This window comes from Bradyrhizobium sp. cir1, assembly GCF_014198245.1.
Lineage (GTDB): Bacteria > Pseudomonadota > Alphaproteobacteria > Rhizobiales > Xanthobacteraceae > Bradyrhizobium.
Genome location: NZ_JACIHE010000007.1, coordinates 1 through 57671, shown reverse-complemented (window position 1 = coordinate 57671; position 57671 = coordinate 1). Strand labels below are relative to the sequence as shown.

Sequence of the window (57671 nt, the reverse complement as noted above, 5' to 3'; positions counted from 1 at the left end):
CCTCAGCCGCGAAGGCAAGCTGACGGTGCGAGCCTCGAAGCTTGTCGTCGGGACCACCGAACTCGTGAACCAGGGCGAATTCGTCTGCGAACTGCCGGATGGCGCAAAGTTCATCTGGTAACGAAGAGCACAGGGCAGGGGGATGCGCTTCGAAGACTTGATCCTTTAATCGTGTGGACATCTTCGCAAGCCATGATACGGATCGTTTCGAACGTCAGGAACGGCCAGAGTGTTTCTGGCCGTCTTTTCGTCGGGGGAGGCATCGAGTTGCACGACCTTGCTGCAGTTCGATCAAGGTAACTTATGAGGGCCGTCGATCTCGATTCGATCTCAGTGATTGGAAGATCGGCGGTTCAGGCTATCGTGTATGGGTTGGAGCCAAGGCCTCTCAGTTGAACGCTCCAGATTGGCTCGCCAAGGTACGTATCTTGCATCCCGCGTCTTTTGGGGTCCTTTCACCGGAAACTTCCGTGCTGCCGAATGCGGCCACAACGTGATTGAACCATCCCGCTTTAGATCATGCTGGGCCTCGCCGCTGTGGGGTTTGCTCGCCGCTTAAACTATCTTTCGGACGCAATTCTAATTTCTCTGAAAGCAAACGATCCGACGTGGTTTCGGGAGCTTGAGCAGCTGCCCGAGGTGCCGACGAGCACCTCGTTCAGCCAAATTGCGGCCGATGGAAGAGAAGAACGCGGCCACCGGGTAGGCTTTCGGCCGTGTAGGGCTGACTGTGGATCAGAAAACGGGTCATTGGGACCTCCTGGCTCGGCAGAAGGCCCAGGTTTTGGAGCATGTCGATCACGACAGGCGAAGCCTCTTGGGGGCCGTGCCTCCAGTCGTCGCCGAACAACTCTCCGAGTTCAGGCACTTGCGGGGACGGCTGATGGCCCGATCCCGGTGCGGCAGACGGCAGTGGAATGTTTGGCGCCAGCGCCAAAGGAGCGTCCTTTCGCAATTCGAACGAGGAGAGCGGACTAAACCCAGGTGCAAGGCCGCCGTAGGCATGCGGGGGAGCCGTCGGCGTTACAAGCGCAGCTTCACCCGGCAAAGCGAGCCTTGGGTGATGAATGAGTTGAACGTCGTTGGATCCTCTCGGTCCCAACACGGCCGTGTAGCGATCGCCGCCAATCTCATAGTTCATGACCGGATGTTCTCCATTAGGCAAGAAGTCCCACTTGCCCAACGTGGAAAGCAACATTTCGGGGGCCAACTGGGTGCCATGCGAAAAATCCTTGGGCACGGCGAACGAAACATCAAACGTATCGCCGATAGCAGGAGACCGCAGATGGATGAGCTGAACATCATTGCGCCCACGCGGTCCTAGCACGGCCGTATAGCGTTCACCGTGAATGTCGTAGGTCTTTACCCGCTGTGCTGCATCCGGCAACAGACCCCAGCGGCTGAGCCTGGAGCGCATCATATCCGGCGCGGCCTGGGTGCCATGGGAGAAATCCTCGGGAACGGCCAAAGAGGCATCAAAGCTCTCGCCGGCTGCGGCGGACATCGTATCATGTGTTGCCGGGGTCGCACCATCTTGATGCATCATCCTCCCAAAGTCTTCTTCAGAGGCGGGATTCTGCGACCGTGAGCTGGGCTGCCAGATCACGGCATGGGGGGGCGACCCCATTGCCGTCCATAACTTGGATGTATCCAGATCGACAGCAGGCGCAGACCCGTCTCGATCCGCGGCATCGAAAAGCTCTTCCTGGGCGACACTTTGCACGGGCGAGTGGGTGACTGAACGCGTGGTTGGCCAAAGCACTGGTGCATCGAAGGATGTCGCTGGCAGCAGGCCCTCGCGATCCGCGGCATCGAAAAGCGCTTCCTGAGCAAAACTCTGCACGGGCGAGGGGGCGGCGGCACGCATTCCCCGCCAAAGTATCGGCGCATCGAAGCTGGCACGTGGAGGCACTTCGCTTCGGCGCACAGCGTCGAAAAGCACATCCTGGGCGACACGTTGCACGGGAGAATGAGGGGTTAAACCCGTTCCCTCCCAAACCTGGGTAGCATTGAAACCGTGGGCCGGCAATGAGCCGCCTTGGTCCGCAGCGTTCCCCAAAGGCTGCTCATGATCGAAAAGCTGCACGGGCAAATCGGCGTCCGGCTGTATTGGCTGGCGCGAGTTGCCTCCGTCAGCCCCCGAATTGTCCTGCCCGGCGATCCGGCGGTAGTCACTCAGCCTGTTCAACGAGTAGATGAGTTTCTTGTCCTTCGGAAACAAAGCGTCGGCATGGCCGAGCAGCGCTTTGTGACTGAGCTTAGCAACCGACAAAGGTCTCAGTGCTGCCGCTAGCTTCCGAAGACTGCTAGCATAATTTGCGGCGGTTTTTGCATCGAGTGCTCGACCAAAGCCTGCCTCGGTGGCCTTTCTGATGAGGCTCGCGTCTTCCTTGGACGGACGATAATGTGTTGTGGGGGCCGGAGCGGCGTCGCTGGGCTCGCGGTACCTACTAACCATTGACAATGCAGGGGCGATGACCTTGTCTTTTGGCAGTAGCTTCTTGGAGCGGTCGAGCAACGTATCGTCATCGAGCTCAGCAATCGACTGACCAGACTGCTTCAGCGCCTCAGCCAATTTGCGAAGCCGACGGTCGTAAATTTCGATGGTGGTCGCATTCGGCGGTGGCCCTCGGTCAAGGGCAGCACCAGACGCTGCTTGGATGAGGCGATCGTCTTCTTCAGTGATGTCATAAAGATCGCTATGGGAATATATCGGGCCGAGCTGTCGCACCTCTCCCAAGTGTTGCTCAAACACCGCTTGCGGTTGTTGTGGCTGCTCCACGGTGGTATCTGACGCAGCGGAATCTTTATCGGCTGGGTTGATCGCGTTGTATCGGTCCATGGTGCAGTCCACTGGCATCGCTTCCTCGTTCTTTCGCTACTCACGTTAGCTTTCCAAAACCTGACGTGGCCGGGCGGAAAGATAGAATGAATGATGGCGGGCAAGTGCCTTTTCCAACCTGACGACACGTGCGGCGAATTTAAAGACGGTACAGCTTTCGGCTGAAACTCTGATTGTCCAAGTGCAGTACGCGGCCAGCCCCCGCTGGCCAGTCGGACCGCAGTGTTATAGATGGCAGCGAACGCTGCTTTCGATTTTTCCGAGCATCGGAAAAGACAAATGCGGAGCCTCTACCCTCAGCCTTTTGTCCCTGACTTTCTGTATGGATTCGATGCGCTAGCGGTCCGGTAGTCAGCTAGATTCCCGCCCAGAAACAGTACCTCGCGCTCCTCAGTTGGGGTATCGCTCACCCATGCCAGATTGGGTTCATCATTCTCAGTCCCGTCCTCAAGAATACTGACGATCTCTTCGGCCGTCCAAGTGGTGACCCTCGGCACCGTGCAGCTGTGCAGCTCATTCGCGTTTCCGCGATTGCTTTGGCGCTATACTCGTTGTCGTCGTCCGGCGAAAGGAGCAGTTGTGAGGCCTCCTCGGACAATGATACAAAAGGCGAAGAACTGGTATCGCCTCTCATGTGTTCTGCCGCTGCGCGACCCAGATCAAGTCGTTGGCCTCCCCAGATATTCCAGGGGGCGGCGTCGTAACGCAAAGCCGCCATGGAACGCAAATGGGCCATCGCGCTTTGACGGTCCAACCCATGTGGCTTGCAACGGCTGGCGTGGTCTTGAAAGCGCTGCAGCTCTGCGTACGAAGATGCCACTACGTCGTCGTAGAGGCGGCCACTATCGACGCCGTCGGCTGACGGCCCAGTCGCTCTTGACCATTGGGCTGATCTTTGCGCAGCGAGTTCGAGTCTCTTCTGAGTTCCGCAATATTCGCGCAGGTCAGCGTTGCGGCAAGCTGAGCGCGCGTTCTCACAAAGGATGCAGCTGCGCACCGTTCGTTCTCCTGGATAGCCTGCGCTCTCTTATTGCCATCCGTTGCAGTCCGGGTCGATCCAGCCCCGGGTGAAGCTGATGTTGGGAGGATTGGCTGGGGTTCTCTAAGCCGCTGATCAAAGTCTGCTTGCGCTGTCTCTTGCTGTCGCGGCTCGACGTAATTCATCTGAGCCGCGCATGGGTTGACGTTGTCAAATGGGTCCATTCCCGTCTCCCTTTTGGTAGCCTTTGTCGATATCATTCGGACAAAGTTGATCCGATAAGGATCAGCAACTGAGGCGCGCGCGAATGTCTATAAACTGAATTGGATCTGGTTCTCGAACGGGTCGGTATGTTGAGGGCATACGTGGGACTGACCGGGATCCAGCTCCGTTTTCTCTTCCAGATTTTGAGCCAGAGCTGCGTGAGGAAGTCTGCCGAGGCCAGCTTGCATCGCCTGCGAGTCGATGTCCTTGAAACGTTACTCGAGACGCTAGCTCTGGTCCGAACAGCCAATCTGGTCGCGGCCATCGGGCTCGTGACCGCGCCGGCGTGGCGTGGAGCTCATTGTGCTCTGTTGGGATTGCTGATGGGCGCGAGGATTCGCGTGGGCCCGCCGGGCGCTGGTCGCCAACAAGACCCGCGCGATGCTACTTCGATCCAGGCATCCGCAACACGCGCGGAATAGCCTAAACTCACAATATCAAGGGGGCTGCGCGGCCGCGGGACGTTGGATTGCCGACCAGACTTGGCAAAGCCACGAACGATTCGGCTCGCATGAAAGCCGCGGCGACGACGAACCGGCGCACGGGCGCCTCAGCTCGGAAAGACAAAATGGGGAGTTGACGCTTGCAGCCAATGCGCCACACGTGCACCACAAGGTTGGTCGCGCCTAACAACCGTATCGCGGCGATAGCCTTGTGGTGTGGCCTGCAGGCGCAGCCGAACATTAGGACCTAGAGCGATCTGCGCAGTCGGTCGTATCGGCTCCTCCTTCGCATCCTCCGGGCCCGACGCGATTCCAGTCAAAGTAGCGATGGATCCCAGACCAGGGATGGACGGGGTGCAACGCGTACAGCTAAAAAGGCCTGAGCTATTCAAAGCGGCGGAGGCCTGCTCCTGAACCACTGAATAGTGGTGCCGCACCCGATGCATGAAAATTAGACTATCATTAGTCTTCCTGGGTCGATCCAAAGCGGCCGTTGGCCGCTGCGATGCCCGAAGGAAGCGGCTCTTGGCGCTCGCGGGTTGCACCCCTGTTGCTAGTGGCAGGACGGCAGCAGGCCGGTGACGGCTTAGGTCAGAACGCCGGGGCTGCGGTCGGCCACCAAGCTGGCGCGGAGCGTGTCATCCGTGATCTCACTCGCCGATGATGGCCGCAGACCTCGACGCTGGGCAGGCGATTCGATCTGGCATTGTTGAAGCTGATAGCCCGCGATTCATCACGAGAGGCGCGTCCCACCTCATGTGCCGGTAAATGACGCGCTCCAATGCCCAACTGCGTGATTTCGTGAACGTTGATGCGGGCGATTGTTGACGCTCTGAGGTGGCCTATGTCCAAAGGTAACTGAATCCGTGCACGTATCGGCGCGTTCACGAGAAGGAGCCGTGACGACGGGCATTCTTGCAAAGTCGCGCTCGGTCATCATACCGATAAAAAGGCGAGGACGATGCGGCACCTGCAAGATAATCAACCGAAGGTCCGTAGCATCCTCGAATGCAGCAGGCGCCACGGGTGGTGCAGAAGAGAGTTCAGCTTCGAAGCGTTGCCTTAACGACGCATCGAGAATCTGGAATGTTTCACCGCATTATTAGATGGTTGGCTTGGCGCGGCCTTATTGATCGGATGTCGCTTTGCAACGGGGCAGCAAGCGGTTGATCAACAATGTCGCGCCAAATCTGTCGTGTGTTCTCGAACGCATCAATTGATGTCGTTCGCTTCGAGCCGGCGCTGCCGATTGAAGCCGCTGCAATCAGGCAGCGCGTTTTCGGTGAGCCTGATCAGAGACCATTTGGGTTAAGCGATGGAAAGATAGGCTTCGCAATAGAAGAGGATGCCAAGAGACGATAGTAGATTGAAATACTCAACTATTGCGTTTGCGGGGTCTGGACCTCTAAAGATCCTCTAGCTTGATCACTGCTCGCCCGGTCGGGAGTCCAAACGTTTCGATCGCGAATGCCATTCAAAACATCTTCCTAAAGGAGCTGGCTTCTTGATGAATTCTGGAGCGTCGATGTGAGTGTACGCGTGTGGAAGCAACCAGCCGCTGGAAACAAGCTGTCACGTCGGCGCCAATCGGCAACCAGCGTGATCGAAGCTCTTCTCGGCCGCGCCCGCTCGGAGAAGATCGCAAGACCTAACAAAAGCTTCTTTGGTGACATTCTTCTCACAGCAGCCGACTGTTTGTTGTCTATCCCTCAAATTGAATGCCCGGAGCACATGCAGGGTGAGCTTGCGAGAAAGCGCAGGCTGGCTGCCGAGATCGACTTGTCCACAAGGCCCACCAAGCAGCTCAGAGGCCGCCGCACGAGGGGCTGTGATGTCTTCGGGTAACTCCATGCTTCATCTTGGCTTAAATCTTCATGGTGCCGGTGGTCATTTCGCGGCGTGGCGCTGGCCGGGCACAAATCCAAGCGCCTTTTTCGACATCGAGCACTACGTCCGCGCTGCGAAGATTGCGGAGCGTGGTCTGCTGGATGCTGTATTTCTGGCCGATACCCCTGCGATAAGTTCCGACATTACGCACCAGCCGCCGCTTAATGGGCTCGAACCGACGCTGGTTCTCGCTGTGATTGCACGTGAAACGGAGCGAATTGGCCTGATTGCGACGGCGTCGACTACCTACAACGAACCATACAATCTTGCCCGGCGCTTCCAATCGCTCGATGTCATCAGCCGCGGGCGCGTTGCGTGGAACGCGGTCACGACGTCGAGTCCGGCGACGGTTGCAAACTTTGGCGGTCGAGAGGTCGGGCGAGCGGATCGCTACAGACGTGCGGAGAACTTCGTTGAAACGGTTCGTGCTCTCTGGCTGAGCTGGAGCGGCGAGATGGTCATCGCCGATCAGGCTGCGGGTGTTTACGCAGATCAGAGTCAGTTCCGCCTGCTCGATCCCGCTACCAATAGTTTCGGCATCCGAGGCCCACTTACGCATCCCGGTTCGCCCCAAGGCTACCCAGTCATCGTTCAGGCGGGCGGTTCGGATCCCGGACTACGGCTCGGCGCCCGCAGTGCAGATGTCGTGTTTGCGGCAGCCGGGGACTTGTCAACGGCTCTGCAGGAGGCAGAGCGCCTGCGCGCGCTCTCTCGGCAATTCGGCCGCCCTGCGGCTCCGCTCATCCTGCCAGGTCTTGTCACCTGTATCGGGGGCACCGAGGAAGAAGCGGCTGGTCGCAAGGAAAACCTTGACGGACTGCTCGATCTGGAGCGCGCCATCGTCGCTCTTGCACGAAGCATGGGTGTGGCGGTCGAGAAGCTCAGCCTCGAAAGGCCAATCCCGGAGGAGATTTTGCCTACTGCAGATGATGTTCCGTTTTCTGTCGGTCACCATCGCACGATTGAGACTCTGGCGCGTCAAGGTCGGACGGTTCGCGAAATCATCAGCAGCGTTCAAGCGTTTGGCCACCGCTTGCTCGTGGGTGCACCCGAGCAGATCGCGGACTCGATTGAGGCATGGTTCCGCGCTGGCGCGGTTGATGGTTTCAACATCATTCCGGACGTGCTGAAAGATGGCACTTCAGCGTTTGTCGACAATGTGGTGCCCATCCTGCAGAAGCGCGGGCTGTTTCGCAAAGAATATCGGGGACAGACACTGCGAGAGCATTTCGGGATTTCCGTTCCTTTCGAGCTGGCAAGAGCCACACCTAGCTCACCGCTCTGACGCTTCCTCAACACCAAATGCTCTGGAGCCTGGATATGCCTTTATCGAATTCGCGGTCAACGAGGCGCTTCACTGGCAAGTCGAACTATCCAGCAAGAAAAGTGGCGGCTGCCCTTGTCGTGCTCTTGGGCCTGTCGCAATTGGTGCTCAGCATTCATGCTCAAGAAGGGTTAGCCGGCAGTGTAAAGCGAGGAGGCGTTATTCGTTACGGGCATTTTCAAGAGCCTGCTTGCCTGTTCGGGGGCTGGGTGCAGCAATGGTATCTGCAACGTCAGTACAGCGATAATCTGGTTGCGCGCACCGAGGGCGGCAACATTGTGCCATGGCTGGCCGAGTCTTGGAGCATCTCCGACGACAAAAAGGTGTACACATTCGAGATAAAGCCGAAAGTAAAGTTCACCGACGGGACTGCGCTCGATGCGCAGGCTATCGCTGACAATATCAACGGATGGCTTAGCAACGACCCCGATCTTCGCAATCCGACTGCCGCTCCCTATCTTGGCGATCGCTTCGAATCGGCAACTGCAATTGCTCCTCTGAGGTTGCAGGTAAAATTAAAGGTGCCGTTCCAGCCCTTGCTGAACGTGTTCGCCCAATCCTCGCAAGGCATTCTCTCGCCATCGGCGCTCAAACGTGGACTCGCGGTCAATTGCGAGAACCCTGTCGGTTCCGGCCCATTCATTGTCGACAAGTGGCGCCATGGGCGAGAAGTCACCTTCCGCCGCAATCCCGACTACAATTCGGCCCCGGCCACCGCAAAACATCAAGGGCCGGCTTACGTTGACGGGATCACCTGGAAGTTTCTGCCAGATCAGACTGTCCGATACGGCTCGCTGATCACGGGCGAGACCGATGCCATATACGATATCCCGGCTGTCGCATGGAAGGACGCCAACTCCCGCTTTTCAGTATTGCGGCACCTTACCGGCGGCACCCCCCTGCGCTTGGCGTTGTATACGGCCCGGCCCCCATTTGACGACGTGCTCGTCCGCAAGGCCTTTGCCTATTCTACTGACCGAAGGGCCGCGGTCGACACATCCTTCCTTGGCTCTTTGCCGTTTGAGGGCAACGGGGCGCTAAGTCAGAGCTCGCCGGAATACCTGCCTGAGCTCGGCCATTCCTATGGATACGATGTTCGGAAGGCCAATCAGCTGCTTGATCAGGCGGGTTGGACTGAGCGTAATCGTAACGGCGTTCGTGTCAAGAACGGCAATCCGCTCATCGTGCGCATTTCCTATTCGAACGCTTTTCTGAAGCCGGATGGCGAGCAAGCCTTGCAAGTTATCCAGCAGCAGGCAAGGGAGGCCGGTTTTGACGTACGTCTTCAACCCACCAATCCGGCTGATTTCTTCGCCGGAAAAAACCTCGGTCCCGATGATTATGAGGTCGTTCTCCTCTATTGGGTTGCCCCCGGCGCTGAGATATTCCGGATCTCGTGGAAGCCCGATCAGAACGGCGAGACCAATCGCTTCAATCCCTCACGCTATCAAGATCTGACGCTTTGGGACGTCATTCAAAAGGCGGAGCAGGAACTCAATGGGGCGCAACGTACCGCCCTCTATCAGCAGGCGGAACGGAAGATCGTGGATGAGGCTCCTGTGATTGGCCTCACGGTGCTGGACGTAACGTTGGCGACCAAGCCGAACCTCAAAGACGTTTGGCTGGACCGCGGCTCAGTTGGCGAACCCGTTTTCTATGACGCTCATTTCGATGACGGGAAGTGACGCCGTGAGGATAGTAGCCCATCCTCCCATCGTTTGGTTCGCGCGCCGGATATTCTCCGGCGTGGTCGTGGTGTGGGCTGCCGCAACCTTCGCGTTCTTGATTCAATGTGTGCTCCCTGGCGACCGCGCCCAGATCATCATCACTGTGACGAGTGGCAACGTCGGGCCGGCGTCGTCGGCGGAGCTTGCAGCGATCAATGCGGAATATGGTTTTGATCAACCGCTCGCGGTTCAGTACGGCAAATACATATTGCAGATCCTGCATGGAGATCTTGGCGAGTCGTACCAGCAACATCGGCCTGTCGCAGCGATTATTGCGGAACAGATTGGTCCCACGATTGTTCTGGCCATCGCTGCGCTGCTGATCGCATGGCTTCTCGCAATTCTGACAACCTTGTTCATCGCTGGCAGAGACAACATATGGTCGAAGCTGCTCAATGACACACAAGTCTTTTTGGCAACGGTGCCGCCTTACTGGCTAGCCACAATTCTGCTTGTGCTCTTTGCGGTAAAGCTAGGCATTTTTCCGGTGATCGGGGGAAATTCGCCGATCGGGCTCGTTCTGCCGACACTTGCGTTGGCTCTTGAACTATCTGGCTTTTTCGGACAAGTCGTTCAGAACGAATTCACGCGCGTGCTCGAGCAGCCGTTCGTTACGTCCGCAAGGGCGCGGGGTATGAGTGATTTCGGCGTCAGGCTTCGCCATGTCCTCCGCCATGCCGCATTGCCCGGCATTACTTTATCAGGTTGGGCGCTCGGCAGACTTCTTTCGGGCGCGATTTTGATCGAGGTGGTTTTCGCCCGTCAAGGCCTAGGTGGCGTCCTTGTCGCTGCGACGTCCTCGCGAGACGTTCCGATTGTCTCTGGAGCTGTTTTGATCTCCGCGGCCCTATTCGCCCTTGCCAGTATCATTGTCGATCTGACTTACCGTGTAGTCGATCCGAGGATCAAGTTGACATGAGCATGTTCGCCGAAGTCACCTTGTCTCGGCCGCTCAGAGAAGTCCTAGCGATCGTGCGTCATGTCCCCTTTCGAATTGCGGTCTGTCTTATCATCTTTGGCGTCTTTGTCCTCGCAGCCATGGCGCCAAAGGTGCTGCAGACGCACGATCCGCTTGCTATTGATTTGAGATCGGCATTGCAGTCTCCGTCGATCGCTCACTGGTTTGGAACTGATCAATTGGGTCGAGATCTTTACTCTCGCGTGGTCGAGGGCGCAGGCCAATCCTTGGCTATCGGACTTGGCGCGACGGCGCTGAGCATGTCCTTTGCAATGGCCATCGGCGGCACCGCTGCACTTTCTGGCGGTTTATTAGACAGCATTCTCAGCAGAATTATTGACGTGCTCTTCGCAATTCCCACGCTCTTGCTCGCCCTTGTGTTCGTGACAGTTTTTGGGCCGTCAGTATTGACTGAAGTCGTAGCTGTCGGAATCGGAACAGCGCCAGGCTATGCGCGCATGATCAGGGGCCAGATGCTTTCCATCAAAGGGGCAGGCTATGTGGAGGCCGCTAAGGTGCTGGGCCATCCATTTCCCCGTATTGTCTGGAGGCATATTCTTCCCAACGCCATGAACCCGCTGACAGCAATGATGACGATCGGCGTAGGACAGGCGATTATATGGGCCTCCGGTCTTGCTTTTCTAGGACTCGGCGTCGCTCCCCCGGCGCCTGAATGGGGCGCGCTGCTCAATGCCGGGCGCAATTATGTAATCTACGCCTGGTGGCTGGAGATCATACCCGGTTTGGCGGTTACGGCGTTTGCCCTCAGCCTCACCATCATCGGGCGCCATCTACAGGACCGTCTGGAAGGACAAAGATGAATGTCGCAGGGTCGCTCCCAGCCTGTCCCGCAGCAGCCAGACCTCCTCAGGGTCGAATCGCTGCGTGTTTCCTTCGGGCGCGGCATCGCCGAGAACACGGTCGTGCGCAGCATATCCTTCTCCCTCCGACCGGGACAGTGTCTTGCGATTGTCGGTGAATCCGGCTCGGGCAAGAGCGTGACTGCGCGGTCTCTCATAGGCCTTGCTGGTCGCTACGCCAATGTTCATGCACGCCAGCTAAGCTTCGATGGGATGGACCTAATCGGCCTTAGCGATCGTGCCTGGCGGCGCATCCGCGGCACCGAGATTGGCTTTGTATTACAGGATGCACTCGTCTCGCTTGACCCGCTTCGCCGGATCGGCAAAGAGGTTGGTGAAGGCTTGCTCCTCCACGGTGCGGTATCATCACGCGAGGAGCTCGCGCAGCGCGTCATTGCTCTCCTTAACCTCGTCGGTGTCCCTGAGCCCGAGACCAGGGCCGAGCAGCTGCCGCATCAGTTATCCGGCGGCCAGCGTCAAAGGGCTCTCATCGCTTCGGCACTTGCACTCGATCCGCGCATCCTGATCGCAGACGAACCGACGACCGCGCTCGATGTGACGGCGCAAGCTCATGTGCTGGCACTGCTCGAGGAGACCAAAACGAGGGGCAAGGCTCTGATCCTGATCAGTCACGATCTGGCAGTGGTCTCCCGCGTGGCGGATGAGATCCTCGTCATGCGAGGAGGCGAGGTCGTCGAACGCGGCACCGCTGCCCAGATATTCAGAGATCCGCGACACCCCTATACTCGTCAGCTGCTGGACGCCGTGCCATCAGGCCGGCCGCGCGGCTCACGCCTCTCACCATCAACTATTGTGCGTTCGCCTCTGCAGCAAATGCAGCTACCCCTACAATCGCTGCCGAAATCTCGTCCCATCCTGCTCGAAGCGACAAGTCTAGTGAAGCGCTTCAAGGGCCCGGATGGCACTTTACGGGCGGCTGTGGACGGCGTCTCCTTCGAAGTGCGATCCGGCGAGACCTTGGGCATCGTGGGTGAGTCCGGATCAGGAAAGTCAACGATGGCGCGCTTGGTCCTGGCGCTCGACGAGCCTGACGAGGGAGCCGTTCAGTTTGCAGGCCGGCCTTGGACCACGCTCGCCGAATGCGAACGGCGGGCTCGGCGGCGGTCGCTATCGATCATTTACCAGGATCCTCTTGGCTCGTTTGATCCACGTTGGACGGTCGGACGCATCATATCCGACAGCCTTTCGAGCGATGTTGAGACACGGCGCAAGCGGCAGGAGCGTGTTATCGAACTGCTCGATCTGGTCGGGCTATCCCAGGCCTTGCTGGACCGACGACCGCTCGAGCTCTCGGGCGGTCAGCGCCAGCGCGTTGCTATCGCCCGCGCGATCGCACCAAATCCTGCCGTAATCGTCTGCGATGAGCCGGTTTCGGCGCTCGACGTCTCGATCCAGGCCCAGGTCTTGGACCTGCTCGGCTATCTGAGGGACCACCTCGGCGTAAGTTATCTCTTCATCTCGCATGATCTCAGTGTTGTTCGTCATATCAGCGATCGCGTCATAGTTATGCGTCGGGGGAGAATTGTCGATAGTGGCGTCACTGACGAGATATTTCGTAATCCACAGTCTGAATATACCAAGAGCCTTATCGCCGCCATGCCGCGTCTTGTGCGGGACCAACAGATAGGTCATTCAGCTACGATCCTCGATGAAGGCATCGCGTGAATGCCTTCGAATTCGATCCCTTATCATAAAATTGTCTATCTCCGATCGCGGGGGCTTCGCCTTTGCACCCGCCGATTTGGTCACGATTGCGCGCTCGTTCATCGCTCGACCAGGACAGTCTGTGGCGCGGGTTCCCACTAGGTGGACGGACCGGCGCGCCGAGCAGGGCTAGCCGAGTTCGAACACTCGCTAACCGTGAGGTCGGCGTTCCGCAAATGTCGAATTGCAAGTCATCGATTGAGTGCCCGCAAGGAGACTGGCGGCTCTTGCTCTCCTGCTAACGAGCTCGGAATTGTCGCTTTCGCGATAGCCTTGCGATCATGGTGCAGTCCCCGACAACGAGACCGTGTTTGTCAGGTTCAAAACATTCGGAGTCAGTATCGATTCATGACGCCTATTCAGCCCCTTGCTTGCGACTGATGCGCGGCTGGCACGGTCGTTGCTATCGGATAATGAGGTAACGCGGCGCAAGGGGCTGAGTGCAGCCCTAGATGAATGATCACTTTTCCGCCCGGAAGCCGTGGGTCCATTGAGAAAGAAGCAAGACCTTGAAGTTTTCGCATTCTGTTTGATGGAGAGCGATTTGGATGTGCCTATAAGAGCTGACGAGCCAAACCGCGACTTCTGGACATATCGGCACTGTCAAACGACCGTTGCGTTGTCAGCGTTGCCTGGCCCGGTGAACAATATCAGCGAGCGAGCGGCAGTGGGGGGCGCATGACTAGAATTCGGCTGACGTGCTCAAGCATCCCGGCTGCGGAGGTCAGCGACACAATAGGCGCCTCATCGACGCATCGCGTCGCCATCGCCGACGAGTTCGCCACAGGTCGCATAGCGTACCTCCAAGGCGGAGCAAAAAGAGGTCAATAACAGGCCCCCCGTAATCCGGGCAATACGGAATCGTCGTCATGTCGCAAACGATCGGCGCAGATAGCGAGTGCACCCCAAATGAAGGAGCAGAGCACTGGTCAGATCCGAAACACAATCTTTCGTCAGATGGCGATTTTGTTCGGTACTGGAGCCGAGCTGCCGATCGGTTGCGCGCGGTGGCCGCCGTCGGGAGGCGAACCGAAGAGGCGATCAGAAGGACCGGGACTGGCTTGCAGCTATCCTCCGAGAACTTTAACGGTCACGACCTGTCAGATTTCCCGTTGCGACGCTGTACCCTCAATCGTGCGCAGCTCTACGGAGCAAAGTTGGATCGGGCAGACCTTTCTGGGGCGAATCTTATCTGTCCGGGGCTAGAAAGGTCAAGTTTCCTCGGGGCCAAGCTCGATTTTGCGTATATGCATGCGATTGCAGCGCAGGTCTGTAACTTCGATGATGCCAGTCTGCGCAATGTAATTGATGCAACAGGCAGCCTGTTTCACGGTTGCAGCATGAAAAGAACACGCTTTGACAACGCCATGCTCAGCGGGCTTCTCGCTTACCAATGCGACGCGAGTGATGCTGTATTTGATGGCGCGGAGCTACAGGGTTCGACCATCAATGAATGTTTCCTTCCTTCCGCTTCCTTCCGCTTTGCCAAGCTGAGCCAGCTCACGATCACGAAAGCACATCTGGCGTCTTGCTCGTTCTTCCAGTCAAAGGGGAACTGTTTATCGATCGTGCGTCCCACCTCGGTAGATGGTCTTGTCCTGGAAGGCGCTCATCTTCCGTATCTGAGACTCTCAAAGGTAAGCGGCCGCATTGCAGCGAGAGCCATGAGCGCACCATTTGCTGATATTCACTTGTCAGATCTTTCAAATGCGGAGCTTGAGCAGGCAGACCTGACCGAGGCGCGGCTTTTGTCCGTAAGCTTGTCCAACGCAAACCTCGTCGGTTCCGTGCTCAACGGTGCATCCATTCATTCCTGCCAGCTCGACGGAGCGGACCTGTCTCTGGCATCAGGCGAATGCATTTCGATAACAGAGAGCACAATGCGAGCCGCCAAATTATCGGGCTTTCGTGGCCGCTGTGCCTTTGTGCGCGACTGCGATCTCGAACGCGCAGACCTATCCAATGCTTTTCTCTACAGGTCGATGATCACCGGTGATCCCCCGCAATCAATGGCACTGGATGAGGCAAATCTCGAAGGAGCGAATCTCGTTCAGGCATATCTCGCCGCAGGAATGACGAGAACCAATCTGGAGGCAACGCGGGCCGCGTACGTTCGCATGAACCAATCGTCCTTGCGCGAGGCGAACCTGAGTGGGATGTCGCCGTTCCAGGCCAGCTTCGTAAAGGTGGACTTTTCGGGCGCTAAGATAACCACATTCGAGCCACCGTTCTTTGCAGACCGATGTCCGGGCCTACAGGCCGCTCTGAAGGGGGATCAGCCACGCGAGCCATCAAGCTATCTGGCTGAATTCTCATCGTTGATCAGACGGGGTCGAGAAGGGTCCACCTGACGGCTTCGGAGACTGCAAATAGAAGGGAATGCAGTGTCGGTGAGCTTAGGACAGCTTTGGGCGGTCGTCCGGGCTGTGAGCGAGCGCTAAAGCGCTATGGGGCTCGTTGGCATTGCCGGCGGATAGGAGAGGCAGGGCAGACCTTCTGCGCGATCCAACCAATCAGATCGCTCTTTTGGCGTTCAAAGAGACTGGAGTAGGAAAATGCATCTGGCATGTCTTTCCGCAGGTAAAGCGTTCATCCGGGAGGTGGCGAGAACAGGGCAGACAATCGGGACGGTACATACTCTCGGCGCCCTGCATCTTGGGCATGCAGAACTGATCAAAAGGGCGGCATCGGAGAATGACGTCGCGATCGTCACAGTCTACCCGAACAAGATCCAGCTTAGACCAGGTGGGAGCTACGATTTCAATTTGGACGAGGATATTGGACTTGCATTGCGTTCGGGAGCAACTGCCGTGATTTCCTCCAACGACACCGAAATGTTCCCGCCTAGCTATCGAACCTTTATATCGCAAGGCGACTGTCATTTGCGTTTAGGGGGTCGTGATGCGTATTTGAAGGAAGCCGTTACCGGGGCAGTCCGCTGGATCTGCTATGCAAGGCCAACTCGCAGCTACTTCGGCTTGAAAGATATCGGTCAGGCGATCCTGGTGAAGCGCGCCGTCGCAGACCTCCTTCTGGATTGCGAGATAAGGTTTGTGCCGACCGTGAGATACAAGAACGGAGTGTCCATTTCGTCGCGTTTGAGGCGATTTAGCCGTTCCGAGCTTGATGAGCTGTCGTGTCTTTTCACAGCACTCAACCATTCGAGGAAAGAGATCGCCCACGGGGCATCTAAGGTGAAGGATCTGGTCGCGTCGGCCACATCTCAGATCAAGTTCCGACACTTTAAACTCGATTTTGTTCGAATCGTCGGCGCTGACAACTTCGAAGACCTGGAGCAAGTCAAGCTCCCTTTCATAATCTTTGGAGCGGCAACGGCTCATGGTCTCAGGATCTTCGATAATATCTACGTTCCAGATCAGGATACTCTCATGAAGGGTCCTTCGGATATCTGGATTGATCTGCCTGAACAGTCCTAGCCAGACGATTATTCATCCATGACCTTGAGAAAGCTATCCGCTCCGGCCGTATCTCAAGGCGAGGGTCGCCTTATGAAGGCGTACTCGGCTTGATGTTGCCTCCAGCGCGTAGCCATTAACCAGCGCTGAGGGCTCTCACTGATCCATTGAGTAGATCGACTTGGAAAGTTAATGCGATCCTTACTGCCCGACATGGTAGGGCGAGGCTAGCTGCACTGTGAGGTAGCCTGGTCGAGCGGCCCGTCGCAGCCAAGCGCTGCGGCGGCTCGAAGCGATGAATCGCGCCACACCGTAAACTCTCGAGAGCAGAATCTGCAGAGATGATCATGACAAGGCGATCGGAAGATTATAGGGCTGAGGCTTCGTGTGTTATCCCGCTGAGCAAGCTGGATGTAAGCGAGGGCAAGCGCTTTCAAGACGACAGCATGTGGGCTTGCTTTGAGCGGTTGCGAAAGGAAGATCCCGTTCACTACTGTCAAGACAGCGCTCATGGTCCATATTGGTCCGTAACGAAATACCGGGATATCGTAGCCGTAGACACAAACCACAAAGCGTTCTCGTCAGAAGAAGGTGTCACTATTGTCGACGTGCCTGGCGAGCACTGGACCCCGAGTTTCATCAAGATGGGGCCTCCCAAGCACGCCGAGCAGCGCAATACCGTCAGCCCGATCGTCGGACCGGAAAGCTTGACGAAGCTCGAAAACTTGATCCGGTCTCGGGTCAGGGCGATTCTCGCGGGCTTGCCGCGCAATGAGGCCTTCAACTGGGTGGACATGGTCTCCATAGAGTTGACGACGCAAATGCTCGCCACGCTGTTCGACTTTCCATTTGAGGATCGGCGCCTGCTGACCTATTGGTCAGACGTCGCTGTTACAGCTCCGAAAGCAGACCATGCAATCGACAGCTGGGACAAGCGAAGCACCATCTTGTCCGAGTGCCTGGACTATTTCACCCGGCTTTGGAACGAGCGCATCAATGCCGAGCCACGCCTCGACCTGATTTCCCTGATGGCGCATTCGCCCGCCACACGGCAGATGGAGCCGAGCGAGTTTCTCGGAAATCTGATTCTGCTGATCGTTGGGGGAAATGACACCACGCGCAACTCAATCACCGGCGGCCTCCTGTTCATGAGTCAGTACCCCTCCGAGCTGCGAAAGCTAATTGACGAACCCAAGCTGATCTCAAGCGCCGTGTCCGAGATTATTCGGTACCAGACGCCAATCGCACATATGCGCCGTACCGCCGCGATCGACAGCATCGTAGGCGGAAAACAGATCAGGAAAGGCGACAAGGTCGTCATGTGGTACATCTCCGGTAACAGGGACGAAGAGATCGTTGAGAACGCCAACAATTTCGTGATCGATCGCAAGAATGTGAGGCAGCATCTCTCGTTCGGATTCGGCATCCATCGCTGTCTTGGTCGACATCTTGCGGAGCTGCAGCTGAGGGTCCTCTGGGAGGAGATTTTGGATGCGGAATTGTGGTTCGAGGTCGTCGGCGAACCCGAGCGGATTGCGTCTAACTTCGTGCACGGCTATTCCGCTCTCCCCGTGCGGATTGCAGCCTAGGCCCAAATTACTCTGCTCACGCAGACGGCAGGCGACGGAGCGGGCTTGTCCTGAACCATCTTTGATTTCTACAAGCAGCGCAGCTGGGGTGATCGACGGGAAACAATGCTGCATGTCGGAAGCTAATTACCGGCCCGGCAGACGCTTGGAAGGGCCTGCGAGAAGCGATAGGTGAGGCGCGCGTCTCGACGCGCAAGCGCTTGGCCTGCCAATTGAACCTCAACGGCTACTCCGATGCAGGTCTCCGGGCCACCTCGAATAGCTGAAACAATAGAGGCCAATGACCTTGGTGTTGAAAATTGTAGCTGTGGCAGCGATTTTCCTTGGAGAAGCTCTTTCGATATTCGCCGAGTTGATTGCCTCAAGGCAATTCGGAAAGGCCGGTGGCGATCTGGCGATGCTTTGGCCGATGTTTCTCCTGGTGAGCTTGGGTGGCATCCTCCTCGTTTTCGGATACGCGCTGGGCTACATGTATCTGAAGAATATCTGGATCATTGTCGCGATATCGGTGGGAGCGATCCTAGTCGTGGAACCGATACTCGCCGTTCTGCTCTTTAGAGACGTGCCGACAGCCGGTTCGCTGATTGGGCTGATTCTCGGTGGGTTTGGTGCGCTCGCTGCCATATTTCTATGAAGGTGATCTCACCGGGCCCGGATGGGCGCCGCACATTTGCGAAATGCAGGCTGAGGATCTGCGGAAGGTCGATTCAGCCGGTTCGGACGAGGAAAAATATCGATGCTGATCGACCTTCAGCATCTCGTCATCGGTGTACGGCCGTTAGATTGTTAAGCTCTTATGACAAAGTCCCCTTACCGTTAGCAGGGACGCGTGTGGCGAGCGTAGGCCTGCCAATCATAAGCTGGCCATTGCTGCTTGACCATAAGTCGCCGATTAGGCCGCGAGTGTTCTCTCGGCTACCTACTAACGTTTGGGGACGACTTGACTCGGTCGGCGTGGACGGAGCCATCGGCAGACGGGCAAGACTCGTACCGGATCGCGTCGAGGCCAGGGCACCTCAGCCGCGGTCACGTCTCGGCTGCTTACACCGACGCAGTTACCCGCATCGCTCTCTTCAGCAACATTGGAGCTCCGACGGAAATGAAACTTGGTGACATCGGCTTTCTTGTGCATCCGCAAGAACGCTTTTGGTCAGCTAGTCGTCAGGCACGCGGTCTATCCAGACGGGCTGCACATTCGCGACTTTTATCGGAGACGAAGCATGACGGGGATTGGCCGAGCTGGCACATCGGAGGGGTGGGCCGCAGGAGGCGACAGCACCGGGGACGTAAGCCGTTCGAGCCTGGAGCCCAGGCCTTTACCGGGAGGACGCAATCAATCCTTCGATGCCGTGATGGAGCGGATGCGCTCTGGGCCTCAAGACAGAACCGCGGCGCTTGGCAACCCAACGTCGGATGGGGCGCCGCCAACGCGGGACGAGATCAAGGCAGCAAGGCAAAAAATGACCAGCCTGCTTGAGGAGCTTGAAACCAGCCGCCGAGCGGCCACGCGCGCCCAGAACTTGGAAGAGGCGCAAGAGCTGATCGATCAAGTCGTTAAAGCAGGCTCAACTGTTCTGGAGTACTACGCGGATCTGCCTGCCAACTTGGCGCGTCGCATTCTGCCCGACGATCGGGCTCGCCGGCTCCGCGATGACACGGTGGACGCAGCCGATGAATGTAACATAGTGGCCACCAAGATTGTCTACGAGCTGGAGAAGAAAAGAAAGGAAGCATTAGGCTGGCTCGAGAGGATCAAAAGCACCGGTACGCCCGCCCAGGTGAGCGGCGCGTTTAAAAGCGTGGCGAACCACTATGCAGCCTGCATGGATTGGTGGGGAAAGAAGGTGTTGCGCTTCGAGCGGATACAGTCTGTCTGTGCGGCTACTGCCAACTTGCCAAGCAGCACGCCCGAGATGCGCAAGGCCGAAGAGGCCGCACTAAGACTGCATACCGGCTGGGCTCTCAATACGAAGTGCATGTATCTGCAAGCGCGGATTGCTCTCGCGGAGCTCTTGATTGACTCGCGAGCAAGCACGCTCGACCCAGACGTGCGCGATGCCCTGATGGACGAGACCGGGCGGGTGCGTCTGCTCGGGACTTTCATCGGGGATGTTTTTCCGGCATTCGTCTCCACGTCCGACGCCGTTCTGAACCGCAATGGAGCAGTGCTCGACGCGGAGCATCGCTCCGTTCTGGAAGGAGTCATGGAGCGGCTTTCGGAATTTGCATCCGGGCTGAGCGGCATCGTTACCAGCCTGAGGCAGGTCGGAACGGGAGCTGAAGTTCCCCTGCAGTTGCTGGACGAGATCGTGGAAGGGGCGTGGGTGACCGCAAACGAGGTCATGCGGCTGCTGGCATTGCAGCCAACTACGCCAGCCACGATTGAACCGCCGGCTTGGGCTGAGCTGCCGGAAAATACTGCCGGGGTGAGCCACGGCAATTCAGGTCGCAGAAAAGGAAAAGGAAAAGCAAAAGGAAGGCGCGCAGCGGCTGCAGGCGAGGGGAGTTCAACGGCCAGCTCATCCGAGCCGCAAGTCGCGAGGCCCGATACCGCTACGGCTCCGACGCGCAAGGTTATCGTGCGTTCAGATCTCGGTACCAAGAAGCTCGCCACCACGGAGGAAGCACGTGCCTCATCCGCTGCAACCGAGCACCTCCAGATGTGGCAGGCGCCGCCGTCCAAGGAAGCCCTGGCGGGATTACTTGAGCGATTGGATAAGCTGCTGCAGTTCGATCTGCCGGCTCAGCAGAGGGCGGTCTCGCAGGCGCGCCAGATGAAGCCCGAGGACGCCGAACACGTCTTGGATCGGGTTATTACGCGCTTGCAGACGCAGGCCGACGAAATTGATGCCTGTGTAATCGCGCTGCAGGAGCCTCGCCGACGTGGCCTGCTCACGCCTTCGCAAGTTCCCGAAGTGCACGACAAAATAGTCCGGCTCAACGGGATATTGTCCGAGCTGCAGGGACAGGCAAAATCATTGAAAGCGCAGAAGGCAGCGATCACGAGCGATTGCATGAAGACCTACCCGTTTCCATCGCAAAAGTACCTCGAACAGTTGCGCGCGACGGGGGAACTGGAGTCAGTGGATCCGCCGCGCGCCTTGAAGGGAGAGCCAGGGAAGCTATTCGAGATCAAGCTGCAGCCCAAGGCGCTGCGCAGCGGCGCGCCGCCAAGGCCGATGTGGGTGCACATCCATACCGAGCGGCCGGTTCATGCCTGGCAATTGGCAACGCTTAGCGATGGCGAATTCGCCGCCTGCCACGCGAAGTCCGACGAACAGCGCGGATACAATCAGCATTGGCAGAATGCTCGAGCCGCCGAGGGTCACAAGAATGTCGTGATCCACCGCGGCAAGCTCACTCCTGCGTTCTGTAGGTCCTTGTTGAGCATCGCCGCTGGCCAGCCGTGGCAGCGGCTTCCCGATCCGGAGCACGTTTCAGCGCAGATGGCTCGACTGGGGATCTAGTGGGTTGCCTTGCGGCGGTGAGCCGTTCGGTGGCAGCGTTCATGCCTCCAGACCGGCGCGGCGGATTGCCTGAGCAGCGCCGAGCCCATCTTACAAAAGGCATGTGGCGAACATCGGCACCCATGCGAGAAGTTAGGCCGCTGAGTATTGCAGATGGAAAACATGTACCTGATGCTGGCGGCAATCCGCCCGGATGTAACGGTGCTTTCGCCTGTTTGCCCGCGGCAAACTGGGCGCGCAAACCCTCGGCGGAGCTTCAACGGATCACGGATGGTTCGGTGGCACGGGAGCTGAGCATCATGGCCGCTTTGACGAATCAAGCCGGGCGGTGCACAACAACGCCGCCTGTTTGCTACTTTTGCATAAGGCTACCACGGTCCCAGCATCAAGCCTCCCTGCCCCCAAAGATGCTGGGGCTCGTCGTTCTTCCTTGAGCGTCTCTGCAGCCCAGGCGAACAAGACAATGGGTAAGCGATCTTCGCGGTCTTCTCACTCGCTGATGAACATCGCGCGCCCAAGTGTGACGCAGGCGCGTTCGGGAGGCGCATGTGCGGGACCATGCAAACCGACTGTCGCGTTGCTCGGACGATACAAGCCGGATTCAAGAAAACGCTGTACTCGAGTGCTCCCAGACATGCATCGACCACTCCGCGGCTCGTGCAGCGTTCGATCATGAAGCAGATTGCAGGTTCCGAGCGGGCTAACATTGAGCCGTACGGTGATGTCCGGACTTATCCATTCCCTAGATAGATCTGATCAAGAAAATCAATTTTACCGCTTACAGCGTCGTCATATAGACCCGAGGACGGTTGGGGCCAACCTAGGGAAGCGATTTCTCGGATGAAAAAGTCTGTGTTAGTGACGGCGAGCGCCCTCGCGCTTGCAACTGCGGCGGTGCCTCCTTTTGCTGCAAAAGTTGCCGCGCAACCGGTTGCCGGCAGGGTGGAGGTAGCCGATACATCATATCCTCAGTGCGCGGACGACCCGTTGGATGGTATCTGCGACCTGTTCTTTTGTTTGACCGATCCCTCGTGCGTGCGACACTGAGGACCGAAAACAAGTCAAGCAGAGAACGAGGATTGAGCCTCGTGCGGCCGCTTGCTCCGACAGCGGCCGCGTCCTCATGGCGTACGGTTAAACTGGCAGATGGTGCAAGCGGCGCCATCTCAATTCTCTTAAGATGATCAAAGCGATTGCTCACTTTCAGCCAGTCTGTGACTACCGCCGCGCGCAGCCGCCGCATCGGCGTAGGTTGGGTAAACGGAAAAAGTCGTTTTAGATCCGACGCTGTGTTCCGATGCGAGCCACAGCTCGATCTAAAACTGTCGAATTTCTATTGCTTTTCCCTGCCACGCCCATAGCGCCCTTCGATTCAATGGTTCGCATTTCGGACGCCATGGATGTCCATTGTTCCCGCTATGCCTAGGGTAGCCGTCGTGGCGTGACGACGTTTCGTTTATGGTTGGGTGTGAAATTGAGTGGCGCCGTCTCCGGCATCATGAGCATGGCAAAGAGCCCGGCCGCGCTAGCGAAAAGCATGTACCAGGCGGGCACGAGTGCACTCCCGGTAAGGTGGATGAGCCAGGTGACGATCGGTTGAGCTGTGCCTCCGAAAATCGCTATCGCAAAAGCGTAAATCGTCGCGAGGGCGCCACCACGAATGTTCCTGGGCAAACCTTCGGCCATGCTCACGTAGAAGGCGCTATACGGAATCGTTCCGATCAGGGTGAGGGCGCCGAGACCTCCTAGAAGTGCGAAGGCACTGCGGCTCTCTGCAATCCACAAGAATACCGGATAGGTCATCAGCAATGCAGTGACCTGCGGCCATATCATGATGCGACGACGGCCTGCGCGGTCGGCGAGCAGGCCGCCCAGCAGTGCTGCAGCAATTCCGACCGCATTGCTGATGAGCGTGGTACCAAAGGCGAGCGGCGCGGAAACGTGGAGGGTGTTCATCGCGTAGGTGGTCATATATCCCGTTACATAAGTCGTGATCGTGCAGCTGGCCAAAATGACAAATCCCAAGCTCATGATGCGGCGATTGGAATGCGCTTGCCCTCCCGGCTGGGTGACCAGAACGTGCGCCTCGGGCCGGTGCAACGTTTCGGGTAAGACGCTTCGCAACCAAAGTCCAAACGGCAACGTAGCGGCGCCGAGCAACAGCGCGATCCGCCATCCGTACGCATTGAGCGCTTCGCTTGTCATGGTGAGCGAGAGTATTTCTCCAACCAACGCTCCGGCCGTCGCAGCTATCTGTTGGCTCGCGGGCTGAAAGGAGACAGCAAGACCGCGCGCGTCAGCGGGGGCTGCTTCCATCAAGTAGGCGGTCGTGGGCCCCACTTCACCTCCGAGAGCAAAGCCTTGCAGCAACCGTGCGAAGACGACCAGTGACGGAGCGGCAAGTCCTATTGTCTCATACGATGGCGTGATAGCTAACAATAGGACCGCGGCACTCATCATGGTAAAGCTGACGGTCATCGCGGGCCGCCGGCCGGCCCGATCCGAATACGAGCCGAGTACGATGGCCCCGATCGGTCTGGTCACAAAACCTGCGCCGAAGGTTGCGAGTGCCAGCATGAGGCTAGCGAACGAGTCGGTTGCCGGGAAGAACGCTTGGCCGATCTGTATCGCGAAAAAGATGTAGGTCCCGAAGTCGTAGAATTCGAGAATATTGCCGATGGTTGCGCCCAACACGGCGCGGCTCGTCAAGCGTTCGTCTGCGGGATCGAGGACCGGCTCCGGCCTCTCTCGAGTAGATTGCCTCGACATCCTCGACCTAATCTGAAGCGCGATCCCTGCCCAAACATTTTGGCCAGGTAGGTCGCACTGTTGCATTGCACTGCCCGTTCCCGTCCCTCACGGCCATTTCGCCAGGCAATATGTAGGCTGAAGCGTGTCACGACGAAGCTCACCGTAACGTCTGCAATAAAAATGCCGGCCTCTCCGCCACCATTTAGCCCTTGATCTGATCGCTGGCCTGGGCGGCAAAGACAAATATGCGAACCTGCTGCATTCGTCAGGGGGCTGCAGACTTTTGCGCTGCTGTGGCGAGTGTGCGACAAAATTGACGGGCGTCGCACACAACTGACGACGACTCGAGCCATTCCGCCTCGGCCAGGTTGCGTCCGCTCCCTAAGGAGCCAATGGGCTAGGCCCTTCATCGCCAAGGCGCTTGCCGCCGCTCAGCGCGCCTGCGGCGGTTTCTCGCGCCTGATCACCACTTATCGGTGCTCCACCTACGGCCACGGCCGGGTCGCCAGCGAGCGGGCGACCCGTCTGCTCAGGGGCCGCTCGCATCTGGAGACAATCAAGACCCAGACCGTCCGTCATCCGTGCGTTCGGCGCCGCTCGCCGTGCATCTCAGCTATCTCCGGCGCGAGGGCGTCCCCGGGACGGGGACAAGGCGCGGCGTCCTGAATAAGGAAAATCGTCGTAATTCGTGCGCGCGGTGTCGAAGTCGCCGCTGAAATGTCCGCTTCCTCTAAGCGCGCCCTGACACGAGCGCCATCTGCATGACGCAGAGCGTCAATAGCAGCCAGGACAAATTGGGCCGTTCGTATTGGCTCACCTGTGGATGTAGCATTCCGCTCGACCGATGTAGCTCCGGCTGTCGGCCCGAGGTTCCATGATGGCGCGCAGGATCAGAGGCACTGGGGGCGTCGCGAAGTCCCATTACATGCAGTGCCATCCGCAGTCCCGGGACCACCGGCACCGCCGCACCTGAATGATCGTCTCGGCTGCTTTGCGTCTGAGCGACTTCGTTCTTCATCTATTTAGATGAACAGTTCGCGGTTGCCGGACTCTCACGTAGGTCGCGCTCTCGTCTGTTCTCGCGCGGGCGCGGCTATGGAGCATAGGCTCAAAGTGTAAGTCAGAACGACTGGTCGCGAGCAGAAATCGAAATGCACACGTTCGATGCAAGGCTGATCTGGCCGCGGTCCGCGTCGCCTGGACCTCCTAACCAGCTTCACCGCCAGGTGAATGCGATGCACGACGCAGACCTGCGCGCCGACTGGGAGGTCAGGCGGAACGAGATTTGGCTCGAAGATGATCGCATCAGGCGTGGCAGATGCGGCCGCGGGTTTGTCTCCCTTCTTCGACCTTTGTCAGCTTCTCGAAAGCCAGCCTCTTTAACACTCAAACTTGGCCTCTCGATGACGAAGCCGCCAATGTCTAAATTCGTGACGAACTTCAGCTCACTCCATGGGGAGATCTTCAAGAGGCCTTTGTTCTTATAATAGAAAGGAGAGCTTTATGGATCCGAACCCGATCGACAATGCCCGTTCACCGGAATCACCAACGGCGCACGTCTGGACACAAGAAGATCATGATTTGTTCAGTCAGATCATGAATGAAGCGGGACCATCATCATCCGCCGCACCTGAGGAAGCGGTAAATGTCTCATTCGCCGCTCCCCAGAGATTCTCACACGGTTCGCAAATCGCCCCTGACTTCATGGTCGAGAGGCTGTTCCACCAAGGTCTCTTGCCGGACTCGGACCAGCCGACGATGACCTATGAAATCCGAGGTCACCGCTACACGGCCGGTTTGGATGGGTCCAATCGCGTTCTTCTTTTTCATAACCCTGCGGAGGACCAAGTGGTTGGGGCCGGCCGGGCGGGGCTACCGGAATTCGGAGCTTTCTGGACGGAGCACCGGCGCTTCGGAACGCCGCTACCACAGCAATGGGCCACACCTGCCCTGATGGACAAGCTGCGCGAAGAGGGTTTCATGCCGACCGAAAATAACCCGACAACAATCCAGCTTAACGGACGGGCCTACAAAGCCGAATTAGCCGAAGGAGGGTTCGTTAAGCTTACGCGGGTATGAGACGCAACCCGACGGTGAAGCGATCGCGCCGGACTGGAGCCCTGCGGTCACTTCGGTTGTCCTTACCCGGATAGATAATTCACCGTTCAACAGTGGATTGCTCGCGCCGCCAGTGGGTTCGCATCATCGGACCCACTGGCAGCCCACGAGATTCGCGGCCATCCTGGCCATTTCGTCTGGGTGGTGCCGACGTGTCATCCGGGCTGCAATATTACCCCGTATTGCCTCACCTGAGGATGTTACTTTCCCTTGAGTGATGTAGCTACGGCTGTCGACCAGTCCGAGGTTGCACCATGGCACGCAGGAGCGGAGGACTGGGGCCCATTACACGCGGCCAGCGCCGTACCTCTAGCCGTGCTCGGGATGATCGTCTCGGCTGCTTTGCGTCTGAGCGATCCCAACAAGCGCTGCACGATGGTGTGCTTGCGGCGCGCCGAGCTGTCCGGTGTTGCTCAGCGAGGCGGAGACTTGCCAGCGCGCTCAGGAAGGGCTACTCGGCCGCCGACCAGAGCTCGATGTCGGCTGGGTTTCGCGCAAATTGGGCAGCGAAACCGGTGACCGTGCAAGGTATACGCGGGAGCGGCGTAGGCGGTGCCGGTGCGAGCCTACATAGCCTTGCTGGGCGCGGAGGTATTCTCAAGGAGGTGGAAGCAAAGGTCACATAATCTGCAACGATCGTCGCAAGTGGCTCAGTCGCTTTGCGTAGCAGTGGGATTGGGCGAGCTTATCGGATCGGAATCTGTCAATTGGCGCTACCAGATCTGGGCGTTTTCCAAGCACTGCCTCCTCCGTAGGATCACAGCAAAGTCGCATGCAGATAGGCGTGTGCAAACAGCTTCGAACCGCGGAAAAAGGCGCCATGACGAACATCAATCTCACCTCCCCATCCATTGCAGCTGCACGCGGCGGACAGCGAGCCATCACCGACCAAAAAGCCTTCAAATGGAGAGTGCTGGCCCCGAGACGTCAAGGTTTCCAGATGACACGAGGAGTGAAGCCGATGGCCCGGATGGTCGTAGCAATAAGGCGCGCGCTCGCCATGTACGATCTCGACCGGTGCTGCGCAATCTGGTGGCTCTATCGTCTCCATTTCGGATTCACCGGCGACGTGATGTTGGGGCTCGCCGCGGTCACGGTTGCTCAGGAGAGATCCCGCTGCGGAATTTAGGAATCGTGGCGTCAAGCGCCTTCCATACGGGCGCGGCTGCCGAACCTGCCGCAGGTTACGCGTTTGGCTGGCGGACGCCAATCGCCTCAAGTCCAGCCAACACGCCGCAAATCACATCGAGTACCGGCGGCCTGCGCGGGGCACTGATGGTGCCGGCCAACGCGATCAGGAGGCCGCGAAGATCGGACTTGTGCTCGCACTTCACACCTAAAGTCGAAACTGTCGACGGATGATGCTGCCCATAGCCGAGTTGTGAGTGGCCGAACGGTGGCGCAAGCGATCGTCGAGGATTTACGTACTGCGACAATGAGCAAGGCGGCCGCTGCGCAACATGCCGCGCTTACTAAGAACCGATTGTCGGGTTTGAGACGGATGTCCAAAAGTCGACACTTACATGGGTTGGAAACGACTGGAGAACTTCCAATTTTCAAGCGGCACGCTGCTTGCACCATTGAAAGCCAGCGGACGCAGTTCCCGCATGCCTGCTCTTTGAAGCCGAGTGTGCATCTTCCGAATGCTTCCACTCACCTAGCAAGTCGCCCAAGTCCGGCTGGCTAACTTCAGGACAACTCCCATGAAAAATTCGCTTTTTCTCGCAGCGTCGCTATCCATGAGCTGTTTGATGGGCGCGGGACTGTCCCAGGCGCTAGCGCCCGCGAGCGGGGCTGAGGATCCTTTTCTTTGGCTTGAGGAAATCGAAGGGCCGCGCGCATTGGCTTGGGCTCACACCGAGAACGGCAAGACACTCAGTGCGCTCCAATCTGATTCACGTTACCAGCGCTTCTACGGGGAAGCGCTCCACGTTCTTCAGGCCAAGGACCGGATTCCGTACGTCTCGTTGGGACGGCGCGGTCTCGATAATTTCTGGCAAGACGAGAACCAGGTGCACGGCGTCTTGCGGCGTACGACGCTTGAAAGCTATCGCACCCAGAGCCCTCGATGGGAGACCATCCTCGACGTGGATGCTCTCGCTGACGCGGACAAGAAGAACTGGGTTCTTAAAGGGGTGAGCTGCCTTCCGCCCGAAGAGCGCCTATGCTTGCTCAACCTGTCCGAGGGCGGAAAGGACGCTGTGTTCGTCCGGGAGTTCGACGCAGTCGCCAAAACCTTCGTCACGAACGGCTTCGCACTTCCCGAAGGAAAACAGGAGGTCACTTGGGTAAACAGCGACACGGTCCTAATTGCACGAGATTGGGGCGAAGGGACCATAACGCAAGCCGGTTACCCTTTCGTTGTGAAGGAGCTCAAGCGCGCTCAGTCGCTCGTGGAAGCGCACGAGGTCTTCCGTGGCGAGCCCACCGATGTCGAGGCCACACCATTCGTGCTGCGCGACAGTGAAGGCAGGATCCATGCGACCGGCGCCGTCCGCAGCTTCAGTGCGTTCGAGCATGAGTATGTTCTCTTTGGGTCCAAGCCGACTAAGCTCAATCCGCCAAAGAAGGCGACCATCGGGGGCATCGCGAGTGGTCGCCTGCTGGTGACGCTAAACGAAGACTGGATGCCACCGTCCGGAGACACCCGCTTCTCAGCCGGCTCGATCATCTCGTATGACCTGGCCGAATGGAAGCTGGATCCGCTGCGCGCCAGACCCACGCTCGTTTTCAAGCCTGGGCCTCGACAAGCGCTCAGCGGATTCACCGCCACAAGAAACTTGTTAATCCTAACGATTCTCGACAATGTTCAGAGTAGGGCGTTCGTCTACAAATACCATCAGGGCGCCTGGCAGGTCACGCCGATCCCGCTTCCAGAGAATGCGAGTGTCGGTCTGGCTGCGGCATCGCATGAAACGGACGAGGCGATGTTCACCGTCTCCAGCTTTCTTAGCCCGACGATGCTCTGGTACTTCGACGCTGCAACCGGGCGCCTTGAGACACTGAAGGCGACACCTCCTAGGTTCGACGCCTCGAGACTTGTCGTCGAACAGTTCGAGGCAATCTCGCGCGATGGCACCCGCATTCCTTACTTTCTGCTACGCCCCAAGAGCGCAAGGTTTGACGGATCAACTCCAACGCTTCTCTATGGGTATGGTGGGTTTCAGACTCCGCTCATCCCCTCTTACGCGGGCCTCACCGGACGACTCTGGCTCGAGCAGGGCAACGCGTATGTTGTCGCGAATCTGCGCGGCGGGGGTGAGTTCGGGCCCCAATGGCACCAGACTGCCCAAGGAGCAACGAAGCAGCGCACATGGGATGATTTTATCGCCGTCGCGGAGGACTTGATCCGGCGCAAAATCACTTCTCCCCGCCGGCTGGGCGTAGTCGGCGGTAGCCAAGGAGGCCTCCTGGTAGGGACGGCAATCACCCAACGACCCGAGCTCTTCAATGCGGCCATCTTACAGGTTCCGTTGTTCGACATGGTTCGGTTCACCAAGCTGGGCGCCGGAGCCTCCTGGATCGGCGAGTATGGCGATCCCACCATTCTCGAACAGCGCAAGTGGCTCGAGGCCTACTCGCCCTATCAGAGGTTGGTGCCAGGCAAGACCTACCCGGCCCCCTTCATTCTCACGTCCACCAAGGACGACCGCGTGCATCCAGCGCATGGCCGCAAGGCAGCGGCGAGACTCGCTGCGTTGGGCCAACCGTACCTCTACTATGAGAATACCGACGGGGGGCATAGCGCCGCCGCCAATCTCATTGAACAGGCACGCCGGATCGCTTTAGAATATACTTATGCATTCCGGCGGCTTGTTGATGAGTGATGTCGAGGACTAAGATCTACTTCAACGATGATGCTTGGCGGACGACGTTATCGGCAGCGGCGTCAGCAAGCCCGTCTTTGCTCATTCTCCGCAGACTATGGTATGTCCCTGGGGATGAATCCGAGCGATCAGCTACGCCCTCAGTCTCGCCTATCAGTCCGGGTAGGTCACTCAAGGCCGATTTCTCGTTAATACCCAGTCGTCCGTGAACAAGGGTCTAAGCGATTGAGCGAGAGTCTATTTTTCGGATTCGAGACGGCTTGAGATTGCAGGGATTGGGGGATAGAGGCGGTCAAACCCTGCAATTTCGTTTGTGGATTCCCTTTCGCCGTGGACCATGATTCTGTGGTGCACCGGAGGGAGCGATGCGTCCGAAGAAGCACAAGTCGACGGGATCGAACGATCTGTTCCGAGCGCGACTGGATCAGATCATCAACATGAAGCACGAGCTGGTTCAGCTCGCCGGCAAGGTCGATTGGGACTGGATCGACGGCGAGGTCGCGCCGCTCTACAGCGAGAACGGTCGGCCCGGGATCGAGACCCGCTTCCTGATTGGGCTCTTGCTGCTCAAGCACATTTACGGGCCGTCCGATGAGGGCATTTGTGAGCGCTGGGTCCACGACCCGTATTTCCTGTTCTTCACCGGCGAAGAGTTCTTCCAGCACGCCTCCCCGCACGAGCGAAGCGACCTGAGCCATTGGCGCAAGCGGCTCGGCGACAAGCTGGAGCTGCTGCTGGCCGCGAGCCTGCGGGTGGCGCACGAGGTCGGTGCATTGCGCAGCCAGGACCTCAAGCGCGTCACGATCGACACCACGGTGCAACCGAAGGCCATCACCTTTCCGACCGACGCCAAACTGTCGCACGCGGCCATCAAGGGGCTCAATCGCCTGGCGAGGAGGCACGGGGTCAGGCTGCGGCAATCCTATGCTCGTGTGGCCAAGACAGCCGCGATGATGGCAGGCCGATACGCCCACGCCAAACAGTTCAGGCGGCATCAGCGGCAGTTGCGTAGCCACTACGTTTTGGGCGAGCGCTGGCGACTCGCTGGTTTGATTGGGCGTGCGACAGGTATACCAGCGACCAGCTAAAGCCCAGCCCAGCACGTCTCCGGTTAAACCACTGAGACTGATGGCAGGCGACCGTCGTGAGCGCCTATTTTTCTGCTAGAGTCCCTTGCTCCCGCAAAAATCCTATCCTATCTCAGCTCGGCCCGTGACTAGCACTCACGGGCATCGATTGCTAGAATTCCAAAATCTCTAACTCGTGCAAATGCTTAGGAGGGCTGCATGAAATTCCGACCGCTTCACGACCGCGTCGTGGTCAAGCGCATCGACGCAGAAGAGAAGACCGCTGGCGGCATCATCATTCCGGATAGTGCCAAGGAAAAGCCCTCGCAGGGCGAAGTCATCGCCGTTGGCCCCGGTGGCCGCGACGAGAGCGGCAAACTGACCCCGATCGACGTCCAGGTCGGCGACCGTGTCCTGTTCGGCAAGTGGTCGGGCACCGAGGTCAAGATCGACGGCGCCGATCTGCTGATCATGAAGGAAAGCGACATCATGGGCGTGCTCGAAGCTCCCGCTTCGAAGAAGAAGGCCGCCTAACCAACCGCTCGCACCGCTCACCTCTGAGGAGCGCCTGCCGGGCGCCCCGCCAAGGGTGAGATGAGACCAAGACAACTCAGGGAAACCAATATGTCAGCCAAAGAAGTGAAATTCGGCGTCGACGCCCGCGACCGCATGCTGCGCGGCGTCGACATCCTCGCCAGCGCCGTGAAGGTCACGCTCGGCCCGAAGGGCCGCAACGTCGTGCTCGACAAGTCGTTCGGCGCGCCGCGCATCACCAAGGACGGCGTCACCGTCGCCAAGGAGATCGAGCTCGACGACAAGTTCGAGAACATGGGCGCGCAGATGGTGCGCGAAGTCGCTTCGAAGTCCGCTGACGCGGCCGGCGACGGCACCACCACCGCCACCGTGCTCGCCGCTGCCATCGTGCGCGAAGGCGCCAAGTCGGTCGCCGCCGGCATGAACCCGATGGACCTCAAGCGCGGTATCGACCTCGCGGTCGAAGCCGTCGTTGCGGATCTCCAGAAGAACTCGAAGAAGGTCACCTCGAACGAGGAGATCGCCCAAGTCGGCACCATTTCCGCCAATGGCGATGCCGAGATCGGCAAGTTCCTTTCCGACGCCATGAAGAAGGTCGGCAACGAGGGCGTGATCACGGTCGAAGAGGCCAAGTCGCTCGAGACCGAGCTCGACGTCGTCGAGGGCATGCAGTTCGACCGCGGCTACATCTCGCCCTACTTCGTCACCAACGCCGACAAGATGCGCGTCGAGATGGACGACGCCTACATCCTGATCAACGAGAAGAAGCTCTCCTCGCTGAACGAGCTGCTCCCGCTGCTCGAGGCCGTGGTGCAGAGTGGTAAGCCGCTGGTCATCGTCGCTGAAGACGTGGAGGGTGAAGCGCTCGCGACGCTGGTCGTGAACCGCCTCCGTGGCGGCCTGAAGGTCGCGGCCGTCAAGGCTCCGGGCTTCGGCGATCGCCGCAAGGCCATGCTGCAGGACATCGCGATCCTGACCGGCGGCCAGGCAATCTCGGAAGATCTCGGCATCAAGCTCGAGAACGTCACGCTCAACATGCTCGGTCGCGCCAAGAAGGTGATGATCGACAAGGAGAACACCACGATCGTCAACGGCGCCGGCAAGAAGGCCGACATCGAGGCGCGCGTGGCCCAGATCAAGGCGCAGATCGAGGAGACCACCTCGGACTACGACCGTGAGAAGCTCCAGGAGCGTCTTGCCAAGCTCGCGGGCGGCGTCGCGGTGATCCGCGTCGGTGGCGCGACCGAGGTCGAGGTGAAGGAGCGCAAGGATCGCGTTGATGACGCGATGCATGCGACCCGCGCAGCGGTCGAGGAAGGCATCCTGCCGGGGCGGCGGCGTCGCCCTGCTCCGGGCCTCCGAGCAGCTCAAAGGCCTGCGCACCAAGAACGACGACCAGAAGACCGGCGTCGAGATCGTGCGCAAGGCGCTGTCCTGGCCGGCCCGCCAGATCGCGATCAACGCCGGTGAAGACGGTTCGGTCATCGTCGGCAAGATCCTCGAGAAGGATCAGTACGCCTACGGCTTCGACTCGCAGACCGGCGAGTACGGCAACCTCGTCTCCAAGGGCATCATCGACCCGACCAAGGTCGTGCGCACCGCTATCCAGAATGCCTCCTCCGTGGCGGCGCTCTTGATCACCACGGAAGCGATGGTCGCCGAGCTGCCGAAGAAGGCCGCAGCCGGCCCGGCCATGCCTCCGGGCGGCGGCATGGGAGGCATGGACTTCTGATCCAGCCGCGAAGAAAACGAGAATTACAGAACCCCGGCACCAATGCCGGGGTTTTTCTTTGACGCCGTATTATGTCCCCTTGTTTTCCGGTGCGCTTAGCCCAAGCCCCAACTTCATACGGAAGTTGAAAAAGCCGGTGTAGATATGCCGATCACGGCAACAACAGCAAATGTCGCGAATGGCCAGGGCGTACGTTCAGAACGTCTCAGCAAAATTCGGTCCTTGAGCTTCTTCCTACAGAAGTGCCAAAGCGGCCTTCTCCGCATCGTGCGGAAATATCCAGGCGGCGGCCGACATCCATTCCCGCATCCTCTCCTCCAGTTCCAGAGGATCCCCGGCCGCGGATCGGTAGAACTTGCCGGCCAGGCGCGAGGCGGCTTACACGCGGCTGGTCCGCTCTAATCTCAGCTCCTGATAAGCCTTCAGACGCGCTGGGATCTTGTCGCGCTTGGCGTGCTCCAGCAGAACGGCGAGCGCGAAGCCATCCTCGATGGCTTGCCCGGCGCCTTGCCCGAAACGCGGCACCATCGGGTGGGCGGCGTCACCGAGCAGCGTCACATGCCCGCACTACCAATACCGCAATGGCGGCCGATCGTAGATGCCCTGCGCTGGCGCTGCTGGGAGACCCGAAGGAGGCACGCGCCGCTGCCGCGGCTGGCCTTGACCGTCCTTCTTGCCGACGATCACGAGCGGTTGCTGCGGAAGGTGGCGCATGAAGGCCGTGAGCGGTTCATCTGCTGCACCACCAAGGTCGGCGCCACCATGGTGCCTGGCCTCCTCAACCCGGCCGAAATCGCGGGTCGCCGGTCTGGCAGATGTAGTTATGGATCGCCTGCCCGATTTTCGCGTCCGCCAGGTCCCGGAGGACGCAAAGGAGGATCGTTATGGTCGTAAGGCGCTGCTGGCCGTCGACCACGTCGGTTTGTGAGCGCTCCATTACTCCGATACATAGGTCGCCACGACACTGTCGGAGCTATCCCGAAGCTCACTCAAAGCGAGCCGTGGAGCTCGATAATGGTCCAAAAGCGAACATTGCGTGCGAAGACCGGGTCTGGTGTGCAGAAAGTTGCGCGGCACTGATCAGTCCTCGAGCTGATCCTCGAATTTTTCTAAAAGGCATGTGGCGAGACTGGGCCCTTCCAGATGCAGTCCAAGCTCGTCGAGAGGATCATCGGACGAGCCGGTTTGAGATCCCAGTTCATGCTGCTCACGACCGCATCATCGGTATCCCATAGAAGGCATTTTGCGTGGACTTGCGGACCCTGGACTCCAATTAGATCAACAACGCCGTCGAGCCTTTCGCGATGGGCCGCGACATGCCGTCGTTTAAACTGGTCCGGACCGGCGCGAGTAGTAAACGCGGAAATCTCCGAGCCGGCGCCCCGATCATGGAAACTGCCGACGTCTTTCGCTTAACGCCCAGGGAGCGCGATGCTGAATTCTTCCGCTCGACGATCCAGATCGCATCGCAAACGCGGAGCCTGCCCGATCCCCGGCTGCTTGTGAGGGGCACATTCTGGCTGAACCATTATCGATGCGTCGGTTTTACGTGCTTCGAACGAAAGCTGATGTCGTGGAAAGTCATACCCTGCGCACAGTCGGTCTGGATCAAGCGCGTGGTTTGATAGCGGACGGCATGGATTGTCGCCGCAGCAATGGCGACGTCAGTTGAGAGAAACCGCAGGCGGTCATTCCGAAACAGAACTTCAATTTGTGCCGGCCGTCATGGATAGCGGGGGGCCGGCGCCCCCGCTTTCGATGCCGGCACACTCGCCAGCCGGCACGCAGCCGGCTATCCGCCGCAGATTTGGCCCCCGACGCCGCGACCGGCGGCCGACGCATCGCGCCTTCACAGAAGGCGTCAATCACCACCAGCCTGAAGGCCCAACTCACCGCATCCTTTGCGTCGTGATTGTCGATAAATGCTGCCCGTTGGGATTCCTGTAACGATTGGCGAGGCTTTGTAACAATGAAGCCATCTCGTCCGGATCTGATCGAACAGTAAATTCTCCATAGTTAGGGTCGAAAACCGTGGTCCTTCCATTCGAGGCCGACGTCGCCACTGTGTGTGCGCCGCCTTCGGCGAAATACAAGCTGAGCAAATGGTTCGATCCATCTTCGTTGATTTCGTTCACCATGCGCTTGACGTTCGAAGACTTGCCGAATGCGAATCTCTTCTCTTCTCCAGCCGGTTCCAAGCCTGCGTCCTCCAAAATGGTATTTTGTGCCTGAAGGTCGGCCTGAGAAGATCCTGCTCCCCTGCTCCGCAACTGATCCTTGAGATTTTGATATTGCTGCTGCCGTTCAGCCGCTGAGGCGTGCGTTTGCGATCCGGGTGTGAGCGCACTCATTCGGGTTGATGGGCTGTTGTTAAGATTGCGGAACCACTCCGCAGTCAGCCCAACGCAGATGCCGTCCACATTCGCATCACGCAGGTCGGCCGTTCTGTATTCAAACAAGGAGGTGGCCGGACTCTCTGGAGAGGATGTACTGGGGTCGGAGGCGCTAGAAGTTTGAACGTTTGCATCTGAGGTATGCGGCTTGCTGCAGCAGGCCCCCATCTTGTCAGGCAACTCCCCCGGTTGTGAGTTCCACTGAGGCGCGAGATCTGCAAGTGTTTCCGTAAAGCTGCCGCTATTCACCGACTGACTCGGTTCGTCAGCTTGTATAGTGCATGTGGATGAGCCACTGATTCGATCATACATGACGATTCACCTTTCTGTGCTGCGCTAGTCTCTACGCATCAATTCGGGCTGCTTAGGCCCTGCTGCGAGGATACCCAGACAAGCTGATGGCGAGCTGACGGGCAGCTGTTGTCCAGCTTAGAAAGCGTTCCTTTGTCGGACTTCTGACAATGTCTGATGCGGCGCCGCGTAGCGCTGTGTCGGATCCTCCCGCGCGTCGGCTGCCGGATTCCGGAACGACATTGACAGGCTATCGCTGCGATGCCCTCGCGACACGCCGCCGAGCGCCCACAGGGCGTTCTGCAAGCCCTCGGCCAGAGCGACGAAGCTTTCGCCGCCGAGCACGACATGGGCGTGCTCGAAGCTGGACAACGCCAGCCGGAAGTGACAGAGCCGGTGATCGAGCGTCTCATACGCGCATGCTGCACCGGGTGATGGCGGAAAAACACTTTCCCGCGCCGGGGGGGGGCGTTGATCGAGGCCATGGCGGCCATCCGCGCGCAGTACTACCAGACCTCGACCAGGCGCTACCGCAGCGACGCTGCGGGGGAGGCCAGCGTGCGCCGGGCTGAACGCGCGGGAGGCAGCGGCGTGCGCGCGCTGCCGTCGGTCCGATCCGATGCAACGCCGCAGCCCGATGCGACGGATGAAGCGAGCATGAGCGACGCCGCCCTGAGCCGGCGCAAGGACGACCATCTGGACATCGTGCCGGTCGGCGACGGAACCAGCGCCGATGGCGGCATAATCGCTTAATGGGTTTGGATAATCGTTTGGCGGCGTCGGCGCGAGTGGGTTGATGTCGTGGCTGGCGTCATCTTCCATCTGAGGTCGCGAGCGCCTCATGATGATTTCCAGATCGGGGCCGCAGCGAGTGCGGACAAACCGCCACCGGCGGATTGGCTGTCAATCGGCGTCGGACGGGGTCTCGGCGTCGACGCGAAGTTCGCCGGTCGACAGGGCGACGACGGCCGTGATCTTCCTGGCGTCGAACAAGACGGGCGCCCCCGTGGTCGGCGTCAATTGGACGAGAGCACCCCTGCGAATGCGGGAAGGTTAGCAGCGATGTTGCGTGAATAATCTTTTCATTGCGTGAACTTCCAAATCATTGTCTTGCCGGTTGCCGGCGAAAAAGGCCTACTTCAAAGCGGTCTCGATCAAATTGGCCAGCCTGGCTCCCGCCAGAGCGGCCCGCGCTCTGGCCACGTTCTTGGCGTCGGTCTCGTACTCGCGCGTCAGGAGAGGCGGGTTCTTTCCCATACTGACCGGCGGCGCGTATGCGAACTGCTTTGCGAGATCGGCGCTCTCTTGAGCCCAGACGGCGGGATCGAGATCTGCGCCTGCGCTGGGCTGACGCCGACGCCCGACCATCCGTCCTTGTCGTCCGCGTCGAAGATCGCGGAGGCGTAACCGCCAAAGATGGCATCCCAGTCCCACGGCCAGCGCCTTCGATGGCGTCGGACGCAAGGCTCCGCTAACTGATGCGGCCTTGCTCCATTTACTCGCTGGCGCTAACGCTAGCCCTTCTGTCGGCGTAGGGGGGCACGGTGAGCAACGCTCGCGAGTTTATCGATTTCTGGATCGAGAAGAGCGTTCACGCTGTCGAGCAGTATCAGACGGTTGGCGCGTCGCAGGACGTAGCCGAACTCACCCGGCGCCTCGTCGAGGCTGCCGAAGGGCAGGGTATTTCGGAAGCCGAGTTGCGGGCTGAGATCGGCGACATTTCCGACTACATCGAAGGCCGGCTCAAGGCTGCGAATAGGGCTGAGAACGAGCGGCGTAAGCCTGCCTAGGCAACCTACAACTTGGCGAGGAAAGCCTTTGCTATCCAGAGTGGCCCTCCGGAAACAGGCCGCGCTCGCTATTCAGCCACTTTGTAAACGTCGCGCAGGGTTCGAGCTTAAGTTCTTCGAACGTTCGCTGCTGCTCAACGGGCAGCAGGACGTCCAACACTTCCGCAGTCCATCCTTCCGAGACTGCGGCGAGGACCAATGTCAGCGCCTGGCTTGGCTTGGCCGGCGCAATCCAAACTTGAGCTTTTGAGTCGTCCGCCGTCACATCAACGATGGTGAACGAGTTCCCGAACGAATTCCGCCATGATAGGCAATCGGACAGCGAGCTATGGTTTCTATTCGCGATAACTGGCCGGCGCATCCCAGTGAGCCACTTTGATTGTGGGTTGGCCCTAGCTCATGAACACCTACTCCTTCCCGCGCATTATCTCGTCATGAGGGCAGATGAGCATCTAGGAAAGGCCGAACACTACCGACCGCCAAGGGAGCTACTGAGGATGGATCCAACCGCTACCATCTAAGCGGATGGAACATACTCTGGTGTGCTCTGGAACTACCTGACTTGGTAGCTGCCCAAGCCACGTAGCCGGTGTTAAGTAGGCTTGAGCGAGGGGGCCGGTCGAACTCCGTGGATGCTGTGCAGAGCCTCCAGTTCGGTCCGAGGTCGTCCGGCTGTTTTCACGCTCTCTAAAGCGGTCGGGGCGCAGCTTGGCAGATGGAATGGATATGCAACAGCGGAGCCCGCTCGCGAATGGTGATCGACCGGCCGGCCATTTTCGGAACACCGCTTACGTGCTCAATAAGAGCAGTCCCTATTTCGATGCAGCTCACGCGGTCGGCCTCACGGTCGAGGGACGTTGCACGACAGGCGGGCCTTTGTTTTGCGCGCCGGTCCACTGTTCGACTTCGAAGGCAACTCCGAATCGTTAAGGCGAGCATCCTCGGCGAATCCGCACGGTAGGATGAATATTCCTGGAGAGCGCACTGATGCCGACTGGGATACGCACTCATTGTCGGCCAGCGTATCCAGAAAAATGCTTCAACGTCGGTGCATTGGTGCGACGGCTTGGCAACTCGTCCACCAAAACGGTGTTGCCGCCCGAACGTGCGGCTTCATCAGGCGCGGGCCCGGATCGCCGCACAGCATCGAAGTGCTGGTCTCTCCTGAGCAGCTACCCGACTTGGAATCCAAAACCCATCAAACAAAACCTCATTATTGAGGTACTGGGACAAAATCGAGGGGGAATAATGTCTGACGCTGCGTTAGATCGCACACCGAATGTCACGGGCACCAAGACATTTAGCATAAACTACGGATTGTTCGCGTTCGCGATCGTTGCGCTGACGATCCTCTACATCTGCGCGCGGCTGTATCAGCAGGCTTTTGGTTTCTCCATGGGACTCGATGCGAGTTCACCTGAATTTGGCGAATACTGGATGACGCTCTTCAAGATCGAATTGCCGGTCTTGTATGGCGCGGGCGCGCTCTGCTGGACCTATCTCTTCCTGACGCGTGACAAGAACATTGAGGCCATCACGCCCGAGGTCGAGTTGCGCAGTTACTTTTATCTGACCATGTGGCTCGTCGTGTACAGCTTCTGCATCTTCTGGACAGGCAGCTTCTACGCCGATGGAGATGGAGTCTGGCATCAGACGACCCTCAGAGACACGCCGTTTACTCCCAGTCACATAATTCTGTTCTATGCGACCATTCCAATCTATCTCTTCTTTGGCGTAGGCAGCTTTGTTTACGCAATGACCCGCATTCCGGCCTTCTGCAGGGGGATCTCGCTCATGCATGTCTTCGCCGTAGTGGGGCCTTTCCTCATTTTGCCGAATCTCGGTTTCAACGAATGGGGGCACGCTTACTGGCTCACCGAGGAAATCTTCTCCCACCCGCTGCATTGGGGTTTCGTGGTTCTCGGATGGTGCGCACTCGCGCTGGCGGGTGTCCTGATGCAGATCGTCGGACGATTTAGAGAACTCGTTCCGATTGTATTCGAGCAGGACGCAGCGAGCGCGTGACCAACCCGCGTTGGCTACACGCCGGAAAAGCGCGGTGCGGGAAGCCGTACGACAACAATACAAGCCAACAGCCTTTCCCGGACAGCGATCCCAGTCCGGGAAGAGCAGGTAAACCCTAGGGAGAGGAGTCACCTCAAATTACCGACATAGATGCAGTGGCGATTCCGAAATGGAAAGCTGGCCCCAAGGGTGAGACGGTCATTTCTGTCTCCGGCCTAACCCCCAAGGCAGCAAGATACTCGCGCATATTCGACTTCTTGGTCGTGGCGGCGGTGGTGCCCCTCTTTGCGGGAGCATTTCATTTGCACGTGATGCTCACGGTCGGTGATTGGGACATGTATGTCGACTGGAAAGACCGGCAATATTGGCCCCTTGTCACGCCCGTCTCCATGATCATGTTTCCTGCTGCTCTGCAGGCGATCTTCTGGGTCAACTTCCGTTTGCCCATCGGCGCGACGGTGGGCGCAACAGTGTTGCTGATCACCACGTGGCTCGGACGTTACGCGAATTGGTGGATATGGACAGGCTTCCCCTTCACGGAAGGCGTGCCGTCACAGGTGATCGCGGGCGCATTGTTGATGGATATGGCCTTAATCGTCCTTCGCAATAGCCTGTTCACATCCATCTTCGCGGGCTTTGCGTTCGGATTCGTATTCTGGCCATCGAATTATTCCGCTTTGGCTCCGTTCTATCTCCCAGTCGAGCACCAAGGAATGGTCGCATCGTTGGCCGACATGATCGGTTACACATTTCCGCGTTCGAACATGCCTGAGTATCTGCGTATCATCGAGCGCGGTACGCTCCGGACTTTCGGTAGCTCGGTTAGTTGGGTGTCGGCGGCGTTCGCGGGCTTCATCTGCATATTCATGCACCAACTTTGGTGGCAGCTTGGGCGTTTTGCGTCCCAGACGACGTTCCTCAAGAACGGCGATGTCGTCAAATCCTTCATGGGTATGAAAAGCAGGTCAGCGTCCTAAGCGAATAAGCACAGGGAACACGGGTATGTTGGCGAAACTTATAAAACTCGCTGCCGGTTGGGTTGTTGCCTTCACTGCCGGAGTGTCTAGCGCAGCCGCTCATGGCGAACGTGCTCAGGAGCCATACTTAAGGACCCGGACGGTACAATTCTACGATGTCCACTTCTCCAAAACTGACGTGAAGGTGAACGAGCGGTTCGAGCTAACGGGAAAATTCAGGCTGATGGAGGACTGGCCGGACGCAGTTACTCCACCGGATATTGTTTTCGTATCGAGCGTATCGCCCGGACCAACAATTGCCAGGGTGGAAACATACCTCAACGGTGAGCCAGCGAGGCAGTCTTTCGCTAAGCTGGAACTTGGCCGCGACTACGATTTTCGAATGGTTCTTGAGGGGCGTACACCGGGCAGCAGCCACATCCATCCCTCGATCTCGATCAAGGGATCTGGCCCTCTGGTGGGACCGGGGCAGTGGATAAACATCTCGGGTGATGCGCATTCGTTCGCGATTCCCATCAAGACTATGACTGGACTGCAGATCGACGACTTGCAGACGTTCGGGCTGACTAACGCCATCGGATGGCATGTGGCTTGGCTGGCCGTGGCTGCGGCTTGGTTGTTGTTCTGGTTGGTTCGTCCACTGTTTTTGCCTCGATGGATTGTTCTGCAGAAGGGCAGGGAGGATTTGTTGGTTTCGTTGAGGGACACCGGGGTCGGGATTATGGTGGCGGCGATCGTTCTCGTCATGGTCTTCGGCGGCTATGTCCGAGCCAATCAGGAATATCCATATAATGTGCCCCTCCAGAGCGGGTTGAATAAGGTCGCGCCGCGCCCGGCAAGCCCTGCTGACGCAGAGGTCAAGGTCATATCGGCCACCTATGAGGTGCCGGGCCGTTCGATGAGGTTAGGGATCAGGATAACGAACAAAGGGTCGGAACCTCTTTCAATCGGCGAGCTTACGACCGCAAACATCCGCTTCCTCAATCAGGGGCTCCCAGCGGCAGTAGCCAATGTAGATCCGACCTACCCAAGGGATCTCGTCGCACGCACAGGGCTTGCGCTCAGTAGTGATACGCCGATAAATCCTGGTGAGACGAGAGAGGTGCTCGTCGAGGCAACGGACGCCGTGTGGGAATTGGAGCGCCTTGTCAGCTTCCTCACCGACGTCGACTCCAAGTTCGGCGGGTTGTTGCTCCTCTACACTCCGAATGGGAAACGCGTCATAGCGGAGATGGGCGGACCAATCGTGCCCGTATTCACGGAACTCAAGTAAACTTGGGTGCGCGAATGTCGCGACGAGGTCAGTGGCGGACGACCGCGAGCGGAAGAGGGGCGTTCCCGGCCGTCCTTGTGATGGCGCTCGGCGCTTTCGTTGTTCTTGCCGCCGTCTGCGAAGGTCATGCGCACGGAGCGGTGTCCATGGAGGCTGACCAATGCAAGCTGAAAGTGGACAGCTACTTCATGCATTTTACTGGCTATCAGCCGCAGAACTCGAGAGCCGAATTTTGTGAGGACATACCGGAGGTCGGGCGAACGATCATTGTTCTCGATTTCGTCGACGAGTCCCTTCGAGACATCCCGGTAAGCGTGAAACTGGCTAGAGATGACGGCGTACAAAGGATGGAAATGACAGACACATCATCCAGCATCCTCTACATTCCACCAAGGAAGTATCCGAACGGAACGATAAAGATCGAGGTCAATTTCGAGAAAGCCGGCAGATACGTCGGCATGGTGGCGATCGAAGGTCGTGGGCAAAGCGTGGCAAACTTTCCATTCGATGTGGGGCGAGGCTGGAGTCTGATACGTCTTCTGGCGTGGTGCCTGGTCATAGTGTCAGGCGCCGTGGGAACGTTTCTGTGGGCACGACGGCGATACTCGATCGGGCGGGAGCTATCCTCGGCGAACCACAGGCAAAGGCGAGTTGCTTCGATGAAAAGGTTCGTGCTCGTCCTGATGGCCGTGCTGATCGGAATGCCAAGCGCGGTACTCGCTCATGCGCATCTCATTCGATCGACGCCGCAAGATGGCAGCGAAATTTCAGCTCCGATCGACCCGATGGTCCTGTACTTCACTGAAGCGCTCGAACAGCGGCTCATCAATGTCGCCCTTTCTCGCGATAATAAATCCGTATCAGGGCTTTCGCAGCCCGTGCTAAGCGGCAACGGGCGAATCGTGAATGTTTCGCTGCCTCATCTATCTGCCGGGCTCTATACCGTCAGTTGGAGCGTTGTCTCGATTGATGGGCATCGCACGGAAGGCAAGTTTAAATTTCTCTACCGAGAACCTTGATGGAAACGGTCCTCTCACTTGCGCGAGGGACTGCTTTCGCCTCCACGGCAGCTTTCGGCGGATTCTGCTGGGGTTTGGCACTGTGGCGCGAGGGTCTTGAAAGCGGCACTCGGTCGCGCTTCACGACGATGGCTTCCATCGCTGCGTCCGTAGGACTCGTCCTCGGTCTCTTGTATTCAACGGCTCGGATCGGCGCCGTCCTAGGCAAGCCGGTCTTACCTGTCAGCTCCAGCGACGTGCTCTTCATCATTTTGGACACGCGGTTCGGGAGAGCTCAGGTCGCGGCGCTTGGGTTTGTGCTAGTCGGAGTTGCGAGCTTGCGACTTCTTCACAAGCCAGGTCTTGCCGCGAGTTTCAGCGGACTATCGCTGCTGGTGGGATTGTTCTCGAGCCACTCGGCGGCTGGCGGCACTATAGCAGACCTCGCGATCAATATGATCCATGTTGCTGCGGCGGCGCTCTGGTTCGGAGGACTGTCAACCCTCGTTGTCGCGATGGCTCGCCACGCAGCGGAGAGGCCCGAAAGTAAATCTAGGCTCCTAAGCGGTTTTTCGACGGTCGCTCTGCCGCTCATGTTGCTCCTGGTCGCAACCGGAGTAGCTCTAGCGATCGAAAACGTGGGGACTTGGCCGGGTTTGGTGGCGACCGAATATGGCTGGCTCCTGACGGGAAAGTTCGCCTGCATCGGCACGGTCCTGATCTGCGCGGCGTTTATTAGACAGAGGCTATTGCCCTTGCTAAAGACCGAAGGGGCAACTCAGCCACTCGCGATGGTCTTGAAGATTGAGCTAGCCTTCGCATTTCTGGTCACGCTACTTGCGGGCTGCCTGTCTCAGGCCATTCCATCGAGGCACGTCGAGATAGTCTGGCCGCTTTCGTTCCGTCTGGATCCAGTCGTCGCTTGGGGGACCGTACCGGGAAGTAACGTTCTGGCCATTGGCGGCTTCATTGCTCTGTTAGTTGGGAGTATTGCCGCATTTGAGCTCGGCCGTATGGAAAGATGGCGGTGGGCGACGCTCGCGGCTGTTGCTGGACTTGGCGTCGCAGGGGCTGTCGCACTGCCCGGGTTGTCAGTCCCCGCGTATCCTTCGACCTACTCAAAGGTTCCAGTGCCATATGACGCGGAAGCGATTGCCCAGGGGCAGGACGTATTCGCTGCTAATTGCGTAGCTTGCCACGGCCTGAGGGGTAGAGGAGACGGCCCGTTGGCAAAAGATTTGAAGCCGCCGCCCGCCGATCTCACCGCTCCGCACACGAGAAACCATACGATGGGAGACATGTACTGGTGGGTGAGCCATGGCTTCCCATCCTCGGCGATGCCGGGCTTTGCCGAAAGTCTGTCGGAGTTAGACAGGTGGCGAGTGGTCGAGTACGTGATGGCTCTATCGCTTGGCTATGAAGCAAGAGTTCTTGGTCCCGAAATATCGGCGGGGCAGCCGTGGCTTCACGCGATCGACTTTCCGACGTGCCGCGGCGTTGACCCGAGAGAGAAGTTGAAAGATAGGAGCGATGGGCGCTCAAAACTTGTGTTGATATTCCGAGATGGCATCCGAACGCAGCGCCTAGATCAGTTGACGCAACACGCGCGCGCCATCGAGCAAGCAGGCGGAATGATCGTCGCGGTGATGCCGTCTCCCTCCGAGGAGTTCCCATCTCCAAGTGAGTCAGGAAATCCCTGCATCGTGTTCGACATAGACCATCGCATTGCCGCTGCGTGGAATCTCTATCGGCGCACAATGGCGAACCCCGGCTTCGATGACAACGATTTGCCTCCAGCGATAATCGAGTTTCTTATCGACAGATTCGGATTCGTGCGCGCACGCTGGCGTTCGGACGAGACGGAGAGATTAGCATCGCATTCGCAACTGGTCGACGCAATTACGCAGCTCCAAGCTGAACCGGAGATCAACAAGAGAGGCGTCCATGACCATTAGCGTCCGGGCCGCGCTTGCCCTCACTGCTGTCTGGCTCCCGCTGATCGCACTCGCGATCAATGCTCTCGCCGAGCGCAGTCCCCCCCGCGAGTTTCAATCGATCATTTGTCGCGGCGACAGGTCTAGTGCCAGCAAGATCGCAGGCCGGGACGAGCCATGATCATAGTAGCGAGCAGATTCTGCGTCGACAAGCAGGCGGTAGCTCTTTTGGGGCACTCGGGTGGGGAATCGGTCGCAGAAGAAGAGCATCTCATCTCGCCGTCCCGCATCAGCCCCCGAGTGATCGTGGCTAGCGCTGCCGGTATTCAGCGGAATGATCTTGATCCAGGCCAGTTGAGCCCGCCTCCAAAAGCGGCAATTGCGGGAAACGTTCGCTGACCACCTTTCCCGCGAACATAAAGTGGTAAGCGCTAAACGCGGATTACAGAGGAGGCCATGATGCCTTGGAAACCCACGATGTTGAAGGCGAGTGCAAGGGCATTGCTGTCGCCGATTGCCGGTGTTGCCGTCCTGGCTTTTTTTAACAGTACCGCCTTCAGCCATGAGTTGGAGGTCGGAACACTACTGATCCAGCATCCCTGGGTGGCTGCAAAGGATACGACCAATACCGCGACGACGGCTTATGTGATCGAAATTCAGAACAGGGGCACAGGGCCAGATCGGTTGCTCGGGGCGTCGCTTTCGGGCGAGAAGGGGATCTTGCAGGAAGCCGATGCAGGCGCACGGCCAGCTAAGTTCGTCACCCGTAAGCATGGCTTTCAAATAGAACCTGGTGGTTTCGTTCGTCTTCAACCCGGTGGCGCGCGGATTCTGTTTGAAGGACTTCGCGGCGCACTAAAGGAAGGAGAGATGGTCAAAGGGACGTTGGAATTCGAAAAGGCGGGCACCATAGAAATCGAATTCACGATCGAGCCGGCAGGCTTGGCTGAAGAGGATGATACGCCAATCCATCATCACACTCACCACTAAAAGTGCCAGGGGAAGGGCGAAGCATGGACGCCGTCTGAGGCAGGTTGTGGGAGATCGAACCATGAGGGCGATGGGCATTTGGGAACGCCCCAGATATGGAAACATTACGATTAAGTAGCCATGCTCTCTAATTGGCAGGACTGAAGGTCATGATGGGGCATTGGCAAGTCGAACAGGCTGCGTTGTTCTATGAGTTCTCGCTCGAAAGACACATCCCGGCCGACCACCTACTCCGGTCGATCGGTAGATTCGTAGAGCTTGAGGACCAGCGCCGGGAGTTGGCGCCGTTCTACAGCAACATCGGACGGCCTTCGATCGATCCCGAGCTGATGATCAGGATGCTCCTGGTGGGCTATTGCTTCGGCATACGATCGGAGCGGCGCCTCTGCGATGAAGTCCACCTCAAACTGGCGTACCGCTGGTTTTGCCGGCTGGATCTGGAGCGGCTGTCCCCGATCACTCGACGTTCTCGAAGAACAGGCACGGCCGCTTCCGTCGGAGCGATCTCTTCCGTCGCGTGTTCGAGACTGTCTTGCGCCACTGCATCCGGGCGCGGCTGGTCGGTGGCGAAGGTTCGCGGTCGACGCGAGCCTGATCAAAGCGGATGCTAATCGGCAGAAGGGATCGAAGGCAAAAAGGGGCTTCTACCGGAGGCCGCGGGTCGAGCAATCGATGAGTACCTTACCGTTCTTGACGATGCCGCGTTCGGTGCTGCGACAGAGGTCACTCCGAAGTTCGTGTCGCCCTCCGATCCGGCGGCGCGCTGGACGGGAGCGCACGGCGGACAAGCCTACTTTGCGTATGCGACGAACTACTTGGTCGACGTCAACACCATCATTGTCGATGTCGAAGCGACCACGGCAATCCGCCAGGCGGAAGTGTTGGCCGCCAAGCGCATGATCCAACGCTCGCTCGAACGATTCGTCCCTTATCCGAGCCGGCGTCTCGGCGACAGCGCCTAAGGCTCGGCCGCGATGCTAGGGTGGCTGGTCTACGAACACGGGATCGAGCCGCACGTGACCGTCTTCGACAAGTCCGCACGCACCGACGGGACCTTCTCGCGCGAGGACTTCACCTATGATCATGTCGGGGGACCTCTATCGCTGCCCCGATGGCAAAACCCTCACCACCACAGGGACGCCAGTGAACGATGAAGCGACGATCCTCTAGCGTGCAAGGAAGCACGATTGTCAAGCATGCTCTTTGAAAAAGAGGTGTTGCCCCAGCACTCCGGCTCGGAAAGTGGCGCGCTCGATCTACGAGGGCGCTCGCGACATGGCGCGCGAGATCGCAAGATCATGGGAGGGTCACACTTCGCGCCGGCACCGGAAGAAGATCAAGATGTTGTTCGCGCACCTCAAACGAATTCTCAAGCTCGATCGCTTGAGACTAAGGGGTCCGAACAGCGCGCGTGATGGGTTCACCCTGGCAGCCACCATTCAGAACCTTCGTAAGATGGCCAAGCTGATCCCGATGCCCGCGCTGACGCCCGCGTGAGCCTCACCAAGCCAACTCGACCGTGGAATAGCGGGCGTTCACCACGAAACTCCTGCCGACATTTTCCACGGAATCGGCCAACAGCAGCAGTCGTCTGACTACCTCACTGTGTTGACCAACTTCGCCGTCATGCGGACAGACAGTGCTGCGTGTGCATGCCTTGCATCGACGTAAACGACGGGGAGTTCAACCCTACGAAGCTCGCGCCAAAGCCAGCTTGCCATCGTGACCGTCTCAAAGCTGATACGCTCCGCCAATGGCGCGTGCTTTGCGAAGCAGTTTGGACAGATCGCCGGGATCAAGCTTTCGCATGTGGCGCACTCGGCACGCCTTGTCAGGCTTCCGAGCGGAGTGTCGTGCATTAATGTTGTCTGCGCAAATCCTGCGGACGTCAGTCGGAAAGTGCAGAATGCCTGCGTCACCAGGGCCTTCTTCGCAGCGGATAGCCGGAAAGACGATGATACACTACTAGGTTTGCACGTGATGTTTCGAGAGCCCGCCGCCAGCACTCGCTGTGTTGTTGACGCAGTCCCGAACCGTTCTCCCTACTTATGATTCAGATGACAGCGGCGTTCAATCTTATGTAACCAAACGAAACTAGGGGTTTCGCGAACGATCAGCAATTTCGCCAGCTCACTTGAGCGCTGATCAAAATCCTCGTGACGTTTGTTCGCGCATGCACCGATTGGAAATCTGATGCCCGCCCCTAGAATTGTGAAACATCTCGTATCAAAAGGTCTTCGTCGGCTTCGACCAGCCCTACGTATCCAGATCGCGCTGCTAGGAATCGTAGGTGTGCTTGTCACAGGAGCGACTTGCATTGCCGGACTGAATTATCTTGCGAAGGGACAGAACGAAGTAACCGAGAGCGCTAATCTTCGCGCTCACCTGACGTTCCTTTCAGAAGCCTTTCTTGAATCGCAACAGCTAGCGCTGGAGTTTCTGCGCAAGCATAACGAAGCCCTGATCGCGCAACACGCCCAAGGCATCAAGAACGAGCTGGCGCACCTCGAGCAGATCGAGAAGCAGGTCACTTCCTTGTCGGAGGGCGATCCCCTGAAAGACGTGACGTTCCTTCGCGCCGGGATCAACCTTTACGCAACTCGTTTCAACAATGTCGTTTCCGCGCAGCGTGTGCTCGGGCTTACGGAGAATGACGGACTCCAAGGTAAGCTCCGCGAAGCCGTGCATCAGGCAGAAGCTCGGCTTGCGCACTTCAACGAGCCGCACCTGACGGTGTTGATGTTGATGATGCGACGGCACGAAAAGGATTTCATGCTGCGGCACGAGGAGAAATACGGCGATGAGCTGGAAAAGCGGGTTGCCGAATTCGAGGCCGCGCTTGCGGCCTCAGAGTTTTCTTCGGACGCTAAGGCCGAGTTGAAGAAGCTTATTGCTTCTTATCGATCGAGTTTTCTGGCGTACCTTGTGTCGCAACAGGCGCTGGATAACGAGGTTGACGATCTCGTCCAGATCTACGGCCGGAATCGCCCCCTCCTGTTGAAGGCGATTGCAGCCGCAGACGCTCGCGCTGTCTCTGCGGAAGAGCATGCGTCGCGCCTCAGAGCGATATTGAGCTGGGGAATTGGGCTGGCCACTCTCACAATCGGCTTCGTTGCTGTGCTTATCGGGCAGCGGCTGGCCAAGCTGATTACCCGCATGAGCGCAGCAATGCGCCAACTGGCGGCTGGGCAATTCGACGTCACGCTGCCCGGCCTTGGCCGTTCAGACGAGATCGGCGATATGGCGCAGGCCATGGAAACATTTAAGGTCAGGTCACGGGAAAAGGTGCAAGCGGAGCTTGCGGCGAATCAGGAACAGGATCGCTTGGCCGGGATGCGACGCAAGGCGGAGCTTGGAGAGCTTGCCAGCACGTTTGAACACGCCGTGAGCGGCGTCATCGATACGATGTCATCCGCCTCGACCGAGCTGGAGGTTTCCGCTCGCGAGCTGACGGATACGGCCCACGTTACTCGGGAGATATCTGACAACGTTGCGTCGGCCTCGGAGGAAGCGTCAGCCAATGTTCAGCTTGTTGCTGCCGCAACGGAAGAGATGATGGCATCCGCTTCCGAGATCGGCCGGCAGGTCGAGCAATCTACGGAGATCGCCAAGGGGGCCGTGCGCCAGGCCGAAGAAACGGATCGGCGGATGAAGCACCTGTCGGCTGCGGCACTAAAAGTCGGTGGTGTGGTTGAGCTAATCGCAGCGATCGCCAGGCAAACCAACCTCTTGGCGCTTAACGCAACGATCGAAGCCGCGCGTGCGGGCGATGCGGGCCGCGGCTTTGCCGTTGTGGCGCACGAGGTGAAGTCGTTAGCAACCCAGACGGCGAACGCGACCTCCGAAATTGGAGAGCAGATTGCCGGCATTCAGACAGCGACACTGGAATCGGTCAGCGCCATCACAAACATCGGAAATAGTATTAGCAGAATCTCACAAATCGCGTCGGCGGTTGCCGCTGCGATTGATCAGCAGGGCGCGGTAACCAAGGATATTGCCCAGAATATCCAGCGTGCGGCCGAAATGTCGACAGCGGTCGCGGGCAACATCCGCCAGGTCGCCCAGAAAGCGTCCATCACAGGCGCATCATCGTCGCAGGTGCTGACATCTGCCAATGTGCTTGCCCGAACCAGCCATCGCCTCAAAGTCGAAGCCGATGACTTTCTCGCCGGGATCAGGTCATGATTATCTGCAGGCGAGCTAGAGAGGAGCGATGCAGGGTGTCCCGACGGTATCGGCCGGAGCAGTGAGAGGCGTTCGATGACTGAGCCGGACCAGACCAGTGAACATCTAACGCAGTATCTGCGGCAATTAACGCCTCGGGCGCGCGCCCGCCTGCTCGCCGAGCTGGAACGGCTGCTTCTGTTGGGCGAGGACATTCCACATTCGAAGCCTCTCATCGCGGCGCTGCGCGCCGAGTTCCACGAGACCGGGGAGAGCCACTCCCGGATTGGCAATCGGTTACGCTATTTCTACGAGCCGCTGGAGCCGGTGCTGGTGGACGCCCCGCCAGAGCGCGCCAACAGCGGGCAGATTGCGCGCGGATCGCTTGCGCCGATCTGGAACCTCGTGGCCGAACAGCTGCTGCCGAGCATGGCCCGGGAGTACATGGCAACCGCGCAGAAGGTCATGGTTGTCAATTGCCAAGCCGAGGCGCGGCGGATCGCGGCGGCATTCCAAAAGAAGGTCGTGATCTACCTCGACCAAATTCTCGAAACCGACGATGGCCTCACCGCTGTGCGCACCGGGCTTGAGGCCTATACGAGTTCGCGCGCCACGTTCAATGACCTGATCAAGATGATTCGGGTGATGCACGCCCGCCAGGAGCTTGCTGAATTCGCCCGCGCGCTTCCACTCAAGATAGCCGATCTCGAGGGCAGGTCGCTCGCCAAGGTGTTCGATCTCTTGAATGTGCTTCATGCAAAGCGCGCCGAAGCCGTGCCGTTCGCGCTCACGATCATCGCGAGGCGGCTGGAAACGCCGTGGCAGCTGGTTCACCTCGCGACAAAGCTCGCCGCGAGCAGGGCCGCGCCGGAGATCGCAGCGACCCCCTATGCGGTTGCGGTCCCGATGGTGCTCGATCAGATGGACGAGCAACACCTGATGCTAACCTACGCATTCACGCATAATCGCATTGCGCGGGCGAAGGAGATCCTCACCGAAATTTATGGGATCGAGGAAGCCGTGAGAGGGCGCATCGAGCTCGATGGCTCGGATTGGGGGAAGCGGCTGCACAATTTGATGGTGGCGGTGGAGACCGCGGTCGATGCCGAAATCAACAGCATCCCCACCGACCGCCGGCATCTCACGCACATCCTAGAATCCGCCAAGCCGCGCCCAGACCTTTCCTTGGGCGGACGTCTGGGTCGCATGATCAGAAAGGGCCGCGGCACATTGCAGAGGCTTGCTGTCGAACAGCGTAGGCGTAGCAATTGACGAAAAGAGCCCGCGCAGTTGATGCAGGTGGCGAGATTAGCTTCCGTCTCGGGCAGGAACACCGACTCGGCGATCTCGAGTTCTAGCCGCTTGGGCGACAAGTCCGAATTGCGGCACATGTGCCTGGTCACGCTGGAAATAGCGTACCTTGCTACAAACAGCACGAATGCTGCGCCAAAACTCGGAGCGCCGTCACTCTCGGTTCGAAGGCGATCGGCCCACAGACGGCGACCGGCTATTTGCCATTGACTAAGATCAAAACCATCAAATCCGGATACACTATCCTTCAGCAAGACTTAACGGAGGCTAGAGGTCTCATGCGCAACCTTCTGTTTATCGGTGTGCTTGCCCTTCCCATGCTCGTCGGCTTTGGATCTCCTTCGACCGCCGCTCCGCGGGGTCGTTCATACATCCCCCCGACTCGGCAGGACGTTTATTGCCTGCAGGGACGTACCTGGGGATATCCGGGCAATTGCCAGTTCTCGACCTATGATCAGTGCATTGCCACTGCATCCGGCACCTACGCCTATTGCGGCATGAATCCAATCTACGCGTTCCAGCGACAAGGAGCACAATTGCGCTGATGTGTGATCGTCAAGCGTGATCGAGACATCAGTCGGAATATTGCTCATATTAATGGACCTGCCGTGCAAAGTTGAGAGACGTTGGACTTCCGCCTGACCGGAAGTCGCCTGTGCAAGTACGCTCGCGATGCAGTCTCTTCAGGTGCATCAAGACGCGAAGCAACAACGATTGGGAAGTAGTGGCTCATCGGCGTCACGCGCAGTCGGGCGTCGCTCTTTAATTCAATTCAAGGAAAACAACGCGAAAACTCAAACAGACATCTGCTTGTTGCGTTCTTGTCAGCTTCTTCTTCCATGGTGCCTATCGACGGTTCTACTTTGGGTAGTTTTCCACGTGGCGCTCCTGACGCGAAATCTACGCTACGTTACCCGCAAGAGAATGATAGATTTCCAAATGTTGGATGCCCCTACCGCTGCGCTCTTAAGGGTGGTCCTCGACGACGTCTGCAAGAATCTTTCCCGGTACGATACCGGCGCTCGCACCCATGTCGCCTCGAAGATTCTGGAAGCGGCGAGCACAGGTGAAATAAGACATGATCGGCTCAAACAGATCGGTCGTGATGCTCTTTCCAAAGCTCCCACAATGTAGCGATAGGCTCGCCGAGTAGGATGTTGTCACTGACGTGCCATGGGGCCGGTCCTGCAGCGGACGATCCGTGATGGGAATTCCGCTCGACATCGAGACCTCAGATCGATCGCTATCGACGAGTGGTCCGATCACTAAACAGCCTCATCGACCAGTAAAGCGCTGCGGTTTGGTCTCGTAGTCGTTCACTTCTTTGCCGTCATTTCTGGCCTTACTCTTTCAGCTCGTTCGTCGTTTCCCAATGCAACGCAGCATCAGCGCCGGTAGAGCAGGATGGCGAAGCCGGACCGCTGCCCGAATTCCTCAGTGATGAGGAGGAGCCGGATGTCGCGGATGACGACGATCGACAGCAGCTCGACGCCGCTGAATGACGTCTGATGGCGGGACGGTTTCGGCCGTCCGGCACGCATGTGGGACCGGTGTGCAGCACCGGTCCCATTTTCATTGGCAGCGGCACTGAGAGGGAGAGGCGGCCGGGAAGGGTTTGAGCCATAGTTGGTACGAATTGGACAAACATCAGCCCGTACAGACGCGTGTAACGGACGAAAACTCTGCCAGCAGAATGCGCGACGTTCAAAACGTTCGTTCGAAGTTTTCTGTCATCATACTGGCGTCGTCAGCATATTTGCGTCGAATTCTTCCGCTGCGCCGAGGATTTCCTGCATCCGGTTGCATGGAGGCAATCACGGGTGGCTGCCTTGCAGCAGCCTGTTGTGAGCGCAGTATCGGTTTCTTACCAAGAGTCGCGCTAAATTCCCGCTTGCGTGCAACTCCTTCGCCCATCCGTCATACGCGCGCTAAACCATCAGCTGATTTAGGATTGTCAAGATTGGCTACTCGCTGCAATTCACGTCCATCGTTTACAGCGAATTAAGTCAAGCCGGATTTGATGCAGCGCGGGCAGGAAGCTTGGATCTCGGGGATGTGTGATGGGTGCTGTCAGGAAGCAATCCGTGAAATTAGATACGGGGATGTTCGAGGACGTGCCGGTCCTGCGTCGTAAGTGGCATGCTGCGCTCAAGCCCGGCGAAACTCTTCCCCGCTATGAAAATGTGCTGTTGGGCAGCCTGGGGCGACTCGCCGATCACCTGGTGCTGCTCAAATGTGACAACGACGCATTCGCCGTTTCGCGGACGGGGCGGTACGCGCAGAAGTGGCTCGGCGATGAACGCTGGGACATTCCGATGGACGCGCTGCGCCCGGATTGCGCGACCGTCCTCAGCGAGGCAGCCTCGAACGCGATTGCAAACAACCATCCCTATCTCGCGGCCGCTCATTGCGTCCGCGACGGCATGGTGCGCACGTACGACGTGTTAGCGCTGCCGACTTTGTCGCGCTGGGGCGGCACGCTGGTCGGCGCCTACGTCAACGAGCGCGGCGCGGAATACAATCTACTCGACGCGATCTTTTCCACGACCGATGACGGCGTAATCACGCTCTCGACCATTCGCGATGCGACGGGCCAGCCGTTTGATTTTCAGATCATGCACCACAATCAAGCAGCAGTGAGACTTCTAAACGTGACAGAACGAAGCCTGCTGTGGCAGCGTCTGAGCAGTGGAGCCCATCTGCTCTGTTCGCAAGCGGTCGTAGGGCGGTTGCGAGCTGCGGTTAAGGACGACCGGGGTGACCAGTTCGAGATCGACAGCGATGAACGCAGCCTGCGGTTGGCAATTAACGCCTTCGGCGGTATCCTCTCCCTGGTTATTTCAGACGTCACGCCCTTGAAGCGCCGAGACGCTTCGTTCAGGCTGCTGTTCGACAGCAATCCAATGCCGATGTTGACGTTAGACGCCGAGACAATGGCCTTTGTGAAAGTTAACGACGCAGCGGTGCAACATTACGGTTACGCCCGCGAGACCTTCCTGCGGATGAGAGTTCACGAGATCTGGCCAAAGGACGAGTGGCTCAGCTATACGCAGGCGCTGCGGGACGTCGGCGATAATTACCAGTCCGAACATCACTCGCGTCACGTGAAAGCCGATGGCAGCGAAATTTGTGTGCTTACCTTCGGGCGACGCCTCATGCTGGAGGAGCGCGAGGGTTACCTGGTCGCGGTGGTCGACATCACCGAACGGCGTAAGACCGAGGCCCGCATTGCCCATATGGCGCTCCACGATGGATTGACTAACCTCCCCAACCGCGCGCTCCTTCGGGAGCGGCTAGACGAGGCGCTCGAAGGCAGCAATGCCGCCGACAAACGCGTGGCGGTGCTGTGCATCGACCTTGACCTTTTCAAGAACGTCAATGACTCGTTTGGCCATCCTATGGGAGATCGCCTGCTCACGCAGGTCGCCGACCGGCTGCTCTCGCAAGTAGCCGGCAAGAATCTGACGGCACGGCTTGGTGGCGACGAGTTTGCGGTTATCCTGGCTGACGACACCTCACCGAAGCAGGCGAGCGATTTCGCCGCCGGGTTGATCGAGATATTGAGTGCGCCTTATAGGATCGACGGCAATGAGGTGGTGATCGGCGCCTCGATCGGAATTGCGCTCTCACCAGCCGACGGCACGAGTAGCGAGGAACTGATGCGCAACGCCGACATGGCGCTCTATCGCGCCAAAGAAGATGGCCGCGGCACGCAGCGTTTCTTCGAGCGCGAGATGGATCACCAGGTGCAGCGGCGCCGCGAACTGGAGCTCGACCTGCGCCGCGCGTTTGCCAATGGGGAATTCGAACTGCACTACCAGCCGCTGGTCGACGTCGCGCGGGACAAGATCTCAGGTTTTGAGGCGTTGCTGCGCTGGCGCCATCCGGAGAAGGGCATGATCTCGCCGGCGGAGTTCATTCCGGTGGCGGAGGATATCGGACTGATCGCCTCGCTCGGCGAGTGGGTGTTGCGTGAAGCCTGCAATGAGGCGGTGAAGTGGCCGCCCGAAATCAAGGTCGCTGTCAACCTGTCGCCGGCACAATTCCGTAGCCGCAATCTGGTCCAGGTGGTGATCTTAGCCCTGGCCAATTCGGGCTTGCCGCCCAAGCGGCTCGAGCTCGAAATCACCGAGTCGGTGTTCCTCGCGGAGACCGACGCCAATCTCGCGATCCTGCACCAGCTGCGCGAGCTCGGGGTCTCCATCGCCATGGACGATTTTGGAACGGGTTATTCCAGCCTGAGCTACTTGCGCAGCTTTCCGTTCGACAAGATCAAGATCGATCGCTCCTTTGTGAAGGATCTTGCAAAACGTTCCGACTGCGTCGCCATCGTGCGCGCGATCTCGGGCCTCGGGCGTAGCCTCAACATCACCACGACCGCGGAAGGCGTGGAGACCACCGAGCAGCTCGATTGGCTTCGCGCCGAGGGCTGCAACGAGGTGCAAGGATTCTTATTCAGCGGCGCCAGGCCGGCCGCCGAGGTGGCGCAGCTCTTGCGTCGTTTTGGCGCGAGGGCGTCGAGAGCGGCGTGAATCTACGGCCCCACCCACAAGGAACAGCGGTCTTGCGCTGCCAATCCCCCTCCTGCCCCGATTAGCTGACACCAACACTCAAGCAGATTACGCGAGCAGCCTCGCGATGGCAGAAAATGCTTATTTTTATATAGGGTTGACTACCCTCTCCGCCGCACTGCTTCTCCATTGTATCCGGCCGTTCGAAGCGACGACAAAGCATTGAATATGGAGCGACAACAGCTGTTGCGGTTAGTTCCGTGATGTCACCCGTAGTCACCGAGCCAACCTGGTTTCAGACCGTGGGTCGGAGGATGGATTTCACATTGAAGAGCATGGTGCGCAAAGCTCAAGCCGCTCCACGTCGAGGAGCATCACGCGAGTTATGTGCACTATGAACCAGGGATTAGGGCAAGGCTGCATCTCTGTGGTGCATCAATCTGCCGGACCGAGCGTATTAGTTGCCTTATTGCTGCGCTCGACGCACGCCAGCGCTCCGTGCGTATGGAAGCGCGTCCCCATTCAAGTCGTATGCACCGATCCCACGAAGCTTAAGAATTGCGGGGTTGTCGACCACGCCGCCAACGGGATAGCGAACCAGATTGGTCCCCTGACGGTTCATGGGCACCTCGAGCAGGGCGTCGAGGAAGAGCCCGGCAAACCCCTCGAATTGCGCTTTGGGTTCATCCTGAATGTGCCCTTTGAGCCAAATGAATGATGCGATAATTTGGGGGGGCAACAAAATGAAAAAACCTACTCTTTACGACGCGCTTGCACAGTTCGAGGCGATAGAAGCAAATCTTGCAAAGCTTGAAAGACTTTGCGAGATGTTGAGAGCTTGAGTCCGACCGGGATTTCGTTTGGGTCGGACCCTGCCTATGAAGACAAATGCCGCGCAGCGGCTGCGATTGTCGAGCACATGCCCGCTATCGACGGCTGGCGGCTCAAGCTTGATTTCTTCGATCTGGACGAGATTGCGCAGATCAGGTTTGATTTGGCGGAAATGATGGAGTCCGCCGCCGAAGCGAGTTTTGAGGGCAGCCTACAGGAGCCTTCCCGTCAACTTCGCGAATATCGATTCAGGTTCAACCTCAAGCGCGGCGAACTAATAAGACACGCCCCTGACGCCGCAATCGATCAAGTCGACCGGCTGATCCGGGCGACTCGTCCCGCCATCGAAGCAATGGAACCACGCGAGTCGATCCCCGAGGCCGCACTTGGTGAACTGCGCACCCATTTCAAGGAAATCACTATGCTAATGGGCAGCAGCATACCGCGCCCCGATCGCTGGAATGAAATGGGCCGGCATGTGCATTTCGGGCAGGTTTGTGACTTCGATGACATCGAACGCGCTGACTGGCCGGTTGCCAAGGCGAGCTTATGAAAGAGCCTCGATGCTCAGGATGACCGTAACCGGTATGAGCTCCCACGTCCGCGGTGATCAGCGGTCGCGTGCGTAGCGGATCGGCATCCAGTACTGGCGCAGCGCCTCGACGACGGCTGG

Annotated in this window: 35 protein-coding genes and 5 pseudogenes (1 of these 40 running past the window's edge); 33 read left to right on the top strand and 7 right to left on the bottom strand. The window is 58.5% G+C overall.

Annotation, left to right across the window (positions count from 1 at the left end; all coding sequences use genetic code 11):
• On the top strand, positions 1 to 121 hold the final stretch of the coding sequence (locus GGD63_RS16610; protein ID WP_183243825.1) for a VirK family protein. 320 nt of this gene lie to the left of the window's left edge; 121 of the gene's 441 nt are visible here — the last part of the coding sequence; its start codon lies off the left edge, out of view; its stop codon occupies positions 119 to 121.
• A 537-nt stretch (positions 122 to 658) separates the two neighbouring features.
• On the opposite strand, the gene GGD63_RS16605 is transcribed toward GGD63_RS16610, so the two are convergent.
• Entirely contained in the window at positions 659 to 2842 is a 2184-nt protein-coding gene (locus tag GGD63_RS16605) for a hypothetical protein (protein ID WP_183243823.1), read from the bottom strand.
• Positions 2843 to 6359: 3517 nt separating this feature from the next.
• Here GGD63_RS16605 and GGD63_RS16600 point away from each other — a divergent pair.
• The 10 genes from GGD63_RS16600 to GGD63_RS16555 all read left to right on the top strand — a co-directional run bounded on the left by GGD63_RS16600 (position 6360) and on the right by GGD63_RS16555 (position 21481).
• Entirely contained in the window at positions 6360 to 7700 is a 1341-nt protein-coding gene (locus GGD63_RS16600; RefSeq protein WP_183243821.1) for an NtaA/DmoA family FMN-dependent monooxygenase, read from the top strand.
• 35 nt (positions 7701 to 7735) lie between these two features.
• Positions 7736 to 9424 (top strand): ABC transporter substrate-binding protein, encoded by a 1689-nt coding sequence (locus GGD63_RS16595; RefSeq protein ID WP_246785518.1) that lies wholly within the window; start codon positions 7736 to 7738, stop codon positions 9422 to 9424.
• Positions 9396 to 10385, top strand: a complete 990-nt coding sequence (locus GGD63_RS16590; RefSeq protein WP_183243817.1) for an ABC transporter permease — start codon at positions 9396 to 9398, stop codon at positions 10383 to 10385. The genes GGD63_RS16595 and GGD63_RS16590 overlap by 29 nt, the downstream gene beginning before the upstream one ends.
• Entirely contained in the window at positions 10382 to 11245 is an 864-nt protein-coding gene (locus GGD63_RS16585; protein WP_183243815.1) for an ABC transporter permease, read from the top strand. Before GGD63_RS16590 ends, GGD63_RS16585 begins: the two co-directional genes overlap by 4 nt.
• Positions 11246 to 12970: an ABC transporter ATP-binding protein gene (locus GGD63_RS16580; RefSeq protein WP_183243813.1), complete on the top strand. Its 1725-nt coding sequence runs from the start codon at positions 11246 to 11248 to the stop codon at positions 12968 to 12970.
• Positions 12971 to 13878: 908 nt separating this feature from the next.
• Positions 13879 to 15360: a pentapeptide repeat-containing protein gene (locus GGD63_RS16575; protein ID WP_183243811.1), complete on the top strand. Its 1482-nt coding sequence runs from the start codon at positions 13879 to 13881 to the stop codon at positions 15358 to 15360.
• A 204-nt stretch (positions 15361 to 15564) separates the two neighbouring features.
• Positions 15565 to 16446 (top strand): pantoate--beta-alanine ligase, encoded by an 882-nt coding sequence (locus GGD63_RS16570; protein WP_183243809.1) that lies wholly within the window; start codon positions 15565 to 15567, stop codon positions 16444 to 16446.
• A 326-nt stretch (positions 16447 to 16772) separates the two neighbouring features.
• Positions 16773 to 18014, top strand: coding sequence for a cytochrome P450 (locus GGD63_RS16565; protein WP_409334070.1), 1242 nt, complete (start codon positions 16773 to 16775; stop codon positions 18012 to 18014).
• 280 nt (positions 18015 to 18294) lie between these two features.
• Positions 18295 to 18648, top strand: a complete 354-nt coding sequence (locus tag GGD63_RS16560) for a hypothetical protein (RefSeq protein ID WP_183243805.1) — start codon at positions 18295 to 18297, stop codon at positions 18646 to 18648.
• A 586-nt stretch (positions 18649 to 19234) separates the two neighbouring features.
• The gene (locus GGD63_RS16555) at positions 19235 to 21481 is read left to right on the top strand and encodes a hypothetical protein (protein ID WP_183243804.1); all 2247 of its coding nucleotides are present in this window, start codon (positions 19235 to 19237) and stop codon (positions 21479 to 21481) included.
• A 1422-nt stretch (positions 21482 to 22903) separates the two neighbouring features.
• On the opposite strand, the gene GGD63_RS16550 is transcribed toward GGD63_RS16555, so the two are convergent.
• Positions 22904 to 24250 (bottom strand): MFS transporter, encoded by a 1347-nt coding sequence (locus tag GGD63_RS16550; RefSeq protein WP_183243802.1) that lies wholly within the window; start codon positions 24248 to 24250, stop codon positions 22904 to 22906.
• 1485 nt (positions 24251 to 25735) lie between these two features.
• Between GGD63_RS16550 and GGD63_RS16545 the strand changes: the two genes are divergently transcribed.
• The 6 genes and pseudogenes from GGD63_RS16545 (at position 25736) to groL (ending at position 33510) form a co-directional block, all read left to right on the top strand.
• Complete coding sequence (locus GGD63_RS16545) at positions 25736 to 26311, top strand: hypothetical protein (protein ID WP_183243800.1); 576 nt, start codon at positions 25736 to 25738, stop codon at positions 26309 to 26311.
• 859 nt (positions 26312 to 27170) lie between these two features.
• Entirely contained in the window at positions 27171 to 27479 is a 309-nt protein-coding gene (locus GGD63_RS40165) for a hypothetical protein (RefSeq protein ID WP_246785517.1), read from the top strand.
• A 574-nt stretch (positions 27480 to 28053) separates the two neighbouring features.
• Positions 28054 to 30177 carry a prolyl oligopeptidase family protein gene (locus tag GGD63_RS16535; protein WP_183243798.1) on the top strand — a complete coding sequence of 708 codons (2124 nt, stop codon included), beginning with the start codon at positions 28054 to 28056 and terminating at the stop codon, positions 30175 to 30177.
• Between the two features lie 365 nt (positions 30178 to 30542).
• A pseudogene (locus tag GGD63_RS16530) lies at positions 30543 to 31187 on the top strand (transposase); the annotation flags it as partial.
• 276 nt (positions 31188 to 31463) lie between these two features.
• Positions 31464 to 31778, top strand: coding sequence for a co-chaperone GroES (locus tag GGD63_RS16525; RefSeq protein WP_183243796.1), 315 nt, complete (start codon positions 31464 to 31466; stop codon positions 31776 to 31778).
• A gap of 90 nt (positions 31779 to 31868) precedes the next feature.
• Positions 31869 to 33510, top strand: a pseudogene (gene groL / locus GGD63_RS16520) (chaperonin GroEL).
• A gap of 378 nt (positions 33511 to 33888) precedes the next feature.
• Here groL and GGD63_RS16515 read toward each other — a convergent pair.
• Positions 33889 to 34068 (bottom strand): FAD-dependent monooxygenase, encoded by a 180-nt coding sequence (locus GGD63_RS16515; RefSeq protein ID WP_312013311.1) that lies wholly within the window; start codon positions 34066 to 34068, stop codon positions 33889 to 33891.
• A gap of 746 nt (positions 34069 to 34814) precedes the next feature.
• Here GGD63_RS16515 and GGD63_RS16510 point away from each other — a divergent pair.
• Positions 34815 to 35135, top strand: coding sequence for a hypothetical protein (locus GGD63_RS16510; protein WP_210315838.1), 321 nt, complete (start codon positions 34815 to 34817; stop codon positions 35133 to 35135).
• Between the two features lie 264 nt (positions 35136 to 35399).
• Here the strand turns inward: GGD63_RS16510 and GGD63_RS16505 are convergent, their stop codons facing one another.
• Positions 35400 to 36215, bottom strand: coding sequence for a YopT-type cysteine protease domain-containing protein (locus GGD63_RS16505; RefSeq protein ID WP_183243792.1), 816 nt, complete (start codon positions 36213 to 36215; stop codon positions 35400 to 35402).
• 168 nt (positions 36216 to 36383) lie between these two features.
• Positions 36384 to 36623, bottom strand: a pseudogene (locus GGD63_RS16500) (IS21 family transposase); the annotation flags it as partial.
• 162 nt (positions 36624 to 36785) lie between these two features.
• Between GGD63_RS16500 and GGD63_RS40790 the strand changes: the two are divergent.
• A pseudogene (locus GGD63_RS40790) lies at positions 36786 to 36902 on the top strand (type 2 isopentenyl-diphosphate Delta-isomerase); the annotation flags it as partial.
• 426 nt (positions 36903 to 37328) lie between these two features.
• Here GGD63_RS40790 and GGD63_RS40155 read toward each other — a convergent pair.
• Positions 37329 to 37562 carry a S1/P1 nuclease gene (locus GGD63_RS40155; protein WP_246785516.1) on the bottom strand — a complete coding sequence of 78 codons (234 nt, stop codon included), beginning with the start codon at positions 37560 to 37562 and terminating at the stop codon, positions 37329 to 37331.
• Positions 37563 to 37738: 176 nt separating this feature from the next.
• On the opposite strand from GGD63_RS40155, the gene GGD63_RS16485 reads away from it, so the two are divergent.
• The 12 genes and pseudogenes from GGD63_RS16485 to GGD63_RS40150 all read left to right on the top strand — a co-directional run bounded on the left by GGD63_RS16485 (position 37739) and on the right by GGD63_RS40150 (position 52790).
• On the top strand, positions 37739 to 37984 hold the full coding sequence (locus GGD63_RS16485) for a hypothetical protein (RefSeq protein ID WP_183243790.1): 246 nt from the start codon (positions 37739 to 37741) through the stop codon (positions 37982 to 37984).
• A gap of 1248 nt (positions 37985 to 39232) precedes the next feature.
• Complete coding sequence (gene amoC, locus GGD63_RS16480; RefSeq protein WP_210315837.1) at positions 39233 to 40009, top strand: bacterial ammonia monooxygenase, subunit AmoC; 777 nt, start codon at positions 39233 to 39235, stop codon at positions 40007 to 40009.
• Between the two features lie 155 nt (positions 40010 to 40164).
• Positions 40165 to 40986 (top strand): methane monooxygenase/ammonia monooxygenase subunit A, encoded by an 822-nt coding sequence (locus GGD63_RS16475; RefSeq protein ID WP_183243786.1) that lies wholly within the window; start codon positions 40165 to 40167, stop codon positions 40984 to 40986.
• A 25-nt stretch (positions 40987 to 41011) separates the two neighbouring features.
• Positions 41012 to 42259 (top strand): bacterial ammonia monooxygenase, subunit AmoB, encoded by a 1248-nt coding sequence (gene amoB, locus GGD63_RS16470; RefSeq protein ID WP_183243784.1) that lies wholly within the window; start codon positions 41012 to 41014, stop codon positions 42257 to 42259.
• Positions 42260 to 42339: 80 nt separating this feature from the next.
• A complete protein-coding gene (locus GGD63_RS16465; RefSeq protein WP_183243782.1) occupies positions 42340 to 43278 on the top strand; it encodes a copper resistance protein CopC in 939 nt (312 codons plus the stop codon).
• Positions 43278 to 45212, top strand: coding sequence for a CopD family protein (locus GGD63_RS16460; RefSeq protein WP_183243780.1), 1935 nt, complete (start codon positions 43278 to 43280; stop codon positions 45210 to 45212). The genes GGD63_RS16465 and GGD63_RS16460 overlap by 1 nt, the downstream gene beginning before the upstream one ends.
• Before the next feature lie 456 nt (positions 45213 to 45668).
• Positions 45669 to 46181 carry a copper chaperone PCu(A)C gene (locus GGD63_RS16455; RefSeq protein ID WP_183243778.1) on the top strand — a complete coding sequence of 171 codons (513 nt, stop codon included), beginning with the start codon at positions 45669 to 45671 and terminating at the stop codon, positions 46179 to 46181.
• Positions 46182 to 46330: 149 nt separating this feature from the next.
• Positions 46331 to 47678: pseudogene (locus GGD63_RS16450) on the top strand (transposase).
• A gap of 795 nt (positions 47679 to 48473) precedes the next feature.
• A complete protein-coding gene (locus GGD63_RS16445; protein WP_312013309.1) occupies positions 48474 to 50366 on the top strand; it encodes a methyl-accepting chemotaxis protein in 1893 nt (630 codons plus the stop codon).
• Positions 50367 to 50441: 75 nt separating this feature from the next.
• A complete protein-coding gene (locus tag GGD63_RS16440) occupies positions 50442 to 51617 on the top strand; it encodes a hypothetical protein (RefSeq protein ID WP_183243774.1) in 1176 nt (391 codons plus the stop codon).
• 317 nt (positions 51618 to 51934) lie between these two features.
• The gene (locus GGD63_RS16435) at positions 51935 to 52201 is read left to right on the top strand and encodes a DUF3551 domain-containing protein (RefSeq protein ID WP_183243772.1); all 267 of its coding nucleotides are present in this window, start codon (positions 51935 to 51937) and stop codon (positions 52199 to 52201) included.
• 394 nt (positions 52202 to 52595) lie between these two features.
• A complete protein-coding gene (locus GGD63_RS40150) occupies positions 52596 to 52790 on the top strand; it encodes a hypothetical protein (protein WP_246785530.1) in 195 nt (64 codons plus the stop codon).
• Positions 52791 to 53041: 251 nt separating this feature from the next.
• Here the strand turns inward: GGD63_RS40150 and GGD63_RS16430 are convergent, their stop codons facing one another.
• The gene (locus GGD63_RS16430) at positions 53042 to 53197 is read right to left on the bottom strand and encodes a hypothetical protein (protein ID WP_183243770.1); all 156 of its coding nucleotides are present in this window, start codon (positions 53195 to 53197) and stop codon (positions 53042 to 53044) included.
• Between the two features lie 519 nt (positions 53198 to 53716).
• Here GGD63_RS16430 and GGD63_RS16425 point away from each other — a divergent pair.
• Both GGD63_RS16425 and GGD63_RS16420 read left to right on the top strand, forming a co-directional pair.
• A complete protein-coding gene (locus GGD63_RS16425; RefSeq protein WP_183243768.1) occupies positions 53717 to 56188 on the top strand; it encodes a bifunctional diguanylate cyclase/phosphodiesterase in 2472 nt (823 codons plus the stop codon).
• An 898-nt stretch (positions 56189 to 57086) separates the two neighbouring features.
• Entirely contained in the window at positions 57087 to 57551 is a 465-nt protein-coding gene (locus tag GGD63_RS16420; protein ID WP_183243766.1) for a hypothetical protein, read from the top strand.
• Positions 57552 to 57671: the final 120 nt, after the last annotated feature.

Coding starts and splice junctions, on each gene's coding strand:
- GGD63_RS16440 (WP_183243774.1), top strand. CDS start 50,442: ATGACTGAGCCGGACCAGACCAGTGAACATCTAACGCAGTATCTGCGG.
- GGD63_RS16550 (WP_183243802.1), bottom strand. CDS start 24,250: ATGTCGAGGCAATCTACTCGAGAGAGGCCGGAGCCGGTCCTCGATCCC.
- GGD63_RS16565 (WP_409334070.1), top strand. CDS start 16,773: ATGACAAGGCGATCGGAAGATTATAGGGCTGAGGCTTCGTGTGTTATC.
- GGD63_RS16510 (WP_210315838.1), top strand. CDS start 34,815: ATGGGCCGCGACATGCCGTCGTTTAAACTGGTCCGGACCGGCGCGAGT.
- amoC (WP_210315837.1), top strand. CDS start 39,233: ATGTCTGACGCTGCGTTAGATCGCACACCGAATGTCACGGGCACCAAG.
- GGD63_RS16575 (WP_183243811.1), top strand. CDS start 13,879: ATGTCGCAAACGATCGGCGCAGATAGCGAGTGCACCCCAAATGAAGGA.
- GGD63_RS40155 (WP_246785516.1), bottom strand. CDS start 37,562: ATGGTCGGGCGTCGGCGTCAGCCCAGCGCAGGCGCAGATCTCGATCCC.
- GGD63_RS16435 (WP_183243772.1), top strand. CDS start 51,935: ATGCGCAACCTTCTGTTTATCGGTGTGCTTGCCCTTCCCATGCTCGTC.
- GGD63_RS16425 (WP_183243768.1), top strand. CDS start 53,717: ATGGGTGCTGTCAGGAAGCAATCCGTGAAATTAGATACGGGGATGTTC.
- GGD63_RS16595 (WP_246785518.1), top strand. CDS start 7,736: ATGCCTTTATCGAATTCGCGGTCAACGAGGCGCTTCACTGGCAAGTCG.
- GGD63_RS16535 (WP_183243798.1), top strand. CDS start 28,054: ATGAAAAATTCGCTTTTTCTCGCAGCGTCGCTATCCATGAGCTGTTTG.
- GGD63_RS16590 (WP_183243817.1), top strand. CDS start 9,396: ATGACGCTCATTTCGATGACGGGAAGTGACGCCGTGAGGATAGTAGCC.
- GGD63_RS16420 (WP_183243766.1), top strand. CDS start 57,087: ATGCCCGCTATCGACGGCTGGCGGCTCAAGCTTGATTTCTTCGATCTG.
- GGD63_RS16545 (WP_183243800.1), top strand. CDS start 25,736: ATGGATCCGAACCCGATCGACAATGCCCGTTCACCGGAATCACCAACG.
- GGD63_RS16455 (WP_183243778.1), top strand. CDS start 45,669: ATGTTGAAGGCGAGTGCAAGGGCATTGCTGTCGCCGATTGCCGGTGTT.
- GGD63_RS16460 (WP_183243780.1), top strand. CDS start 43,278: ATGGAAACGGTCCTCTCACTTGCGCGAGGGACTGCTTTCGCCTCCACG.
- GGD63_RS16585 (WP_183243815.1), top strand. CDS start 10,382: ATGAGCATGTTCGCCGAAGTCACCTTGTCTCGGCCGCTCAGAGAAGTC.
- GGD63_RS16430 (WP_183243770.1), bottom strand. CDS start 53,197: ATGCGTGCCGGACGGCCGAAACCGTCCCGCCATCAGACGTCATTCAGC.
- GGD63_RS16580 (WP_183243813.1), top strand. CDS start 11,246: ATGTCGCAGGGTCGCTCCCAGCCTGTCCCGCAGCAGCCAGACCTCCTC.
- GGD63_RS16605 (WP_183243823.1), bottom strand. CDS start 2,842: ATGGACCGATACAACGCGATCAACCCAGCCGATAAAGATTCCGCTGCG.
- GGD63_RS40165 (WP_246785517.1), top strand. CDS start 27,171: ATGACGAACATCAATCTCACCTCCCCATCCATTGCAGCTGCACGCGGC.
- GGD63_RS16570 (WP_183243809.1), top strand. CDS start 15,565: ATGCATCTGGCATGTCTTTCCGCAGGTAAAGCGTTCATCCGGGAGGTG.
- GGD63_RS16505 (WP_183243792.1), bottom strand. CDS start 36,215: ATGTATGATCGAATCAGTGGCTCATCCACATGCACTATACAAGCTGAC.
- GGD63_RS16465 (WP_183243782.1), top strand. CDS start 42,340: ATGGCGCTCGGCGCTTTCGTTGTTCTTGCCGCCGTCTGCGAAGGTCAT.
- amoB (WP_183243784.1), top strand. CDS start 41,012: ATGTTGGCGAAACTTATAAAACTCGCTGCCGGTTGGGTTGTTGCCTTC.
- GGD63_RS16525 (WP_183243796.1), top strand. CDS start 31,464: ATGAAATTCCGACCGCTTCACGACCGCGTCGTGGTCAAGCGCATCGAC.
- GGD63_RS16555 (WP_183243804.1), top strand. CDS start 19,235: ATGACGGGGATTGGCCGAGCTGGCACATCGGAGGGGTGGGCCGCAGGA.
- GGD63_RS16600 (WP_183243821.1), top strand. CDS start 6,360: ATGTCTTCGGGTAACTCCATGCTTCATCTTGGCTTAAATCTTCATGGT.
- GGD63_RS16560 (WP_183243805.1), top strand. CDS start 18,295: ATGACCTTGGTGTTGAAAATTGTAGCTGTGGCAGCGATTTTCCTTGGA.
- GGD63_RS40150 (WP_246785530.1), top strand. CDS start 52,596: ATGTTGGATGCCCCTACCGCTGCGCTCTTAAGGGTGGTCCTCGACGAC.